This window comes from Streptomyces spinosus (assembly GCF_020400655.1).
Taxonomy (GTDB): Bacteria; Actinomycetota; Actinomycetes; order Streptomycetales; family Streptomycetaceae; genus Streptomyces; species Streptomyces argyrophylli.
The window spans coordinates 57,672-115,223 of record NZ_JAINRC010000025.1; the positions used below are offsets into that span (position 1 = coordinate 57,672).

49 protein-coding genes (2 of these 49 running past the window's edge) are annotated in these 57,552 nt (G+C 74.2%); 29 read left to right on the top strand and 20 right to left on the bottom strand.

Going from position 1 to position 57,552, the window contains the following annotated elements; translation table 11 throughout:
* The 4 genes from LG395_RS36045 to LG395_RS36060 form a co-directional block, all read right to left on the bottom strand.
* Positions 1-1,430, bottom strand: partial view of a TIGR03767 family metallophosphoesterase gene (locus LG395_RS36045; RefSeq protein WP_225813125.1) — the 5' portion only. The gene continues 322 nt to the left of window position 1, outside the view; the window shows 1,430 of its 1,752 coding nt (coding positions 1-1,430); its start codon is at positions 1,428-1,430; its stop codon lies beyond the left edge, outside the window.
* Between the two features lie 199 nt (positions 1,431-1,629).
* Positions 1,630-2,094 (bottom strand): NUDIX hydrolase, encoded by a 465-nt coding sequence (locus tag LG395_RS36050; protein WP_225813200.1) that lies wholly within the window; start codon positions 2,092-2,094, stop codon positions 1,630-1,632.
* A 27-nt stretch (positions 2,095-2,121) separates the two neighbouring features.
* Complete coding sequence (locus tag LG395_RS36055; protein ID WP_225813126.1) at positions 2,122-3,015, bottom strand: pyridoxamine 5'-phosphate oxidase family protein; 894 nt, start codon at positions 3,013-3,015, stop codon at positions 2,122-2,124.
* Between the two features lie 2 nt (positions 3,016-3,017).
* Positions 3,018-3,464, bottom strand: coding sequence for a VOC family protein (locus LG395_RS36060; protein ID WP_225813134.1), 447 nt, complete (start codon positions 3,462-3,464; stop codon positions 3,018-3,020).
* 123 nt (positions 3,465-3,587) lie between these two features.
* Here LG395_RS36060 and LG395_RS36065 point away from each other — a divergent pair, with 123 nt between their 5' ends.
* Together LG395_RS36065 and LG395_RS36070 are read left to right on the top strand one after the other, a co-directional pair.
* Positions 3,588-4,130, top strand: coding sequence for a CGNR zinc finger domain-containing protein (locus tag LG395_RS36065; protein ID WP_225813136.1), 543 nt, complete (start codon positions 3,588-3,590; stop codon positions 4,128-4,130).
* A 153-nt stretch (positions 4,131-4,283) separates the two neighbouring features.
* Complete coding sequence (locus tag LG395_RS36070) at positions 4,284-7,580, top strand: S8 family serine peptidase (protein WP_225813138.1); 3,297 nt, start codon at positions 4,284-4,286, stop codon at positions 7,578-7,580.
* A gap of 75 nt (positions 7,581-7,655) precedes the next feature.
* Here LG395_RS36070 and LG395_RS36075 read toward each other — a convergent pair whose 3' ends face one another.
* From LG395_RS36075 to LG395_RS36095, 5 genes are all read right to left on the bottom strand, one after another.
* Complete coding sequence (locus LG395_RS36075) at positions 7,656-8,348, bottom strand: hypothetical protein (protein ID WP_225813140.1); 693 nt, start codon at positions 8,346-8,348, stop codon at positions 7,656-7,658.
* Positions 8,349-8,353: 5 nt separating this feature from the next.
* Positions 8,354-8,842 (bottom strand): matrixin family metalloprotease, encoded by a 489-nt coding sequence (locus LG395_RS41550; RefSeq protein WP_171156297.1) that lies wholly within the window; start codon positions 8,840-8,842, stop codon positions 8,354-8,356.
* 169 nt (positions 8,843-9,011) lie between these two features.
* Positions 9,012-9,548 (bottom strand): hypothetical protein, encoded by a 537-nt coding sequence (locus tag LG395_RS36085; protein WP_171156295.1) that lies wholly within the window; start codon positions 9,546-9,548, stop codon positions 9,012-9,014.
* Positions 9,549-9,665: 117 nt separating this feature from the next.
* Positions 9,666-10,736 (bottom strand): hypothetical protein, encoded by a 1,071-nt coding sequence (locus LG395_RS36090; RefSeq protein WP_225813142.1) that lies wholly within the window; start codon positions 10,734-10,736, stop codon positions 9,666-9,668.
* A gap of 1 nt (position 10,737) precedes the next feature.
* A complete protein-coding gene (locus LG395_RS36095) occupies positions 10,738-11,289 on the bottom strand; it encodes an RNA polymerase sigma factor (RefSeq protein WP_171160015.1) in 552 nt (183 codons plus the stop codon).
* 328 nt (positions 11,290-11,617) lie between these two features.
* Here LG395_RS36095 and LG395_RS36100 point away from each other — a divergent pair, with 328 nt between their 5' ends.
* On the top strand, positions 11,618-12,637 hold the full coding sequence (locus LG395_RS36100) for an aspartate-semialdehyde dehydrogenase (protein ID WP_225813145.1): 1,020 nt from the start codon (positions 11,618-11,620) through the stop codon (positions 12,635-12,637).
* Positions 12,638-12,719: 82 nt separating this feature from the next.
* On the opposite strand, the gene LG395_RS36105 is transcribed toward LG395_RS36100, so the two are convergent.
* Positions 12,720-13,196 carry a DUF1203 domain-containing protein gene (locus LG395_RS36105; protein WP_225813147.1) on the bottom strand — a complete coding sequence of 159 codons (477 nt, stop codon included), beginning with the start codon at positions 13,194-13,196 and terminating at the stop codon, positions 12,720-12,722.
* A 112-nt stretch (positions 13,197-13,308) separates the two neighbouring features.
* Between LG395_RS36105 and pepN the strand changes: the two genes are divergently transcribed.
* Positions 13,309-15,885, top strand: coding sequence for an aminopeptidase N (pepN, locus tag LG395_RS36110; protein ID WP_171156281.1), 2,577 nt, complete (start codon positions 13,309-13,311; stop codon positions 15,883-15,885).
* A gap of 161 nt (positions 15,886-16,046) precedes the next feature.
* On the opposite strand, the gene LG395_RS36115 is transcribed toward pepN, so the two are convergent.
* Positions 16,047-16,364: a hypothetical protein gene (locus LG395_RS36115; RefSeq protein ID WP_225813151.1), complete on the bottom strand. Its 318-nt coding sequence runs from the start codon at positions 16,362-16,364 to the stop codon at positions 16,047-16,049.
* 193 nt (positions 16,365-16,557) lie between these two features.
* Positions 16,558-17,520 (bottom strand): EamA family transporter, encoded by a 963-nt coding sequence (locus tag LG395_RS36120; protein ID WP_225813153.1) that lies wholly within the window; start codon positions 17,518-17,520, stop codon positions 16,558-16,560.
* Positions 17,521-17,659: 139 nt separating this feature from the next.
* On the opposite strand from LG395_RS36120, the gene LG395_RS36125 reads away from it, so the two are divergent.
* Positions 17,660-18,160 (top strand): MarR family winged helix-turn-helix transcriptional regulator, encoded by a 501-nt coding sequence (locus LG395_RS36125; protein ID WP_225813155.1) that lies wholly within the window; start codon positions 17,660-17,662, stop codon positions 18,158-18,160.
* Between the two features lie 26 nt (positions 18,161-18,186).
* Here LG395_RS36125 and LG395_RS36130 read toward each other — a convergent pair whose 3' ends face one another.
* Positions 18,187-19,743 (bottom strand): FAD-dependent monooxygenase, encoded by a 1,557-nt coding sequence (locus LG395_RS36130; protein ID WP_225813157.1) that lies wholly within the window; start codon positions 19,741-19,743, stop codon positions 18,187-18,189.
* 130 nt (positions 19,744-19,873) lie between these two features.
* On the opposite strand from LG395_RS36130, the gene LG395_RS36135 reads away from it, so the two are divergent.
* The gene (locus tag LG395_RS36135) at positions 19,874-20,431 is read left to right on the top strand and encodes a TetR/AcrR family transcriptional regulator (RefSeq protein WP_225813158.1); all 558 of its coding nucleotides are present in this window, start codon (positions 19,874-19,876) and stop codon (positions 20,429-20,431) included.
* Positions 20,432-20,537: 106 nt separating this feature from the next.
* Here LG395_RS36135 and LG395_RS36140 read toward each other — a convergent pair whose 3' ends face one another.
* The 3 genes from LG395_RS36140 to LG395_RS36150 all read right to left on the bottom strand — a co-directional run bounded on the left by LG395_RS36140 (position 20,538) and on the right by LG395_RS36150 (position 23,215).
* Positions 20,538-20,819, bottom strand: coding sequence for a hypothetical protein (locus LG395_RS36140; RefSeq protein ID WP_171156272.1), 282 nt, complete (start codon positions 20,817-20,819; stop codon positions 20,538-20,540).
* A 77-nt stretch (positions 20,820-20,896) separates the two neighbouring features.
* Complete coding sequence (malQ, locus tag LG395_RS36145; protein WP_225813161.1) at positions 20,897-22,969, bottom strand: 4-alpha-glucanotransferase; 2,073 nt, start codon at positions 22,967-22,969, stop codon at positions 20,897-20,899.
* A complete protein-coding gene (locus LG395_RS36150; protein ID WP_225813164.1) occupies positions 22,970-23,215 on the bottom strand; it encodes a hypothetical protein in 246 nt (81 codons plus the stop codon).
* A gap of 156 nt (positions 23,216-23,371) precedes the next feature.
* On the opposite strand from LG395_RS36150, the gene LG395_RS36155 reads away from it, so the two are divergent.
* The 5 genes from LG395_RS36155 (at position 23,372) to LG395_RS36175 (ending at position 28,010) form a co-directional block, all read left to right on the top strand.
* Positions 23,372-23,980 (top strand): RNA polymerase sigma factor, encoded by a 609-nt coding sequence (locus tag LG395_RS36155; RefSeq protein ID WP_225813201.1) that lies wholly within the window; start codon positions 23,372-23,374, stop codon positions 23,978-23,980.
* A complete protein-coding gene (locus tag LG395_RS36160; protein ID WP_225813166.1) occupies positions 23,977-24,930 on the top strand; it encodes a zf-HC2 domain-containing protein in 954 nt (317 codons plus the stop codon). Before LG395_RS36155 ends, LG395_RS36160 begins: the two co-directional genes overlap by 4 nt.
* Positions 24,931-25,265: 335 nt before the next feature.
* Positions 25,266-26,036, top strand: coding sequence for an ABC transporter ATP-binding protein (locus tag LG395_RS36165; RefSeq protein WP_171156264.1), 771 nt, complete (start codon positions 25,266-25,268; stop codon positions 26,034-26,036).
* Positions 26,036-27,379, top strand: coding sequence for a hypothetical protein (locus tag LG395_RS36170; protein WP_225813168.1), 1,344 nt, complete (start codon positions 26,036-26,038; stop codon positions 27,377-27,379). The genes LG395_RS36165 and LG395_RS36170 overlap by 1 nt, the downstream gene beginning before the upstream one ends.
* Before the next feature lie 28 nt (positions 27,380-27,407).
* Positions 27,408-28,010: a hypothetical protein gene (locus LG395_RS36175; RefSeq protein ID WP_225813170.1), complete on the top strand. Its 603-nt coding sequence runs from the start codon at positions 27,408-27,410 to the stop codon at positions 28,008-28,010.
* 59 nt (positions 28,011-28,069) lie between these two features.
* Here the strand turns inward: LG395_RS36175 and LG395_RS36180 are convergent, their stop codons facing one another.
* Entirely contained in the window at positions 28,070-28,606 is a 537-nt protein-coding gene (locus LG395_RS36180; protein WP_171156258.1) for an HNH endonuclease, read from the bottom strand.
* 317 nt (positions 28,607-28,923) lie between these two features.
* Between LG395_RS36180 and LG395_RS36185 the strand changes: the two genes are divergently transcribed.
* Positions 28,924-30,036 (top strand): mechanosensitive ion channel family protein, encoded by a 1,113-nt coding sequence (locus LG395_RS36185; RefSeq protein WP_171156256.1) that lies wholly within the window; start codon positions 28,924-28,926, stop codon positions 30,034-30,036.
* Positions 30,037-30,342: 306 nt separating this feature from the next.
* Here the strand turns inward: LG395_RS36185 and LG395_RS36190 are convergent, their stop codons facing one another.
* Both LG395_RS36190 and LG395_RS36195 read right to left on the bottom strand, forming a co-directional pair.
* The gene (locus LG395_RS36190) at positions 30,343-30,537 is read right to left on the bottom strand and encodes a hypothetical protein (RefSeq protein ID WP_171156252.1); all 195 of its coding nucleotides are present in this window, start codon (positions 30,535-30,537) and stop codon (positions 30,343-30,345) included.
* Positions 30,534-31,070, bottom strand: coding sequence for a hypothetical protein (locus LG395_RS36195; RefSeq protein ID WP_225813202.1), 537 nt, complete (start codon positions 31,068-31,070; stop codon positions 30,534-30,536). Before LG395_RS36195 ends, LG395_RS36190 begins: the two co-directional genes overlap by 4 nt.
* 705 nt (positions 31,071-31,775) lie before the next feature.
* Here LG395_RS36195 and LG395_RS36200 point away from each other — a divergent pair.
* The 14 genes from LG395_RS36200 (at position 31,776) to LG395_RS36265 (ending at position 51,312) form a co-directional block, all read left to right on the top strand.
* Positions 31,776-32,987, top strand: a complete 1,212-nt coding sequence (locus tag LG395_RS36200; protein ID WP_171156249.1) for an ROK family transcriptional regulator — start codon at positions 31,776-31,778, stop codon at positions 32,985-32,987.
* 42 nt (positions 32,988-33,029) lie between these two features.
* The gene (locus LG395_RS36205; RefSeq protein WP_225813172.1) at positions 33,030-34,373 is read left to right on the top strand and encodes an ABC transporter substrate-binding protein; all 1,344 of its coding nucleotides are present in this window, start codon (positions 33,030-33,032) and stop codon (positions 34,371-34,373) included.
* Positions 34,373-35,314, top strand: a complete 942-nt coding sequence (locus LG395_RS36210; protein WP_171156245.1) for a carbohydrate ABC transporter permease — start codon at positions 34,373-34,375, stop codon at positions 35,312-35,314. Before LG395_RS36205 ends, LG395_RS36210 begins: the two co-directional genes overlap by 1 nt.
* Before the next feature lie 2 nt (positions 35,315-35,316).
* Positions 35,317-36,210, top strand: coding sequence for a carbohydrate ABC transporter permease (locus LG395_RS36215; RefSeq protein ID WP_225813174.1), 894 nt, complete (start codon positions 35,317-35,319; stop codon positions 36,208-36,210).
* Between the two features lie 7 nt (positions 36,211-36,217).
* Positions 36,218-37,483 carry a 6-phospho-beta-glucosidase gene (locus tag LG395_RS36220; protein WP_171156241.1) on the top strand — a complete coding sequence of 422 codons (1,266 nt, stop codon included), beginning with the start codon at positions 36,218-36,220 and terminating at the stop codon, positions 37,481-37,483.
* The gene (locus LG395_RS36225) at positions 37,474-38,460 is read left to right on the top strand and encodes an N-acetylglucosamine kinase (protein ID WP_225813177.1); all 987 of its coding nucleotides are present in this window, start codon (positions 37,474-37,476) and stop codon (positions 38,458-38,460) included. The genes LG395_RS36220 and LG395_RS36225 overlap by 10 nt, the downstream gene beginning before the upstream one ends.
* A gap of 72 nt (positions 38,461-38,532) precedes the next feature.
* The gene (locus tag LG395_RS36230) at positions 38,533-39,987 is read left to right on the top strand and encodes a purine-cytosine permease family protein (protein ID WP_225813188.1); all 1,455 of its coding nucleotides are present in this window, start codon (positions 38,533-38,535) and stop codon (positions 39,985-39,987) included.
* Positions 39,988-40,183: 196 nt separating this feature from the next.
* Complete coding sequence (locus LG395_RS36235) at positions 40,184-41,632, top strand: GlnX family signal transduction membrane protein (protein ID WP_372463512.1); 1,449 nt, start codon at positions 40,184-40,186, stop codon at positions 41,630-41,632.
* A gap of 14 nt (positions 41,633-41,646) precedes the next feature.
* Positions 41,647-42,678, top strand: a complete 1,032-nt coding sequence (locus LG395_RS36240) for a glutamate ABC transporter substrate-binding protein (RefSeq protein ID WP_225813190.1) — start codon at positions 41,647-41,649, stop codon at positions 42,676-42,678.
* A gap of 41 nt (positions 42,679-42,719) precedes the next feature.
* Positions 42,720-44,000 (top strand): coiled-coil domain-containing protein, encoded by a 1,281-nt coding sequence (locus tag LG395_RS36245; protein WP_225813192.1) that lies wholly within the window; start codon positions 42,720-42,722, stop codon positions 43,998-44,000.
* Complete coding sequence (locus LG395_RS36250) at positions 43,997-46,471, top strand: serine/threonine-protein kinase (protein ID WP_171156232.1); 2,475 nt, start codon at positions 43,997-43,999, stop codon at positions 46,469-46,471. Before LG395_RS36245 ends, LG395_RS36250 begins: the two co-directional genes overlap by 4 nt.
* A 3-nt stretch (positions 46,472-46,474) precedes the next feature.
* Positions 46,475-48,136, top strand: coding sequence for a PP2C family protein-serine/threonine phosphatase (locus LG395_RS36255; RefSeq protein WP_225813195.1), 1,662 nt, complete (start codon positions 46,475-46,477; stop codon positions 48,134-48,136).
* Between the two features lie 115 nt (positions 48,137-48,251).
* Complete coding sequence (locus LG395_RS36260) at positions 48,252-49,595, top strand: VWA domain-containing protein (protein ID WP_171156229.1); 1,344 nt, start codon at positions 48,252-48,254, stop codon at positions 49,593-49,595.
* A 34-nt stretch (positions 49,596-49,629) separates the two neighbouring features.
* On the top strand, positions 49,630-51,312 hold the full coding sequence (locus LG395_RS36265; RefSeq protein ID WP_225813196.1) for an FHA domain-containing protein: 1,683 nt from the start codon (positions 49,630-49,632) through the stop codon (positions 51,310-51,312).
* A 38-nt stretch (positions 51,313-51,350) separates the two neighbouring features.
* Here the strand turns inward: LG395_RS36265 and LG395_RS36270 are convergent, their stop codons facing one another.
* Positions 51,351-52,328, bottom strand: coding sequence for a methyltransferase domain-containing protein (locus LG395_RS36270; RefSeq protein WP_225813197.1), 978 nt, complete (start codon positions 52,326-52,328; stop codon positions 51,351-51,353).
* Between the two features lie 96 nt (positions 52,329-52,424).
* Here LG395_RS36270 and LG395_RS36275 point away from each other — a divergent pair, with 96 nt between their 5' ends.
* The 3 genes from LG395_RS36275 to LG395_RS36285 all read left to right on the top strand — a co-directional run.
* Positions 52,425-52,829, top strand: a complete 405-nt coding sequence (locus tag LG395_RS36275; RefSeq protein WP_171156225.1) for a globin — start codon at positions 52,425-52,427, stop codon at positions 52,827-52,829.
* 162 nt (positions 52,830-52,991) lie between these two features.
* A complete protein-coding gene (locus LG395_RS36280; RefSeq protein ID WP_225813198.1) occupies positions 52,992-56,303 on the top strand; it encodes an ABC transporter permease in 3,312 nt (1,103 codons plus the stop codon).
* A 188-nt stretch (positions 56,304-56,491) separates the two neighbouring features.
* The coding region annotated (locus LG395_RS36285; protein WP_372463513.1) for a thioesterase domain-containing protein crosses the window boundary (this coding region is incomplete at its 3' end): on the top strand, positions 56,492-57,552 show 1,061 of its 2,121 nt. The annotated region continues 1,060 nt past the right edge of the window.

Here is a 57,552-nt window from a genome sequence, read left to right on the forward strand (position 1 = left end):
TTCACCCAGGCGAGCACGTTGCGGTGCCGCGAGAGGAGGGCCACCAGTTCCTCGCCGGTGTGCCGGCGCTCGCCGGGGCGGGCCGGGTCGGGGCGGGTGTTGGTCATGGTCTTGCTGGTGTGGTGGCTGAAGACCACGGCGTAGGAGTCCTTGTTGTCCTTCAGGGTCCTGTCCAGCCAGTTGAGCTGGGCGGTGCCGAGGGAGCCCTCGAAGTGGCCGCCGGCGTCGTTGGTGTCGAGGCTGATCCCGATGACGTCGTCGGAGACGCGGAAGGAGTAGTACTGGGTCCCGGCGTCGAGGTTCGCGGAGGAGTAACCGTGCCCGACCGGGCCGACGCCCTGGTGGGCGGGGTCGAGGTGGGCCTTGAGGTAGTCGGCGGGTGTGTACGGCGCCCGCTTCTCGTCGGGGGTGACGGAGCGCATGGCGCGCGCGTGCGCCTTGAGGAAGTCCCGGTAGCCGGCGCCCCGCGGGTCCCGGGCGTTCTTGTTGGTGTCCCGGAACTTCCTCGCCTCGGCGGCGGTGACGGTCATCAGCTTCCTGCCGCCGATGGCGGCCTCGGCCAGGTAGGGGTCGCCGTGGGAGCCGTAGACACCGAGCTGGAGCATGTCGTGGTTGCCGACGGTGGAGTACCAGGGCAGCTTCAGGCCGGGGCTGCGCACCTCGCGGATCGCCGCGGCCAGGAACCCGTCCAGGTGCGGGAAGCCGAGCGCCTTGTCGTTGTCGCGGAGGGCGGAGCCGGGCTGCCAGTACAGCTTCAGGCCGCTGTTCTGCACGCCTTCGTAGTGCGCCGGGTCGCCGGAGTTCGGGGTGAAGCGGCCACCGCTCATCACCTTCATGTACCACTCGAGCTCGCACAGGGCGTTGTTGTCGGTGTTGTCGCCGGTGGTCATGACGAAGTGGAGCGGGGCGCCGGTGACGGGCCCGCCGCGCAGCGCGTTGACCCGTTCGACGAAGGCGATGGCACCCTGCACGGTCAGCGCCTCCTGCGGGCGCCAGGCGTGCGGGTCCGCGGCGCGCACGAACTCGGCGCGCAGGGGGTGCTGCACATCCGTCAGGTGCATGTCAGTAAACTGCACGAACGCGGCGAGGGTTTGGCGGCGGCCCGCGCGGCCGGCCTTGGGGGCGGCCAGTTCGTCGCGTACGACCCGCTTCCAGCCGGGGCCGTCGCCGAGCCGGCGGTAGCCGGAGCTGTTCCGGGGGGCGGCGACGGAGGCGAGTGTCGTGCCCTTGGTGTAGGGGGCGAGCGGGGCGGCGGCGGAGGCCCGTCCGCCGTGGGCGACGGGCTCCTCGGCGGCGGCGACGGCCTCGCCGCCGGCCGGGCGCAGGGCGTAGCCGACGCCCGCGGAGAGCGAGACCGCTCCTGCGGCGGCGAGGACGGTGCGGCGGTTGACCCCCGCGGCGGAGGTGGCGACAGAGCGTATGCGCGACATGCGCGGTCTCCCCGGGTGCGAACGCGTCGGCAGTGGTCGCGGGCCGTCACGGACGCGAACGCCCCGCTCACCGTGGATCGTTGGCACCGGGGATGACCTGCGCGTGAACGCGGCGGCAACGCGCGGCGCCAATCACCGTACGTGGATCACGGGTTACCGGGCGCGGTCACGGAGCGGATCGCCGGTGGACCGGGACCGGTCACTCCTCGTTCAACTGCCGGGGTAGGGCCACGTCCTCCAGGTGTCCGTGCGGCGGCTGCTCACGCCACAGCCGCAGCGCGGTGTCGACCAGCCGCACCCGGGTCAGCCCGGGTACGGCGTCGAGGTCCTGCCAGGCGGCGAAGTCGGTGGAACCGCCCACCTCGTGGCGGAGTTCACCGCCGACGACCTCACCCGTGTAGAGGATCCGCACCCCGTGGTGGTCGGTGCGGCGGCGCGGGAACCCGCCGGGGAGGACGCGGCGGGCGGAATCGACGCCGAGGAGACCGGTCACCTCGATGCGGTAGCCGGTCTCCTCGCCGACCTCGCGGCGGACGGTGTCGTAAGGGTCCTCGCCGTGCTCCATGCCGCCGCCGGGCAGTACCCACTCGGGCGTGCCGTCCGGCGCCGGCGAACGGGCGAGCAGGAGCTGTCCGTCGCGGACGCACACGGCGTAGGCCGCCACCCTCAGTTTCCGTCGCATGGACGGACGTTAGCGCGCGGTGTCCGGGTTGGCGGGCGAATACTCCGGCGCGGACCAGCGCAGGGGCAGGGCGGCCGGGGTGCACACGGCCTCGGTGAGCGTGAAGCGGACGGTACGGGCGCCGTCCGGGGCGAACTCGGTGCGGGCCTCGCCGGTGAGCTGGAGGGTGGTGCCCGTCTCCCAGTCCAGGAAGAGCAGACCGGCGCGGGGGTCGGTGCGCAGGTTGCCCAGGCTGAGGAACATGGCGTTGCCGGGGTAGTCGGGCCAGGTCAGCTCGCGCGGGGACGTGACCTCGACGAAGCCGGGGTTGCCGCCGCGGTGGCTGGCGTCGGCGCCGGCCCCGTGCACGGTGGCGAGGAAGAAGGTGTCGGCGGACCGGATGAAGCCGGCCTCCCCGTCGCCGAGTTCGGTCAGGTGGCGGGGGGTGCCGGGGGTGCGGTCGACCGTTTCGTACGACTCCCTTCGCTGGATGTGCCTGGGGCAGTTGGAGAAGACCTGGTCCGCCTCCACGGTGAATCCGGTCGCCGTGGAGTGAAGGCGGCCGTTCAGGCGCATCCGGCGGCGGGTTCTCGGGTCCAGGGCGATGGTGCCGACGCGCGGTGGGCCGTCGTCCGGCTGCGGGTCCGTCGTGGTGCTCCGCACCCACCCGGCGGTGTCCGCGTCGACGGCTATCCGCCTCGGGCCCGTCGCCCGTACGAAACCCGGCGCTCCCGTGAGTGCCGAGGCCCACACCCGTCCCGTCCCCGGGTCCGCCGCGCCCACGACCAGCAGGGGCTGCTGCTCCAGGAAGGCCGCCGCGACCGGCTTGATGTCCTGGCCGAGGGAGCGGCCGACGTGGTCGGCCCGGTCGCGGACGCCGGTCTGGTCCTGCAGGGCCCTGGAGCCCGCGTGAAACACGCCCATGTCTAGAAGAAACCGCAGGTCGAGGCGGAGGCGTGCGGGGCGGGGGCCTCTTCGGCGCCGTGCGGGACGGAGATCTCCAGGCGGGTGCCGTCCGGGTCGTGGAAGAAGATCCCGCCGGAGGACGCGCCTTCCCGGTGGGCGACCACGCCGTCGTGGGCGAACTCCACCCCGGCGGCCCTGAGCGCCGTCTCGTACTCCCGGACCCGGTCCATGGTCTCGGCGGTGAAGGCCAGGTGGTGCAGTCCGGCCCGGCCGCGGTCGTACGACCCCCGCGCCTGCTGCCAGAGGGTGAGGAGGAGCTGGTCGCCGCCGTCGCCGAGGAACGCGTAGCGCCGGTCGTCCTCCTTGCCCTCGGCCAGCACGGTGAGGCCGAGGACGTCCCGGTAGAAGGCGAGCGAGCGGTCGAGGTCGGTGACGTTCAGGCCGGTGTGGCCGGTGCTCAAGCTCATGACTCTTCCCTTCGGCGTGCCCTCACGGGCATCTCTAACCTTCGTTCATCACGTTAGGAGGTTAGACTCGGCCGAGTCAACCGCTCACGTACGCTTGACCGGTTAGCCGAGGAGGAGTGCCCGATGCCCAGCGCCCGCGACCCCCGCCCGCTCACCGGAGAGCCGCTCGCGCTCGACCTGCTCAACACCCGGTGGAACAGCGACGGCGTCATCCAGGACCTGCTCGCCGACACCGGGGGTCTCGCGGTCTGGCTCGCGGGCAACGGGCTGGCCGGAACCCACCCGGCCGACGCGGCCGTGCTGCGCCATCTGCGCACGGCACGCGAGGCGGTCAAGGCGGCCGTGGACGGGTCACCGCGGCGGGCGGCTCCGCTCGTGGACGCCGTACTGGAGCACGGCCGCATCCGGGCCCGGCTCACCGCCGCCGGTCCGGCCGAGGAGCCCGAGTTCGCGGACCCCGCCTGGGGCCCGGCCTGGCTGGCCGCCCGGAACTACCTGGACCTGCTCACCCGCGCCCCCGAGCGGATCCGCACCTGCGCCGGCGGCGGCTGCGTCCTGTACTTCTTCGACACGTCCCGCAACGGCACCCGCCGCTGGTGCTCGATGGCCGCGTGCGGAAACCGGGCCAAGGCCTCCCGGCATTACGCCCGTTCGAAGGAGGGTTGAGCGAAATCCGGACGATACCGGCCGACTTCGCTCATATCCCATCGCGGGTTTTCCCCATACCTTGATTTCGATTCGGTCAACGGACCCCAAAATCCGAAGCCTTCGGTCAGGCTGAGCGCTCCGTCCGCTCGTTCCTTGACCTGAGGGATGCCGATGACCCACACGCCCGAGCGTGATCCGATACCCGGTCCGAGACGCCTGGCCCGCATAGCCGTGGCCGTGGGCGTCGTGGCCGCCCTGTCCGCGGCGGGGCCCGTACCCCTGGCCCTCGCCGCGGACCCGGCCCCCGCCCCGGCCGCCGACCCCGCCGTGAAGGTGGCCCACGACAAGCTCGGCTCCGACGACGCCGCCCTGCTCGCCGAGGCCAAGGCCGACGGCGACAAGAACGTCACGATGATGATCGCGACCGCGCCCGGGAAGACGGAGCAGGTCGCCGGGCAGCTGGACGCGGTCGAGGGCGGCCTGGTGGGCCGTACCGACGACAAGCTCGGTTACGTCCGCGCCACCGTCCCGACGGGCCGGGCGGACTCGGCCATCGCCGCCGCCGCGAAGCTCTCCTCCGTCCAGGCGATCGACCTCAAGCAGGAGATCCCGCTGGACGACCCGGCGCCGGACGGCGCGAAGTCGCCGGCGGGCAAGGGCACGTACCCCGCGCCGGGGAAGAAGACCCCCGCCGCGAACCCGTACAACCCGTCCTTCGAGACCGGTGCCGTCGACTTCGTCGAGGACCACCCGAAGGCGGACGGCCGCGGCATCACCATCGGCATCCTGGACTCCGGCGTCGACCTCGGCCACCCGGCCCTGCAGAAGACCACCACCGGCGAGCGGAAGATCGTCGACTGGGTGACGGCGACCGACCCGGTCGTCGACGGCGACGGCACCTGGCGGCGGATGACCACCGGTGTCTCCGGCCCCTCCTTCTCCGTCAGCACCGCCTCGCAGGGCACCGAGACCTTCAAGGCGCCCGCGGGCTCGTACAAGTTCAACTACATGTACGAGTCCGCCACCGCGGGAGGCGACGAGAAGGGCGACCTCAACCGGGACGGTGACACCACCGACGCCTGGGGCGTGCTCTACGACCCGGCCACCGGCACGGTCCGCGTCGACACCGACGACAACCTGGACTTCACCGACGACGCGGTGATGAAGCCGTACAAGGACGGCTACCAGGTCGGGTACTTCGGCACCGACGACCCCGCGACGGACGTCGTGGAGCGCGTGCCCTTCGTGGTCGAGACCCGCAAGGACGTCGTCTACAACTCCTCCGGCGCCAAGGCCGACTACGTCAACATCGGCGTCATCGAGTCCGAGCACGGCACCCACGTCGCCGGCATCACCGCCGCCAACGGCCTGTTCGGCGGGAAGATGAACGGCGCGGCCCCCGGCGCCAGGCTGGTCTCCTCGCGGGCCTGCACCTGGACCGGCGGCTGCACCAACGTCGCCCTCACCGAGGGCATGATCGACCTCGTCACCAAGCGCGGGGTCGACATCGTCAACATGTCGATCGGCGGCCTGCCCGCGCTGAACGACGGCAACAACGCGCGCGCCGAGCTGTACACCCGGCTCATCGACACCTACGGCGTCCAGCTGGTGATCTCCGCCGGCAACTCCGGCCCCGGCGCGAACACCATCGGCGACCCGGGTCTCGCCGACAAGGTGATCTCCGTCGGCGCGACCATCTCCAAGGAGACCTGGGCCGCCAACTACGGCTCGGCGGTCGAGACGAAGTACGCGATGATGCCCTTCTCCTCGCGCGGCCCGCGTGAGGACGGCGGCTTCACACCGACCCTCAGCGCGCCCGGCGCCGCGATCAACACCACCCAGACCTGGCTGCCGGGCTCCCCGGTCGCCGAGGCGGGCTACGCGCTGCCGGCCGGCTACTCGATGCTCCAGGGCACCTCGATGGCCTCCCCGCAGGCCGCCGGCGCCTCCGCGCTGCTGCTGAGCGCCGCGAAGCAGAAGGGCATCGGCCTCACGCCCGCCGCGCTGCGCACGGCGCTGACCTCGACCGCCCACCACATCAAGGGCGTGCAGGCGTACGAGGAGGGCGCGGGCCTCATCGACGTCGTGGACGCGTGGGACGCCATCAGGCACGGCGCCACCGCCCACGAGTACACCGTCAAGGCCCCGGTCGACACCGCGATCGACTACGCCCTGAAGACCCCGGGCTTCGGCACCGGCCTGTACGACCGCGAGGGCGGTCTGAAGGCGGGCCAGAAGAAGACGTACGACGTGACGATCACCCGTACGTCCGGGCCGGACAAGGCGGTCCGGCACGAGCTGCGCCTCGTCAACAACGCCGGCGGCACCTTCCGGATCGTCGGCGACGACGACATCAGGCTGCCGCTGAATCAGCCGGTCACCGTCAAGGTCCAGGCGGCCCCGAAGTCCGAGGGCCTCAAGAGCGCGATCCTTCAGGTCGACGACCCGCGGACCGAGGGTGTCGACCGGCAGATCCTGTCCACCGTCGTGGTCGCGGCCCCGGTGAAGTACACCTACTCCGCGTCCGGTTCGGTGCAGCGCAACAGCACGCGCTCCTACTTCCTGAACGTGCCCGAGGGCGCCACCTCGCTGGAGGTCGCGATCGGCGGGCTGAAGGACAAGAGCCAGACCCGGTTCATCGCCATCCACCCCTACGGCGTCCCGTCCGACAACACCTCGACGCCGTACTGCTACAACAACTACCTGGACGGCAACGGCTGCAAGCCCGACGTGCGCTCCTACGCCGACCCGCAGCCCGGCGTCTGGGAGGTCGAGGTCGAGTCCCGGCGGACCTCCCCGCTGCTCGACAACCCCTACCGGCTGGACGTCGCCGTCCTCGGCGCCGCCTTCGACCCGGGGACCGTGACCGTTCCCGAGGCCAAGGTGGGCACCCCGGCCACCGCCTCCTGGAAGGTGACCAACGCGTACGCCGCGCTGGACGGCAGGCTGACCGGCGGCCCGCTCGGCTCGGCCAAGACCGCCCGCCCGGCCATCAAGGAGGGCGAGACCCAGACCACCACGGTGGAGGTCCCGGCCGGCGCCACCTCGCTCGACGTCGCCATCGGGGGCGTCTCGGACGCCGCGGCCGACCTGGACCTGATGGTGTACGACGCCTCCGGCAAGGAGGTCGGCAAGTCCGCCGACGGTGACTCGGAGGAGGCGGTGTCCGTGCCGTCCCCGGCCGCCGGCACCTACACCATCGAGGTCGTGGGCTACTCCGTCCCGTCCGGCTCGACCGACTACGACTACCGGGACGTGTTCTTCTCCACCGCGCTCGGCTCCGTCACGGTCGACGGCTCGGCCCCGGTCAAGCTCGGCACGGGCGACTCGGCCACGGTGACCGGCCAGGTCACGGCCGCCGCCGAGGCCCCGGCCGGCCGCGAGTTCTTCGGGCGGGTCCAGCTCGTGAACGCGCGCGGCACGGTCGCGGGCAGCGGCAGCGTGAAGATCGACAAGGTCACGCCGTAACGGCGTGACGCGCACGAGGAGGGGCGGGTGTCCTGACGGACCCCCGCCCCTTGCCGTGTCACTCCCCGCTTGCCGTCACTCGGCCGGGTCAGTGGGCTCCGGGGAGCCGGTCGGAACGTCCGACGGCTGCTCGGTGGGCTCGTCCGTCGGCTCCGGTCCCTCGCCGGCGCCGATGTCGGGCTGGACCTGGTCGCGCACCATCTGCTTCCAGTGGTCGGCGACCGTCGACTTTCCGTCGCCGTCCATGTCCTCCGCCGCCGGGAACGGCAGCGTGGTGCTGCCGACGGGCTGGGCACCGTAGACCGGCACCATGGTGAACCAGGACCGGTCGCTCATGCTGTGGGTGGAGAAGACGTAGTTCTCGCCGGGCTCCAGGGGCAGGTCGCCCTCCATCAGCATGAGGCTGTTGCTGTCCGCGTCGTAGCCGCCGGTCTGGTTCACGACCGTGGTGGAACCGGCCTGGAGGGTGCCCTCGTAGACCTCGTTCACCTTCACGGCCCACTGCGTTTCGGGGATTCCGTCGATTTCGGTGGTGCCCTTCCTGGACACCACCGTGCCGTGGAAGACGAAATCGGCGAAACCCACGAGCTTTTCGTCTTCGCTGAAATCACCGATGGTGCTGGCGTGCATGTACTGGACACTGAATTCGGGACGGTCGTCGGCGACCGCCTGGACACCGCCCCAGGCGGCCACGGCGGCCACCGCAAGGCCGGCGACGGTGAGGACGGCGCCCTTGCGCAACCGGGACGTGGAACCGATGGATACCATTCTGCTTACCCCCAGAGCGCGTGGTAGTCGGCCTTGTCGTGCGACTGCGGCGTGGTCAGCGAGCCCCGGTCGGGCGTGTTGTTGACCATGATCTGGCCGCGGTAGCTGTGGGCCAGGCCGAGGGCGTGGCCCAGCTCGTGGGTGGCGACGCCCCGCCGCTTCGTCTTGCCGTAGTTCTTGAGGTAGCGCGTGTTCAGGTAGATGGCGTCCGCTCCGGTGCGGGCCTTCCACAGCCCGTCCCAGGTGACGTCGGAGCGGTTGGAGTCGCGCCACTCCAGGTCGGCGATGGTGTTCCAGGCGTCCGGCGCGATGTTGATCCGGTTGAGCGTGCTGTTGTCCCAGGCGTTGATGGCGTGCTTGCGCGCGTCGTCGTACTGGGTCGAGTCCTCCCAGCGGATTTCCCGGTCGTCGACGGAGTCGTTTCCCAGGAAATGCGCGGAAGCGGGCGTGGCGGCCGTGAAAGAAAGCGACAGCGCCACGGCCGATACACACACGGCGGTGATTTTTCTTCGGACAGACTTCACCGTACCCCCGAGCTGGTTGAATTTTTACCGGCCCAGCGATCATGACCGAGGCGTATCCGGCCGCGACAGTAATAAACAAGTCAACGGCAAGTATGTATCCGGCCAAACGGAATAAGCTCGTCCGAATTAGTGGGAGGGCTCAGCCGACACCGTCGTTTTCAGCGCATTTCATCCGCCCCGATTCCGGAATCGCCTTTTCGACCCAGGCTCGCGCCCATTCCAGCGCGTCTCCCGTCCCCTCCGGCGGGGCGTCCCCGTCCCGGTAGGCCGACGGCGCCTCGCCCTCCCGGGCGGGCACGAGCACCAGCATCCGCGCGCCCACCCGGTAGTACCGCTCGGCGTCCGGCTCCGGCGTGAGGAACTCCAGCCGGCGCGTGTCCCCGCCGGCCGGCTTGTACGCGCGGTCCACGCGCAGGACGACCCGGAACCCGGAGTCCGCGCCGGCCGGCCCGGCCTCGGCCACCCGCCCCTCGGCGACGGCCGAGGCGCAGGCCACCAGCCCCTCGGCGCTCAGACTGGCCGTCCCGCCGCCGTCGGCGTCCGCGTGCCCCCGCTCGGACAGGGTGTACACCGTCCCCCCGGCCCCGCCCAGCACCAGCACCGCGCCCAGGGCGACGAGGAGCCGGCGCCTGGCGCCCTGCTCCGCGGGCCCGGTCTTCCGCCGTGGCGTCGTCATGGTGTCCCCTTCACACTCGGTCTTCGCGATCACTGCCCGGCGCCCCTGCGCGCCGGGCCGGTCCTCAGACGCGCCGGCGACGGGAAACGTTCGGTGCGGCCGGACCCTCCTGCCGGCTCAGGGGCCGTCGCCGGAGGGGCAGGCCAGGTCCCGGGACCCGGGCAGGGCGTCGGTGATCCAGCCGCGCGCGGCCGCCACCCGGCGCTCGCCCACGGCCCACAGGCCCGCGTACCGCTCGTCCTGGCCGACCCGCACCAGCACGTGCTGGCCCGCGCGGGGCGCCGGCCGGGCCCCGGCGCCGAGCAGGAAGCGGACCTCGGCGGGGCCGTGCGCGGGCCGGTAGGAGCGGATCACGGTGAGCGTGACCCGGCTGCCGGGCACGTCACCGGCCCGTTCCACCCGCGCCACGGTCCCCTCCACGACGAGCCGGGAACAGGCCAGCTCCCGCTCCGGGTACGCCGGCCGCCCACCGGCTCCGGCCTCCTGGCCCGTCGCGTCGGCATTCCCCTTGGCCGACGAGGCCCCGCTCTCGTCGTTCGCCCCGCCGGGGCCACCGCCCTGTGCCAGCAGCCAGCCGAAGCCCAGGACCAGGCAGAACGCCGCGGCACCGGCGAGCGAGCCGAGCGCGATCCGCAGGGCCCGGCGGGGTCCGTCCGGCCGCCCGGGGCGACCCGGCCGGGTGGGAGCGGAGGGGCGGGTACGGCCGCGGGTTCGCCGGGCGGAGGGCGGGGCGGGGACGGGGTCCCGGGGCGCCCCGGCCGCCTCACCGGTGCCCGCCTCCCCCGTCAGCGCCCCGGCCGCCTCACCGGTGCCCGCCTCCCCCGTCAGCGCCCCGGCCGCCTCACCGGTGCCCGCCTCCCCCGTCGGCGCCCCGGCCGCCTCACCGGTGCCCGCCTCCCCCGTCAGCGCCTCGGCCAGCCGCACCAGTTGGTCCCGCAGCACGGCCACGTCGGCCTCGGCCGCCCGGTGCGCGGCGAGGAAGGCGGGGTCCCGCCGGGCCTCCTCCGGCAGGGGGTCGCCGGTGACGGCGGCCATGAGGGCGTCCATGCCGTCGTACTCCCCGCTCTCGCGGGGCGCGCCGCTCCCCCGCCGCTCCCCCCGCTCCCCGTGCCGCTCCCCCCGCTGTCCGGCGCTCTCGGCGCGTCCGGCGCCGTCGGCGCCCCGCGCGTCCTCGTGTCCGGCGGTCATGTCACGCCACCTCGTCCTCGTGCAGCCGGTCGCGCAGTGCGCGGACCGCGGTGTGCAGCCTGCTCTTGACCGTGCCCTCCGGGATGCCCAGCTCCTCCGCGATGGCCCGCACCGGCAGGTCGGCGAAGAAGCGCAGCACCACCACCTGCCGCTGGGCGGCCGGCAGCTCGTCCAGGCCCCGGGCGACGGCGAGGGAGAGCAGGCTGGTCTCCTCCCCGGAGGCGTGCGCGGGCGCGCGCAGCGCGGCCAGCCGCTCCCCCAGCCGTTCCTGGCGCCGCTTGGCCCGGTGCCAGTCCATGGCCAGGTTGGAGGCGACCACCGCCGCCCACGCCGACACGTCCCGCGGCGCCTCGCGCCCGCTCGCGGCCCGCTCCAGCAGCCGCAGCCGGACCTGCTGCACCCCGTCCGGCAGGTCCGACTGCGGCACCCCGCCGAGCGCGAGCACCGCCCGCACCCGGCGTTCCTGGGCCGCGTCCAGCGGATCGCCGCCGGTACCGTCCGTACCGGCGGCGTACTCCGCCCCCCGGTCGCGGCGCGCCTTTCCGCGCAGCACAAGCCACCCCCTCACGCGTTTGCCCCTACGACGCGGCGGCGGGCCGAAACGTTCGGCCGGCGCCGGAAGTCCGCGGAGGCGTACGTCACACCCCCGTATGGCCCGGATCCGGACGGGCAGGGGCGGGACAGCACAGCTTCCGGCGCGGACCCCCGGCAGAGGGAATTCCTCCAGCTCGGCCGGGTGCCCGATGGAGGTCCGGAACCGTCCGCCGGCTGAGCGTGTCCCATTCCTCGGGCACGCGGGACAAAGAATTGGACAGGTGGACCGGGGTCGGCCGCATGATGGAAATGCCCCGGTCAGGCAAGAGAGACACAGAGGAGTCACCGTGAGGGTCGGAATCGTCGGAGCCACCGGTCAGGTGGGCACGGTCATGCGCAGGATCCTCGCGGAGCGGAACTTCCCGGTCACCACGCTGCGCCTGTTCGCCTCGGCCCGTTCCGCCGGGACCGTGCTGGACGGCGTGACGGTGGAGGACGCGTCGACCGCCGACTACACCGGCCTGGACATCGTCCTGTTCTCGGCGGGCGGCGCGACCTCCAAGGCGCTGGCCGAAAAGGTCGCCTCCCAGGGTGCCGTCGTGATCGACAACTCCTCCGCCTGGCGCAAGGACCCCGAGGTCCCGCTGGTGGTCTCCGAGGTGAACCCGCACGCCGTCGCCGACCGCCCCAAGGGCATCATCGCCAACCCGAACTGCACCACCATGGCCGCGATGCCGGTGCTCAAGCCGCTGCACGAGGAGGCCGGTCTGCAGGCGCTGGTCGTCGCCACCTACCAGGCCGTGTCCGGGTCGGGCCTCGCGGGCGTGGCCGAGCTGCACGGCCAGGTGCAGAAGGTGGCCGCCGAGGCGGACCGGCTCACCCACGACGGCGCGGCCGTCGACTTCCCCGAGCCGAACGTCTACAAGCGCCCCATCGCCTTCAACGTGCTGCCCTTCGCCGGCAACCTCGTCGACGACGGTCTCAACGAGACCGACGAGGAGCAGAAGCTGCGCAACGAGTCCCGCAAGATCCTGGAGATCCCCGGTCTGAAGGTCTCCGGCACCTGCGTGCGCGTGCCGGTCTTCTCCGGCCACTCCCTCCAGGTGAACGCCCGCTTCGCCCGCCCGCTTACCCCCGAGCGCGCGACCGAGCTGCTGGCGAAGGCGCCGGGCGTGGCCCTCTCCGACATCCCGACCCCGCTGCAGGCCGCCGGCCAGGACCCGTCGTACGTCGGCCGTATCCGCCGCGACGAGACGGTCGACAACGGCCTGGCCCTGTTCGTCTCCAACGACAACCTTCGCAAGGGCGCCGCGCTGAACGCGGTCCAGATCGCGGAACTGGTGGCGGCGGAACTCTCGGCGGAGTAACCCGGCCACCGGAAAGGGGCGGCCCCGGGGCCGCCCCTTTCCCATGCCCTCGTCCGCGGCTCGAACGCCGCGCCCGTGCGGCCTACCCCCGTCGCACCTCGTACAGGAAGCACCCGTACTCCACCGCCCGCACGTGCGCCAGCGCCACCTCCGGGTCGGCGAAGGCCTCCGTCAGGGCCGGGGCGAAGGCGTCCGGGTGCTCCACCAGGCGGCCGCCGAGGATGCGGCCGTCGGCCGAGTACCGGCGCAGGACGCGGTGGGAGCCGGTGAAGGGCAGGGCGTCGCCGGCCGGGCCGGGGCACTCACCGGCGTGGATGAAGACGGGGCCCTGCTCGTCGTAGGGACCCGGGTCGGCGCCGGTCCCGGCCGCCCAGCGGCGCAGCGGCGCGTACGAGACCAGGGCGATCCGCTCGCCGGGCACGCTGTGGCGCAGGCAGCAGCGCAGCGGGGCGCCGCCCTCCTCGTCCGTCACCGGGACCGGCCGGCGGCCGGCGTCGTCGGCGGTGCGCAGCTCCTGGAGGACCTCGGCCGGGACGGGCCGTGCGGTGTACGTCGTCATGAGCCCAGCCTCCCGCCGCGGCGCCGCGCCGACCGGCGGGATACGGACATCGCGTTCCCCCTCGATCACATGGAAGGATGACGCAACCGACACATAACGAGGAGATGACCGCGTGCCTGGCACAAACCTGACTCGCGAAGAGGCGCAGCAGCGGGCCGAGCTGCTCACCGTTGACTCGTACGAGATCGATCTCGACCTCTCCGGCGCGCAGGAGGGCGGCACCTACCGGTCCGTGACCACGGTGCGCTTCGACGTGGCCCGCGGCGGCGCCGAGTCCTTCATCGACCTGGTGGCCCCGGCCGTCCACGAGGTGGTCCTCAACGGTGACCACCTGGACGCCTCCGCGGTCTTCAAGGACTCGCGGATCGCGCTGCCCGGGCTGCTGGAGGGGCGCAACGTCCTGCGGGTCGTCGCGGACTGCGCCTACACCAACACCGGCGAGGGCCTGCACAGGTTCGTCGACCCGGTCGACGACCAGGCCTACCTGTACACCCAGTTCGAGGTCCCGGACGCCCGCCGCGTCTTCGCGTCCTTCGAGCAGCCGGACCTGAAGGCCACCTTCCAGTTCACCGTGAGGGCGCCCGAGGGCTGGACGGTCATTTCCAACTCGCCGACCCCGGAGCCGAAGGACAACGTCTGGGTCTTCGCGCCGACCCCGCGGATCTCGACGTACATCACCGCGCTGATCGCCGGCCCGTACACCTCCGTGCACAGCGTGTACGAGAAGGACGGGCAGAGCGTGCCGCTCGGCATCTACTGCCGGCCCTCGCTCGCCCAGTTCCTGGACTCCGACGCGATCTTCGAGGTCACGCGGCAGGGCTTCGACTGGTTCCAGGAGAAGTTCGACTACGCGTACCCGTTCGAGAAGTACGACCAGCTCTTCGTGCCCGAGTTCAACGCGGGCGCCATGGAGAACGCGGGCGCGGTCACCATCCGCGACCAGTACGTCTTCCGGTCCAAGGTGACCGACGCGGCGTACGAGGTCCGCGCGGAGACCATCCTGCACGAGCTGGCCCACATGTGGTTCGGCGACCTGGTCACCATGGAGTGGTGGAACGACCTGTGGCTGAACGAGTCGTTCGCCACCTACACCTCCATCGCCTGCCAGGCCGCGGCCCCCGGCTCGCGCTGGCCGCACTCGTGGACCACGTTCGCGAACTCGATGAAGACCTGGGCGTACCGGCAGGACCAGCTGCCGTCCACGCACCCGATCATGGCGGACATCCGCGACCTGGACGACGTCCTCGTCAACTTCGACGGCATCACGTACGCCAAGGGCGCCTCCGTGCTGAAGCAGCTCGTCGCCTACGTCGGCGAGGACGAGTTCTTCAAGGGCGTGCAGGCGTACTTCAAGGCGCACGCGTTCGGCAACACGCGCCTGTCCGACCTGCTCGGCGCCCTGGAGAAGACCTCCGGCCGCGATCTGAAGACCTGGTCGAAGAAGTGGCTGGAGACGGCCGGGATCAACATCCTGCGCCCGGAGGTGGAGACCGACGCCGAGGGCGTGATCACGTCGTTCGCCGTCCGCCAGGAGGCCCCGGCGCTGCCGGCCGGCGCCAAGGGCGAGCCGACGCTGCGCCCGCACCGCATCGCGATCGGCCTCTACGACCTGTCCGACGCCGGCAAGCTGGTGCGCACCGAGCGGATCGAGCTGGACGTGGACGGCGAGCTGACCGCCGTACCGCAGCTGACGGGCACGCGCCGCCCGACGGTGATCCTGCTCAACGACGACGACCTGTCGTACGCGAAGGTCCGCCTGGACGAGGAGTCCCTGAAGGCCGTCACCGAGCACCTCGGCGACTTCGAGGCGTCCCTGCCGCGCGCCCTGTGCTGGGCGTCGGCCTGGGACATGACGCGGGACGCCGAGCTGGCCACCCGCGACTACCTGTCCCTGGTGCTGTCGGGCATCGGCAAGGAGTCCGACATCGGCGTGGTGCAGTCCCTGCACCGCCAGGTCAAGCTGGCCATCGACCTGTACGCCGCCCCGGCCGCCCGCGAGGCCCTGCTGACCCGCTGGACCGACGCCACGCTGGCGCACCTGCGTGCTGCGGAGCCGGGCAGCGACCACCAGCTGGCGTGGGCGCGTGCCTTCGCGGCGACCGCGCGCACCCCGGAACAGCTCGACCTGCTGGAGGCCCTGCTCGACGGCACGCAGACGGTCGAGGGCCTGGCCGTGGACACCGAGCTGCGCTGGGCGTTCGTCCAGCGGCTCGCGGCGGTCGGCCGCTACGACGAGGCGGAGATCGCGGGCGAGTACGAGCGGGACAAGACGGCGGCCGGCGAGCGCCACGCGGCCACCGCCCGCGCGGCCCGGCCGACGCCGGAGGCGAAGGCGGAGGCCTGGTCCTCGGTCATCGACTCCGACAAGCTGCCGAACGCCGTGCAGGAGGCCGTGATCGGCGGCTTCGTGCAGACCGACCAGCGGGAGCTGCTCGCGCCGTACACGGACAAGTACTTCGAGGTCGTCAAGGGCGTGTGGGACTCCCGTTCGCACGAGATCGCCCAGCAGATCGCGGTCGGTCTGTACCCGTCGGTCCAGGTCTTCGAGGAGACCCTGGCCAAGACGGACGCCTGGCTGGCCTCGGCCGAGCCGACCGCGGCCCTGCGCCGCCTCGTCTCGGAGTCCCGCGCGGGCATCGAACGGGCCCTGAAGGCCCAGGCGGCGGACGCGGCGGGCTCCGCCGGGTAACGGCCGGCACGGCGCAGGGGCGCCCGGTGCGGCACCGGGCGCCCCTGCGCGTCGCTGGTCCCGCGCATGCCGATGCCGGGCGGGCTGGGCCCGTCCGGCATCGGGTGTTCGGCGGTTGCGGACCGTGACGCGGTGCGGCGGTCCGGGGCCGTGATCGGCTGTCAGTTGACGACGACCACCACGGTGCCGTTGCTGCCGTAGCCGTAGCCGGGGGCGAAGCCCGACCCGTAGAAGCCGGGTCCGTAGCCGTAGCCGTAGAAGCCGGTGCCATAGCCGTAGAAGCCGCTGCGGAAGCCGTTGCCGTAGCCGCCGTAGCAGTTGTTGAACCCGAAGCCGCGGTCGAAGCAGCCGCGGTTGGTCGTGACCTGGTGCGGGGTGGCCGCGGAAGCCGTACCCGCCGTACCGATCGCGGCACCACCCGCCAGCAGGACGCCGGCGGCGGACACCGCGAAGAGACGCCTCACGCTACGTGCTGTCATGGGCTACCTTCCTTCCACGCCCTCGCGGGGTTTCCGGTCCGGGGGCGATGGCCGCGGCCATTGCGAACGGGGCGCGGCGCGGCCGTAGGAGTTGCCGCGGGGACGAGCAGCGGACCTGGCCACGACGGCTGCCGGTCCCGGTCCTGCGGGGCCCCCGCCGCCTGCGGCGGGCACACCCCTGATCGCGGCCCTTTTACTTCACGCTAACCGCCCTCGGGTCAGTCAGCATCTCGGGCCGCGACGGACCGTGACCGCCCGGCCGGCGCTTCCGTCCGGTGAACGGTCCGAACGGCTCCCGTCCGCCTCCGGCCTGCCCCGCCACCGTCGCCCCGAACGCCAGCGCCATGCCCGTGAGCTGCACCGGGGTGAGCGTCTGGGCGAGGGCCGCCCAGCCGACGACCGCCGCGGTCAGCGGAGAGAGGGGGCCGAGGAAGGCGGCCTGGGTGGCGGAGAGCCGGCCGATGCCGCGGAACCAGAGCCAGTAGGCGACAGCCGTGTTGACCAGGGCGAGGTAGAGGTAGCCGCCGGCGGCACGGGCGTCCAGGGCGGGCGGGGCGCCCTCGGCCAGCAGGGCGACCGGGGCGATCAGCAGGCCGCCCGCGGTGAGCTGCCAGCCGGTGAGCGCGAGCGGACCGACCCCGTCCGGGCGGCCCCAGCGTTTGGCCAGCACCGTGCCGGCGGCCATGGCGGCCGTGGAGGCGAGGGCCGCGAGGACGCCGACGAGGTCGAGGGCGCCGGCCCCCTTCAACACCACGAGGCTGACGCCGGACGCGGCCATCAGCCCGGTGAGCAGCGTGCGCGGGGCCGGCCGCCGGCCGAGGAGCAGGGCCGAGAGCCCGACGACGAACAGCGGGCCGGTCGAGCCGACGACCGCGGCCATCCCACCGGGCAGCCGGTACGCCGCGACGAACAGCAGCGGAAAGAACGCGCCGATGTTCAGCGCCCCGAGCACGGTCGCCTTGGCCCACCAGGCACCGCGCGGCAGCACCCGGGTGAGCGCGAGCAGCAGCAGCCCGGCGGGCAGGGCGCGCGCCAGGGCCGTGAACAGGGGGCGGTCCGGCGGCAGGAACTCGCTGGTCACCGCGTAGGTGGTGCCCCAGGAGACCGGGGCGAGGGCGGTGACGGCGATGACTGCGGTGCGGGGACGGGTGCGCATGGGAGGGCCTCTTTCCGAGGGCGCGGGTGCCTGGTGGCTCGCTCCGCCAACCGGCTCACTCCTGATTAGCTTAGCTGTCAGCTACTTAGCGTCAAGTGGCTTTCTTGCGGGCGAGCGGAACGCGGTCGATACTCTGCGCATGCAGCCACAGCCCGCGGACACCGTCGACACGATCATCGAGCAGTGGGCGCGGGTGCGGCCCGACCTGGACACCCGGGCCATGGAGGTCTTCGGCCGGATCTTCCGGCTCTCGCGCGTGATGGGCGACCGGATGGAGAGGGCCTACAAGCCCTACGGCATCTCCCGCGGCGAGTTCGACGTCCTGGCCACCCTGCGACGGTCCGGCGAGCCGTACACCCTCTCCCCGAGCGAACTGTCGGCCACGCTCATGCTCACCACCGGCGGGATGACCGGCCGGCTCGACAAGCTGGAGCGCGCCGGACTGCTGCGCCGCTCACCCGACCCGCACGACCGGCGCGGCCTGAGGGTGAGCCTCACCGAGGAGGGGCTGCGGCTGATCGACGAGGCGGTGGGCGCCGGACTGGCACAGGAGAGCACCGCCCTGTCCGCCCTGGACGCAGCGGAGGCCGGCCAGTTGGCCGGCCTGCTGCGGAAGCTGCTGGACGCGACGGCCGAGTAGCCGCCGCGGCCGTCACCGCAGCCCGCTCACCGCAGGTCACCCGGCGCGCACCCGGCGGGAGCGGCGGGGCCGAGGTGGCGGGCCAGCGCCGCCTCGATGACTGCCGGGCCGGCCGAGTCGGCGGCCCAGGCCGCGTAGCCGTCGGGGCGCACCAGCACGGTGGTACGGCGGCCGCTCGCCCACCGGGCCACGGCCAGCCGGTCCCCGCGGCCGGCCCCCGCCTCGTGCGGCTCGGGGGTGATCAGCACGAACCGTCCGCCGCGCAGCGCCTCGTACAGCCGGCCGCCCCCGGCCAGGTCCACGTCGGGGACGCGGGCGCCGGTGAGCGGGTGGGCGCCGCGGGGCGCGGGGTAGCGGTGGCCGATGCCGGTGAGCCGGCCGGCGGCCTTGCGCCGGGCCGGGCCGACCGCGCCGAGGAACGCGGTGAGGGCTCCGCGCGCCGCCAGCGTCCAGGGGCGCTTGGCCATGGCGAGCCGGACGATCCCGCCGCTGCTGCGCAGCACCGCCCGGCCGACGGGGTGCCGCTCGGCCTGGTAGGTGTCGAGCAGCGCGGGGTCCGCGTGCCCGGTGGCCACCGCGGCGAGCTTCCAGCTCAGGTTCGCGGCGTCCTGAAGCCCGGTGTTCATGCCCTGGCCGCCCGCCGGGGTGTGCACGTGCGCGGCGTCCCCGGCCAGGAAGACCCGCCCGGCCCGGTAGGCCGGCGCCTGGCGCTCGTCGCTGTGGAAGCGGGACATCCAGCGGGCGTCGTGCATCCCGAAGTCCCGGCCGAGGGCGAGGCGGGTGATCTCCTTGATCTCGGCCAGGTCGAGCGGCTCGCCGTCCGGCACGTCGCGGCCCCGGTGCCAGCCGATCACCCGGTGGTAGCCGTCGCCGAAGGGGGCGAGGAAGGCGAACGCGTCGCCGGCCGCGTTGACCGTCAGCAGGCTCGGCGGCTGCTCGGCGAGCCGGACGTCGGCGAGCACGACGGACCGGATCACCGACCGCCCCGGGAACGGCAGTCCGACCGCCTGCCGCACGGCGCTGCGCATGCCGTCCGCGCCGACGACGTAGGCGGCCCGCAGCGTCTCGGCGCGGCCCCGGGGCCCGGCCGCCTCGACCGTCACCCCGTCCGCGTCCTGGGTGAGCCCGGTCAGCTCGGTCTCGTACCGGAACTCGGCCCCCGCCTCGACCGCCCGCCGCTCCAGTGCCTTCTCGACCTCGTACTGCGGCAGGACGAGGAGGTGGCGGTAGCGGGAGGGGAGCGTGGAGAGGTCGACGGTGAGCCGGCCGAAGAGGCGGAGCCGGTCCAGGGGCTGCCCCACGGACTCCAGGCCGTCGGCGAGGCCCCGGGCGTCGAGCTGTTCGAGGGTGCGGGCGTGCAGGACGAAGGCGCGGGAGAGGTTGCTGATCCCGTGCGGGCGCTTCTCGACGACGGTGACGGGGACGCCTGCGCCGGCGAGATCACCGGCGAGCAGGAGGCCGGTGGGGCCGGAGCCGACTACGAGGACGCGCGAGGCGGGAGTAGGGGTGCGTGTAATGCCGGTGGTGCCGGTGGTTCCGCAGGTGGTGCCGCTGTTGCCGGTGGGGCCCGTGGTGCCGGTCATGGTGGCCTCCTGGGATGCCTACACCTGTTGGCCAACGGGCGTTGGTCAACGCTTGTTGGCAACGGTAGGCCCGCCTCCCGAACAGAGTCAACACTTGTTGGCCAACACCGGTTGGCCTACGCTCGTTGGCATGACAGCACGCCGCTCCGACGCCACCCGCGCCGCCATCCTCGACGCCGCCCGCGACCGCTTCGCCGCCGACGGCTACGAGCGGGCCACCATCCGGGCCATCGCCCGGGACGCCCGGATCGACCCGTCCATGGTGATGCGGTACTTCGGCAGCAAGGAGGGCCTGTTCGCCGCGGCCGTGGCGCTCGATCTGCGGCTGCCCGACCTGGCGCCGGTGCCCCGCGAGGAGGTGGGCCGCACGCTGGTCGGCCACTTCGTCGACCTGTGGGAGGAGAACGACGAGCTGACGGCCGTCCTGCGGGTCGGGGCCACCAACGAGGCCGGGGCTAAGCGGATGCAGGGCATCTTCCGGGAGCAGCTGCTGCCGGTGGCCCGCCAGGTGTGCCCGGACCCCGAGCAGGTCCCCGCGCGGGCCGCGCTGTGCGCCGCCCAGCTCCTCGGGCTGGCCCTCACCCGCTATGTGCTGCGGCTGGCGCCGGCCCGCGCGCTGCACCGCGAGGAGCTGGTGGCGTGGCTGGGCCCGACGGTGCAGCGCTATCTGACCGCCCCGAGCCCCTGACCGGCCGGGCGGGGAGAAACGCCGGGGGCGCCGGTCCCACCCGGGTACGCGTTGCGCGCGTACCGACGGCAGGACCGGCGCCCCCGGCGAACGGACCGACGGTCGCTCAGGCCTTGGCCCGGGCGTCGGACTGGACGTTGATGTTGGACGAGGTGGTGTCCTTCTTGGCCCGGGACTTGTCGAGGGCCATCACCAGACCGGCGATGACCAGGAACAGCACCACCGGGGCGAACACGTAGAGGCCCAGCGTCTCGATGACGCTCAGGCCCTTGCCGGGGTCGTCACCGTCGTCGCGGGTCAGCGCGAGCGCGGGGGACGACATGAGCAGCATCATCAGCGTCGTACCGGCGGCCAGGGCGCCGGCGCGCAGGGCGTTCTTCTTGTCCACGGTAGTCACGTTAGCGAACCGCCGTCGGGGCCGCGCGGCCGGGGTGCCCGTACGGGGCGGGGGCGGTGCGGGGGCGGTCAGCGCAGCACCTCCAGCAGGGCCCTGAGCCGGGGCGAGGCCACCAGTTCCTCCAGCGGTACCGGGCGGCCTTCGGCGTCGGCGACCGGCAGCCGCCAGTTCGGGTACTGGTCCCAGGTGCCCGGCAGGTTCTGCGGGCGGCGGTCGCCGACGCCGTCCGGGAGCCAGACGCCGACCAGCCGGGCGGGGGTGCGCAGCAGGAAGCGGTGGACGGCGCGGATCTCCTCCTCCTCGTCGGAGCCGGGCGGTCCGGCCGCCGGGCTGTCCAGCAGACCGAGGCTGCCGAGCAGGGCGAGCCACTCCGCGGTGTCGGCGGCGGCCTCCGCGCGTTCCTCGGCGGCCGAGCGGGTCAGCAGGCCGAGGCGGTCGCGCAGTTCGACGTGGTCGCCGGTGAGCCGGGCGGCGGTGGGCGGCAGGTCGTGGGTGGTGGCGGTGGCCAGGCAGTCGGCGCGCCAGCGGTCGGGCGGCAGCGGGTGGCCGTCGCCCTCCCAGTCCCGTTCGAACCAGAGCACGGAGGTGCCGAGCACCCCGCGCCGCTGGAGCGTCTCGCGCACGCCGGGTTCGACGGTGCCGAGGTCCTCGCCGATGACGACGGCGCCCGCGCGGGCCGCCTCCAGGGCCAGGACTGCGAGCATGGCCTCGGCGTCGTAGCGGACGTAGGTGCCCTCGGTGGGCGGGCTGCCCTGGGGGACCCACCAGAGCCGGAACAGGCCCATGACGTGGTCGATGCGCAGCGCGCCGGCGTAGCGGAACAGGGCGCGCAGGAGGTCGCGGTAGGGGGCGTGGCCGGTCGCGGCGAGCCGGTCGGGGCGCCAGGGCGGCAGGCCCCAGTCCTGGCCGCGGGCGTTGAAGGCGTCGGGCGGGGCGCCGACGGACATCCCGGCGGCGAACACGTCCTGCTGGGCCCAGGCGTCGGCACCGGCCGGGTGCACGCCGACGGCGAGGTCGTGCACGATCCCGACCGGCATGCCGGCCTCGCGGGCGGCGCGCTGGGCGGCGCGCAGCTGGCCGTCGGTGAGCCAGGCGAGGCGGGTGTGGAACTCCACCCGGTCGGCGAGGTCGCGCCGGGCCCGGGCGGTCGCGTCCGAGCGGGGGTCGCGCAGCCCGTCCGGCCAGTGGTGCCAGTCGGAGCCGTGGACCTCGGCGAGGGCGCACCAGGTGGCGTGGTCGTCCAGGGCGCGGCCGTGGGTGGCGCGGAAGGCGTCGTAGGCGGCCTGGCGGCCGGGCGCGAGGGGGACCCGCGCGACCAGTTCCAGCGCCTGTCGCTTCAGCTCCCACACGGCGTCGCGGTCGATGAGGGCGCCCTTGTCCAGGACGTCGGCGCGCAGCCGCCCGGCCTGCTCCAGCAGCCCGGCGAGCCGCTCGCGGTCCTCGGCGTACGCGTATTCGGGGACGTCCTCGACCCGCAGGTGGACGGGGTCGGGGAAGCGGCGGGAGGAGGGGCGGTACGGGGAGGGGTCGGTGGGGGCGCCGGGTACGGCCGCGTGCAGCGGGTTGACCTGGACGAACCCGGCACCGGCGGTGCGTCCGGCCCAGCCGGCCAGCTCGGCGAGGTCGGCGAGGTCGCCCATGCCCCAGGAGCGGTGGGAGAGCAGGGAGTAGAGCTGGACGAGGAGGCCGTAGGAGCGGCCGGGCGGGGCGGGCAGCCGGTCCGGGGCGACGACGAGGCACGCCTCGCCGGTCCGCCCGTCGGGCGCGGTGGCGGTCAGCCGGTGGACACCCGGCGGGAGGTCGTCGGCGCCGTCCCGTTCCGCGCCGTCCTCGGTCTCGACGCGCAGCCGGGTGCCGGGGGGCAGTGCGGTGAGGGCGGCGGGCGGTTCCTCGCCGGCCCACCGGACCACCGTCGGCGGCAGCAGGCGCTCGCGCAGCTCGCGTTCCCGGGCGGCGAGGGCGGCGCGCACGGCGTCCGGGCCGGCCGCGTCGACGCCGAGGGCGGCGAGGGCGGCGGTCACGGCGGAGGCGGAGACCTGGACGGTACGGTCCGGGGCGGGGCGGTAGGAGGTGGCGACCCCGTGCAGCTCGGCGAGCCGGGCGAGGTCCTCGGTGGGGTGCTCGTCGGGCGCCGCGGCCATCTACAGCCCCGGCGCGAAGGAGTCCGGGACCGGGTCGGACTCGCTGGTCAGCGGGGCGGCCTCGGCGATCGGGGGCTCACTGGTCAGGGGCTCGGCGTCGGGCAGCGGCGGCTCGCTGGTCAGCGGTGCCTCTGCGCAGGCGCTCTCCGCGCTGAACACGCACAGCGCCGTCGTACCGGTCTCGGCGGACGGCTCCGCCACGGGTTTGAGCTGGGCCGGGATCGTGAGTCGGGCCGGTGCGGCCACGGGGGCCTCCTAGGGGAGTGCGCGGATGGTGCGGCTCGGACGGGTCACGGCAGGCCTACCCCGTGAGCCCGCGGCCACGCGCGGCAAAAGACGGCGCCGGGGTGATCCGGTTCCGGTCCGGTGACCGATAGAGGGGGTGTGAGACTGTTCCGCCCCATGGGGGGCCAGCGGGAGAAGGACGACGGGAGCGGCGGGGACGCGGCCCTGTTGCGGGCCGTCGCGCGGGGGGACGCCACGGCGATGGCCGCCCTGTACGACCGGCACGCCGGGTGGCTGCACGCGCGGCTGACCCGCCGGTGCGCCGACCCCGAGCTGGTGCGGGAGGTGCTCCAGGAGACGTTCGTCACGGTGTGGCGGTCGGCGGCCGGGCACCGCGGGCAGGAGGCGGGCGGCTGGCTGTGGACGATCGCCGCGCGCCGGCTGGTCGACGCGCGGCGGGCACAGGAGCGGGCCGGGCGGGTAGCGGGACCGCTGCCGGAGCTGGAGTCCTCCGGGCGGTACGGGTCCGCCGCCGCGCCGTCCGCCGAGGACCGGGTGCTGGCGGGTCTGGAGTACGGCGACGTGGGCACCGCGCTGGACCGGATCTCCCCCGAGCTGCGGGAGGTGCTGCGGGCCACGGTCGTCGACGGACTGAGCACCCGTGAGGCGGCCCGGCTCCTCGGCATCCCGGAGGGCACCGTCAAGTCCCGGGCCCGCCGTGCCCGCGTGGAACTGCGCGAAGCGCTGGCCCAGCTGAACCCGTCCCCGTTGGGAGGCACGGCATGACCCACCGCGACAGCCACCCGTGGCACGTCCCCGACGACCAGGTGACCCGCTACGCCGAGGGCACGCTGCCGGAGCCGGACGCCTGGTCCCTGGAGAAACACGTGGAGGGCTGCACGAGGTGCGCGTCCCGGGTGTCGGCCGCGGTCGGCGGCACGGCGGCGGGGGCGGTACTGGCGGCGGTACGGGCGGCGGTGCTGGAGCCGGCACCGGCGGCAGCCGTCGCGGCGAAGCCGGTGCCCGGCCCGGCGGTGCGGACGCCCGCGCCGGAGGCGGCCGTCGCGGCGCGGCCAGCGGCGGGCGCGGTCGGCAGGCGGCCCGTGGTGTCGCGGACGGCCCGGCTGCTGTGGGCCGCCGGGCCCGCCGTGCGCGGGGCCTGGCTGCCGGCCGTGCTGGGCGTGGCCGTGGCCGCGGCGGCCCTGTCGTACGGGGCCGGGTTCCCGGGGGCGCGCGCGCTGCTGCTGGCCATCGCTCCGGTGGTGCCCGTCGCCGGGGTCGCCCTGTCCTACGGCCCGCACGCGGACCCCCTGCACGAGGTCACCGCGGCCACACCGGGCGGCGGGCTGCGGCTCGCGCTCATCCGTACGGTCGCCGTGCTCGCGGTGAGCCTGCCGCTGCTGACCCTCACCGGGCTGCTCCTGCCCGCCTCCGGCGCCCCGGCCGCGGCGGCCTGGCTGCTGCCCGGGCTGGCGCTGGCGCTGGCCTCGCTGGCCCTGGCCTCCTTCGTCGGGTGCCGGGCGGCGGCCGGGGTGACGGGCGGCGGCTGGCTGTGCGCCGTCCTGACGCCGGTGGCCGTCGCGCCGGGCGATGCGGCGGCCCCGCGGCTGGCCGAACAGCTCTCCCGCTGCCTGGACGGCGTGGCCGCGCAGGGCGCGTGGGCGGCGGCGGCCGTCCTGAGCGCGACCCTGCTGGCGGCGCGGCGTCCGGCGTACGACCGCCCGCTGCGCCCGTGACGACACCCTCACCGCGGCCACGCCGACCGCGCTGACCGGGTCGGCAAGCGGCTGCCAGCCCGGTCACCCGCGACCCGTCCGGCCGCCACCGGTGGTCATGGCCCCGCGCGGGCGGCGGCCGGCTGTGCGCGTGCCGGCACGCCGGGCGGCGCGGCGGCCCCGGGCCGGGCCGAGCACCCACCCGCTGCCCGGCCCACCCCCTACGAACACCCACCCTGCCCCTGACCACGGTGACCCGCGTGGCCGCCCCTCGCCCTTCCGGTGCCGCGCCCACGCGCACCCCACCGAACCCCCGGACCCGCCGACGGGTCCCCGTGCCCTGCCTTGGAGAGACGATGAGTTCGATACGTGTGACCGGCCTGCGGGTCCGGCACCGCAAGACGCTCGCCCTCGATTCGCTCGACCTGGTGCTCGGCACCGGGGTGCACGGGCTGCTGGGGCCGAACGGGGCCGGGAAGACCTCGCTGATCCGGGTGCTCGCCACGGTGGCGCGGCCGGACGCCGGCCGGGTGGAGCTGCTCGGGCAGGACACCGCAGGTCACCGCGGGCTGGCGGGGGTGCGGCGCCGCCTGGGCTACCTGCCGCAGGAGTTCGGCTACTACCCGGGTTTCACCGTGCGGGAGTTCGTGGCGTACGTGGCCTGGCTGAAGGAGATGCCGGCGGCGGACGTGCCGGCGGCCGTGGAGCGGGCGGTGGCCCGGGTCGGCCTCGCGGACCGCATCGACGCCAAGGTCCGGACGCTGTCCGGCGGCATGGTCCGCCGGGTCGGCATCGCGCAGGCCGTCGTCAACGACCCCGCCGTGCTGCTGCTGGACGAGCCGACCGCCGGTCTGGACCCGGAGCAGCGGGTGGAGTTCCGCGAGCTGCTGCGCGCGCTGGGCGCCTCGGCGACGGTGGTGGTCTCCACCCACCTGGTGGAGGACGTGGCCGCCGCCTGCACCGAGGTCACCCTGCTGGACGCGGGCCGGATCGCGTACCGGGGCACGCCCGAGGCGCTGACCCGGCTCGGCGAGGTGTCGGAGGGGCCGGGCGACCATCCGATCGAGCGCGGGTACACGGCGGCGCTGCGGGCGCACCGCGCGCCGGGTGCGCGGGAGGCGGTGTGATGGCCCTCGCCACCGAGCACGTCACCGAGCCGGCTGCGGCCCAGCGTGCGCCGCACCCGCTGCGCGCCGAGTGGGTCCGGGGTTTCGCCCCGTGGGCCGGGGCCGCGGTGCTGCTCACGACCGGCGTGACGCTGTGGGCGAAGGCGGACCAGTGGCAGGGCGGGTGGTCGGAGACCGCCGGCCAGGCGCACTCGGTGATGCTGATCGCCCTTCCGCTGGCCGCGGCGGCGGGCTGCCGGCACGGCGGCCGGGAGCGCCGGCGCCGTACCGAGGAGCTGTGGGGGACGACCGTACGGCCGCCGCTGGCCCGGCTGCTGGCCGCGGCACTGCCCGTGGCGGTCTGGGTGGCCTTGGGCTACCTGCTGACCGCGGCCCTGGCCCAGCTCGCCACCTGGCCCTACGCGCAGGGTGATCATCCCCACCTGACGCTGCTGCCCGGGGACACGGCCGCCATGGCGGCGGGCGCGCTGACCGGACACGTGGTGGGCCGGGCGGTGCCGACGCGGCTCGCGGCGCCGCTGCTCGCGATGGCCGGCTACGTGGGCCTCGGGATGGTGACGGCCGACCGCTCCGCCCCCGGCCGGGTGCTGAGTCCCACCGTCGGCCCTCTGGGCGTCGGGCTGCCCGTGTGGTGGCAGCCGTGGGCCATGGCGGTGTGGACCGGCGGACTGGCGGTCACCGCGGTACTGGCGTACGCGGCCCGGCGCCGGGTGACCGCGCTGCTGCCGCTGGCCGCCGCGCTGGCCGCGGGCACGCTGCTCGTGCAGACCGGGAACGGCCTGTGGCACGCCGATCCGATCGCCCGCCGTCAGGTGTGCGACACCTCCCTCACCCCGGCGGTGTGCGTCAACGCCCGGTACGCCGGGATGCTCCCGCAGGTCAGGGACGCGCTGGCGGGGATCACGGGCAAGCTGCGCGGCGTGCGGAACCTGCCGGTGCGGTGGGCGGACCACGGCGGTGCCCCGCACGCCGGCGAGGCCCAGTTGCCGGGCATCACCCCGCTGGGCTGGTCGGCCGTACGGGGGCGGCTGACCGATCCGGAGCAGTTCGCCTGGGAGGCCGTCGCCGCGCTGGAGGGCTACGACTGTCCCGAGGGGCCTGCGACGGCCCCGGAGCTCAGGGCGGACGACGCGGTGGAGTACTACCTCGCCCCGACCTCGGCGCAGAAGGGGATCGACGAGGACGACGCCCGGGGTGACGCGGCCCGGCGCGCCGACCTGCGCGAGCGCCGCGCGGCCCGGGCGAGGCTGGCCGGCACGGACGAGCGGACGCGCCGTGAGTGGCTGTCGGCCTACTTCGCGGCCCGTGCCGACTGCGACGCCGAGGGGGTGCCGGCCCTGTGACCGGACGCGACACGAAGGAGGCGGCCCTGTGACCGGACCCCTGCTGTACGCCCGCTCCCGAGCGCTCCCCGCCACGCTGGCCGCGCTCGCCGGCACCGCCGCCTTCGCCCTCTGGGCGGCCGGCCGGCTGGACGCCTACCTCGATCCCGACCGCCGGGTGCCGATCGTCGCGCTGGCGCCGCTGCTGGCTTCGGCGGTGATCGGGGCGAGCCTGTACAGCGCCTCGGACGAGCTGGACCGCACGGCGGTGCACCGCTGGTGGCCGCGGCGGCTGGGCCAGCTGACGGCCCTGACCGCACTGGCGGCGCTGCTGGTCGTCCCGGCCGTGCTCGGCCACGCGGACACCTTCGGCCCGCCCGCCGTCATCCGCAACACCCTGGGCTGCACGGGCGTCACCGCGACGGCGGCCGTCCTGCTGGGCGCACGCCTGAGCTGGCTCCCGGCGTTCGCCTACGTGACGGCCGTGTACCTGGGCTCGTCCGCCGCCCGTGGCCGGGCGGCCACGGTGTGGGCGTGGCCGATGCAGCCGGGTGCCCAGCCGGGAGCGTGGGCGGCGGCCCTGGCCGCGTTCACGCTGGGCGCGGCCCTGTACGCGGCGCGCGGCGCCCGCCCGGAGGGGGTCGGCGGCTAGGAGCGGACCAGCCGACGCACCCCTCCTTCTCGCAGGCGTGCGAACAAAACAGCCCGGATCTAGGCGGAGATGCCGTCGATCCGGGCCAGGGCGTCGTCCGCGCCGTACGGCTGCAAGTACGGCAACCAGCGCGGGTCACGATGTCCCGTGCCGATGATCCGCCAGGCCAGCCCCGTCGGCGGAGCCGGTTTGTGGCGCAGCCGCCAGCCCAGTTCCACGAGGTGACGGTCGGCCTTGACGTGGTTGCAGCGGCGGCAGGACGCCACCACGTTGTCCCAGACGTGCTTGCCCCCGCGACTGCGCGGGATGACGTGGTCGACGCTGGTTGCGACGCCACCGCAGTACATGCACCGGCCCCCGTCGCGCGCGAACAGCGCACGGCGGGTCAGTGGAACAGGCCCCCGGTAGGGGACCCGGACGAATCGCTTGAGCCGGACCACGCTGGGTGCGGGGAGGGTGACGGTTGCGCTGTGCATATAGGCGCCGGATTCCTCCAGGGAGACTGCCTTGTTCTCCAGGACGAGGATGAGCGCGCGGCGGAGCGGTACGACGCCGAGCGGCTCGTACGACGCGTTGAGGACCAGGACATGCGGCACGGGTGCCTCCTTGGGCGTCGGCGGCGCGTGGCTCGCGCCGGGACGATCTGCAGCCAGTCTCTCCTCATGCCTGGTGGACGCGCCACCATGTCCCGGTAACGGGCTGGGAGTGTTTTCGACCACATCCTGATTCATCCCCCGGATCATGGCCTGTTCAAGCCCGCGTGAGTCGCGTCTCTCCCGCACGCCTCTCGTGCGGATCGGCACGGGGCATACACAATGCCCCGTTAGTGTGGTGGTCCTGTCCGTCCGGTGACCTTTTCGTGACCTTGACCGCCCGCCGGTACGGACCGCGCAGCACCTGGGAGGTACCTGCCGTGTCGTCCCTGCCCGCCGCCGTCCTGGCCGCCGGCGCATCGCCGTCTCCTTCGCCGTCGCCGTCGGGATCGACGGCCCCGGCCGTGCCGACGCTCCAGGACGCCCAGGAGAGCGCGACGAACGCGGCGAGCTGGGTCGAGCAGAACTGGTCGACATGGCTCGCGATGGGTCTGCAGATCCTGCTGATCGTGGTCATAGCGGTGGCGCTGCGGGCGGTGGTGCGGCGGGCGATCACCAAGCTGATCGAGCGGATGAACCGCACCGTGCAGGCCGCGGACGGCAGTGCGCTGAGCGGGCTGCTGGTGAACGCCGAGCGGCGGCGGCAGCGGGCGGCGGCGATCGGTTCGGTGCTGCGGTCGGTGGCGAGCTTCCTGATCCTCGGCACGGCCGCGCTGATGGTGCTGGGCACCTTCAAGATCAACCTGGCGCCGCTGCTGGCGTCGGCCGGTGTCGCGGGCGTGGCGATCGGTTTCGGCGCGCGGAACCTGGTCACGGACTTCCTGTCCGGCGTGTTCATGATCCTGGAGGACCAGTACGGCGTCGGGGACGTGATCGACGCGGGGGTGGCGACCGGCGAGGTGATCGAGGTCGGGCTGCGCGTGACCAAGCTGCGCGGCGACAACGGGGAGATCTGGTACGTCCGCAACGGCGAGGTCAAGCGGATCGGCAACCTGTCCCAGGGCTGGGCGACGGCCGGGGTCGACGTGACCGTGCGGGCCGGCGAGGACCTGGACCGGGTGAAGGCCACGCTGGACGAGGTCGCCGAGAAGATGGGCAAGGAAGAGCCCTGGAACGAGCTGCTGTGGAGCCCGATCGAGGTGCTCGGACTGGACTCGGTGCTGATCGACCACATGGTGGTCCGGGTCTCGGCCAGGACGATGCCGGGCAAGTCGGTCACGGTGGAGCGGGAGCTGCGCTGGCGGATCAAGCGGGCGTTCGACGCGGCGAGCATCCGCATCGTCGGCGGTGCGACGGCCGTCGAGGACCTGGAGGGCGCCCCCGACCCGACGGCCGCGGTCGCGGCCCCGGTGGTGTACTCCGACGCGGACTCCCCGCAGTCGGCGGCGGCCTCCCCGATAGTCCCGCAGCGGTCCGCGACCCCGGGGAAGTAGCGGAACGGTTCGGCACACACGTTCGAGTGAACGGACGGGGCATTCCGGCGCGGGCGGCGCGCGGGTGCCCCATCGTTCTGCCGGGGCGCCCGGCGTGGGCTTATCCCGGCATCAATGTGACGAGGAAGAAGCGATGAGCGCCGAACCGATCATGGAGCCGGTGATGACGCAGGTGGACCCCATCGACCTGTTGAGTGCGTTCAGGCCGGCGTCGTCGAGCTCCGCACCGTTCGTACGGTCCGACGCGACGACCGTGCGGACGGGAACGTTCCGGAACGTGGTTCCAGCCGTCGTCCTCGCCGAGCGTCACACCGGGGACACACCGGTGAGCCGCGTCTCCCGCCGTACCGCACCCCAGCGGACCGCGCCGGAGCCGCAGGACGCCGATGCGGAGCGTCCCGGCGGGGGCGCCACCCGGACGTGCCGCGGCCGCTGCGCCGTACACGCCACCGCTCCCAGCAGCAGCACCACGAGCCCCATCGCCGCTCGGCCGCTTCTCACTCGCTCTCCCCCGCTCTCGTCACCTGGCACAGCGCCACGAACGCGCTCGCCGTGCGCTGCCCCGGCATGCCCGTCAGTCCCTGGTCCGCGCGCAGCAGGAGCCGGGCCGCACCCGACGACCGGTCCACCGTCAGGGAACCGGTGACCGCGTGCCGGCCGCGGAACGGGCGCCACCGGAAGTCCCACGCCCCCGTTTCGCCCGTCACGTCGTACGCCCGCCCGGATGCGGCGATCGCCGCCCGCAGCCGCTCCGCCTCCCCCGCCGGGAACGCCCGCTCCTGCACGGGCCGCAGGGCGTCCACGGTGACCGGGATGCCGGTGCCGCGCGCCCGGCGGACCAGGGCGGCGTGCGCGTAGAGGGCGGAGAGCAGGCCGAGGGCGGCCCAGACGAGCGGAATGAGGACGAGGTCCTCGGCGAACGACCGGGACAGTCCCTCGCCCAGGAAGTCGCTCAGGCCCACCGTGATCAGCAGGGGCACGTAACCGGACATCGTGAGCAGCCACAGCCTCCCGAGCAGCCTCCGGTCGACCATCCCCACCGCGCCCCGTCCCCCGCGTCCGCCCGTGGCCCGACTCTGGGCCCGTGACCAGCGAAGACCACGTCCGTGTCGCACGCGTGACGCCGCCTTGGACCCCACCCGAACACAGTCCGTCTTCACAGGAACCCGCGTTCCCTCCGCATCCGGTGATCCTCTGCGGTCGCCTCCACGACGGGCCCTCGTTCCGGAGCGCGAAGCCGCCCGGGGGCCGGTCTCGCATGCGGGCGGTGAACGTGCCGGTGTCGTACGCCCTGACCCGGCCGGCGACCTCGCGTCGACGCAGGTCGAGCGTGCCGCCCGGCTGACCGTGGACGCCGCCCCGGAGCCCGTCGTCAAGGACCGGACGCCGACCTCCGGCACCGGCGGCGCCCTGTCCACCACGGTGAAGGCGGGCAGGGGCGGCACCTACCGCTTCGCCTTCGCCGGCACGTCCACCACGGGCGCGAAGACGTCCGCCGGGGGCCACGTGACCGTGAAGTGGCCCCGGGCACTGCCCGTACCGCGGCGTCCCCGAGGTAACGACTCTGTTGCCTCGGGGGCGTTGTCTATTGACGCCCCCTTCGTCCTCGGCTTACGTTCCTCCCACCCCAATAGGAAACTTTCCTAACAGTGATCTTCCTGGCGGCCGTCGATCAAGACTGGACGTCATGCCCAGGTCACTGAAAAGCTGAGTGGCTGGAAAGGCAGGTGTCGACCCCCATGGCAGGAACCGCCGGTACGCCGGGCACTCCGCGCGTCCTGCGCGCCATGAACGACCGCGCCGCCCTGGACCTGCTGCTGGAGCACGGGCCGCTGTCGCGCACCCGGATCGGCAAGCTCACCGGCCTGTCCAAGCCCACCGCCTCCCAGCTGCTGGCCCGCCTGGAAGCGGCCGGACTGGTGCGCGCCACCGGCACCAGCGAGGGCCGGCCGGGCCCCAACGCCCAGCTGTACGCGATCAACCCCACGGCCGCGTACGCCGCCGGGCTCGACGTCACCCCGCACCGCATCCGGGCCGCCGTCGCCGACATCACCGGCCGCACGGTCGGCGAGTACGAACTGCCCACCCCCGGCCGGCGCCCGGCGCACCCCGTCGTCCGGCAGGTCACCGACGCCCTCGACGGCGCCGTCAAGGCCGCCGGGCTCGCCCGGTCCGACGTGCACCGGCTGGTCATCGGCACGCCCGGCGCCTTCGACCCCAACACCGGGCGGCTGCGCTACGCCTCCCACCTGCCGGGCTGGCACTCCCCCGCGCTGCTCGAAGACCTCGCGGCGGCCCTGCCGATGCCGGTCGAGTACGAGAACGACGTCAACCTCGTCGCCATCGCCGAACAGCGGCTCGGCGCGGCCCGCGGCCACGCGGACTTCGTGCTGCTGTGGAACCAGGAGGGCCTCGGCGCCGCCCTGGTCCTCGGCGGCCGGCTGCACCGCGGCTGGACCGGCGGCGCCGGCGAGGTCGGCTTCCTGCCGGTGCCGGGCACCCCGCTGGTCCGGCAGGTCACCAAGGCCAACAGCGGCGGCTACCAGGAGCTGGCAGGCTCCCAGGCGCTGCCGAAGCTGGCCCGGGAACTCGGTGTCGAGGACGTGCCCCCGGGCCCGTACACCGAGGCCGCCACCACGCTCGTCGCCCGCGCCGCCGACCACGCGAGCGGCCCGCACCGGGAACTGCTCCAGACCTACGCCACCCGGCTGGCCACCGGTCTCGCCTCGCTCGTCTCCGTCCTCGATCCCGAACTCGTCGTCCTCAGCGGCTCCGCCCTGACGGCCGGCGGCGAGGTGCTGCGCGCCCTCGTCCAGGCCGAGCTGGAGGAGCTGGCCGCGGCCCGCCCCCGGCTGGTCGTCGGTGACGTCCACGAACATCCCGTGCTGCGCGGCGCGCTGGAGTCCGCGCTCGCCGCCACCCGCGACGAGGTCTTCGACACCTCGCGCTGAGCACCCCCTCTTTCCCGACCCGTCCCCCTGGGAGACCTCGCCATGCCCACAGCCATACCCAGAGTCGCCCGAAAAGCGGCCTTTGCCCTGACTGCCTCGGCCGTGCTCCTCACCGCCGCGTGTACCGGCCAGTCCGACTCCGGTGCCACCGACGACCCCTCGCAGGACACCACGATCAACTTCTGGCACGCCTGGAGCGCGCCGAACGAGGTGAAGGCCGTCAAGTCGCTGGTCGCCGGCTTCGAGCACGCGCACCCCAACATCCACGTGAACGTCGTCGGCAACATGACCGACGACAAGATCAACCAGGCGCTGCGGGCCGGCGGCGAGAAGGCCCCGGACGTGATCTCGTCGTTCACCACCAACAACGTGGGCAAGTTCTGCTCCTCGGGTGCGCTGGTGGACCTCAACCCGTTCTTCGAGAAGTCCGGGATCGACCCGGAGAAGACGTTCCCGAAGCCGATGAACGAGTACACCCAGTTCGACGGCGACCGCTGCACGGTGCCGCTGCTCGGTGACGCGTACGGGCTCTACTACAACAAGACGGCGTTCGAGAAGGCCGGCATCGCGCGTCCGCCGAAGACCTGGTCCGAATTCGAGGCGGACGCCAGGAAACTGACGATCCGCCAGGGCAATGGGTACAAGCAGCTCGGATTCATGCCGGACTACCACGGCTGGGAGTCCACCACCGAGCACTACCTCGGCCAGTTCTCGCCGACGTACTTCGACAAGAACGGCAAGTCGAACCTCGCCAAGGACCCCGCGTTCGAGAAGGGCTTCACGCTCCAGAAGAAGCTCGTGGACGAACTCGGCGGCTTCGAGAGGCTGGAGAGGTTCCGCGCCACGCTGGGCGACGAGTGGGGCCCCAAGCACCCCTTCCACACCGGCCAGGTCGCGATGCAGCTCGACGGCGAGTGGCGGCTCGGGATGGCCGAGGAGGCGAAGCCCGGCTTCGAGATCGGGGTCGCCCCGCTGCCCGTCCCGGACGACCAGGCCGGCCAGTACGGCAAGGGCTACATCACCGGCACCATCGCGGGCATCGCCGCCACCAGCCACAAGCAGAACGCGGCCTGGGAACTGGTGAAGTACATGACCACGGACACGGACGCGGTGGTCGGCTTCGCCAACGACATCCACAACGTGCCCTCCACGCTGGCCGCGCTGAAGTCGCCGAAGCTGAAGTACGACCCGCGGTTCAAGACCTTCCTGGACATCGCCGCCAACCCGCACTCCACCACGTCCCCCGCCTCGGTCAACGGCGGTGTCTACCTGGTGACGATCCAGCAGTTCGGCTACGACTACGAGAGCGGCAAGGCCACCGATCTCAAGGCCGGGCTGAAGAAGACGGCCGCGCAGATCGACACGGACATCGCGCAGGCCCAGTGATGAGCGCCGTGACCCTCGCGTCGAAACGCCGGCGCTCGGCCCTGCGCACGCTCGCCTTCATGTCGCCGTGGCTGATCGGCTTCGCGGTCTTCTTCGCCTACCCGCTGATCTCCACGGTCTACTTCTCCTTCATGCACTACGACGGCTTCCGGCCGCCGACGTGGAGCGGCGGGAAGAACTGGACGTACGTCTTCGAGCACTACCCGCTGTTCTGGCCCGCGCTGCGCAACACGCTCTGGCTGGTCGTGGTCATGGTGAGCCTGCGGGTGCTGTTCGGGCTGGGCGTCGGACTGCTCATCACCAGGATCAAGACCGCCACGGGCGTCTTCCGCACCCTGTTCTACCTGCCGTACCTCGCCCCGCCGGTCGCGTCCACCATGGCCTTCGCGTTCCTGCTCAACCCCGGTACCGGCCCGGTGAACTCGCTTCTGGAGAAGGCCGGGCTGCCGGCGCCGGGCTGGTTCAACGACCCCACGTGGTCCAAGCCGGCGCTGACCCTGCTGGCCCTGTGGGGCGTGGGCGACCTGATGGTCATCTTCATGGCCGCGCTGCTCGACGTACCGACGGAGCAGTACGAGGCGGCGGAGCTGGACGGGGCCTCGGCCTGGCAGCGCTTCCGCTACGTGACCCTGCCGAACATCTCCCCGATCGTGATGTTCGCCGTCGTCACCGGCGTGATCCAGACCATGCAGTACTACACGCAGCCGCTGGTCGCCGGGAAGGTCGCCTCCGGGGTGATCCAGGGCGCCGGCACCCAGTTCGAGCCCGGCTACCCCGACAAGTCCACGCTCACCCTCCCCCAGCTCGTCTACAACCTCGGCTTCCAGCGCTTCGACTACGGCTCGGCGTGCGTGGTGGCGCTGGTGCTGTTCGCCCTGTCGATGGCGTTCACGGCACTGCTGATGCGGCGCCGGGGCGGCCTGATCCAGGCAGGTGACTGACCATGACCCAGGTACTGGACCATCCGGTGAAGCCGGCTCCCCTCGCCACCGGGGCCGAGCGCACCGCCCGGCGCCGGGCGGTGCTGGAGTGGATCGCCGTCCACTCGCTCGGCGTCGCCGCCGCGCTGTTCTTCACGCTGCCGTTCGTGTTCGTGTTCCTGACCTCGCTGATGAGCGACAGCCAGGCCCTCAGCCGGGACCTGATCCCGCACACCTGGGAGTGGGACAACTACCGCAAGGTCTTCGACACGCCGGGCTTCCTCACCTGGTGGAAGAACACGCTGCTCTACGCCGGCCTCGGCACCGTGCTCACCGTGGTGTCCTCGATCCCGGTGGCGTACGCGCTCGCCAAGTTCCGCTTCCGGGGCCGCAACCTGTCGCTCATGCTGGTGATCTCGATGATGATGCTGCCCCCGCAGGTGGTCGTCATCCCGATGTACCTCTTCTGGGCGAAACAGCTGGACCTGTCGGGCACGCTGTGGCCGCTGATCGTCCCGATGGCGTTCGGGGACGCGTTCTCCGTCTTCCTGCTGCGCCAGTTCCTCATGACGATCCCGAACGAGTACCTGGACGCGGCGAAGGTGGACGGCTGCGGCGACCTGCGCACCCTGCTGCGGGTCGTGCTGCCCATGGCGAGGCCGGGCATCGCCGCCGTCGCGCTCTTCCAGTTCTTCTACGCCTGGAACGACTACTTCGGCCCGCAGATCTACGCGTCCGAGAACCCCGGCGCCTGGACGCTGTCCTACGGCCTGGAGTCCTTCAAGGGCGCCCACCACACCGACTGGAACCTCACCATGGCCGCCACCGTGCTGGTCATGGCCCCCGTGATCCTCGTGTTCTTCTTCGCCCAGAAGGCGTTCGTCGAGGGTGTCACCCTCACCGGAGTAAAGGGTTGAACTGGCTATGAAACTCACCGTGGTCGGCGGCGGCTCGACCTACACACCGGAACTCGTCGACGGCTTCGCGCGCCTCAGGGACACCCTGCCCATCGAGGAACTGGTCCTCGTCGACCCCGCCGAGGACCGCCTGGAACTGGTCGGCGGCCTGGCCCGGCGGATCTTCGCCAAGCAGGGCCACGGCGGCCGGATCGTGACGACGTCCGACCTGGACGCGGGCGTCGACGGCGCCGACGCCGTCCTGCTCCAGCTGCGCGTCGGGGGCCAGGCGGCCCGGCAGCAGGACGAGACCTGGCCGCTGGAGTGCGGCTGCGTCGGCCAGGAGACCACCGGCGCGGGCGGCCTGGCGAAGGCCCTGCGCACGGTCCCGGTGGTCCTGGACATCGCCGAACGGGTCCGCCGCGGCAACCCGCGCGCGTGGATCATCGACTTCACCAACCCGGTCGGCATCGTCACCCGCGCCCTGCTCCAGGCCGGGCACCGGGCGGTCGGCCTGTGCAACGTGGCGATCGGCTTCCAGCGGAAGTTCGCGGCGCTGCTGGGCACCGCCCCGGCGGATGTGCACCTGGCCCATGTGGGCCTCAACCACCTCACCTGGGAAACCGGTGTGCGTCTGGGCGGGCCCGAGGGCGAGAACGTCCTGCCGAAGCTGCTGGCCGAGCACGGCGAGGCCATCGCCGACGACGTCCGTCTGCCGCGCCCGCTGCTGGACCGCCTGGGCGTCGTCCCCTCCTACTACCTGCGCTACTACTACGCGCACGACGAGGTCGTCCGGGAGCTGCGGACGAAGCCCTCGCGGGCGGCCGAGGTGGCGGCGATGGAACGCGAGCTGCTGGCGATGTACGGCGACCCGGCCCTGGACGAGAAGCCGGCCCTGCTGGCCAAGCGCGGCGGCGCCTTCTACTCGGAGGCGGCCGTGGACCTGGCGGCGGCCCTGCTGGGCGGCGGGGGCAGCCCCTACCAGGTGGTGAACGCCCTCAACAGGGGAACGCTGCCCTTCCTCCCGGACGACGCGGTGATCGAGGTGCAGGCGGCGGTCGGCCCGGCCGGGCCGGTCCCGCTTCCGGTCCCCGACCTGGACCCGCTCTTCACGGGGCTGATCGCGAACGTGACCGCCTACGAGGACCTGGCCCTGGAGGCCGCCCTGCGCGGCGGCCGGGACCGCGTCTTCCGCGCGCTGCTCGCCCACCCCCTGATCGGCCAGTACGCGTACGCCGACGCCCTCACCGACCAGCTGATCGCACACAACCGGGAGCACCTCGCGTGGGCCTGACCGCACCTGACCCGCTGACGGTCCTCGCCATCGACGCGGGCAACAGCAAGACCGACGTGGCCGTGGTCACCGCCGCCGGCGAGGTGCTGGCCACGGCGCGCGGCGGTGGTTTCCGGCCGCCGGCCGTGGGCGTGGCCGCCGCGCTGGACGCGCTGGCGGAACCGGTGGCCCGGGCGTTCGCGGACGCCGGGGTCACCTCCGTCGGCCACGTCTCGGCCTGCCTCGCCAACGCCGATCTGCCGGTGGAGGAGGAGCGGTTGGCGGCCGCGCTGCACGCGCGCGGGTGGGGCGCTTCGGTGGAGGTCCGCAACGACACCTTCGCGATCCTGCGCGCGGGCGTCGCCGAGCCGCGCGGGGTGGCGGTGGTGTGCGGCGCGGGCATCAACTGCGTGGGCATGCGGCCCGACGGCCGTACCGCCCGCTTCCCGGCCATCGGCCGCATCTCCGGCGACTGGGGCGGCGGCTGGGGCCTGGCGGAGGAGGCCCTGTGGCACGCGGCCCGCGCGGAGGACGGGCGCGGCGGACCGACCTCGCTGGCCCGCACCCTGCCCGCGCACTTCGGCCTGCCGACCATGTACGCCCTCATCGAGGCGCTGCACCTGGAGCACCTGGACCAGGACCGCCGGCACGAGCTGACCCCGGTGCTGTTCGCCACGGCGGCGGACGGCGACCCGGTGGCCCGGGCGATCGTCACCCGGCTCGCGGAGGAGGTCACGGTGATGGCCACGGTCGCCCTGACCCGGCTGGACCTGCTGGAGGAGGAGACCCCGGTGCTGCTCGGCGGCAGCGTCCTCACCGCCGGCCACCCGCAGCTGAACGACACCGTCCGCACCCTGCTCGCGGCCCGCGCCCCCAAGGCCGACGTCCGCGTGGTGACCGCCAGCCCGGTCCTGGGGGCGGTCCTGCTGGGCCTGGACCGGGTGGGGGCGGACGCGGGGGCCCGGGAGCGGGCGCGGGGGCACTGGGAGGCGGGCTGATCCCGGGTCGTCCCCGGCGCGGAGCGGGGCAACAATGTGACCAGAGGGGCGGAGCCGACTTCGGGAGGCGTCATGAGCACATCAGCCGAGCCGAGAGTGTCCGGTCTCGAGGTCCGGTCCATCGACTACGTCCCGCTGGACGAGCGGCACGGCAAGCTCTGGCACCTGGGCCCGCTGTGGTTCATGTCCAACGCGCAGATCGCCACCCTGGCGGTCGGGCTGGTCAGCATCACCGGGGGCGGCAACCTCCTCTGGTCACTGCTGGCCATCGTCTCGGGCACCGTGATCGGCACCTTCTTCATGGCCTTCCACTCCGCCCAGGGCCCCCAGCTCGGGCTGCCGCAGATGATCCAGTCCCGGCCCCAGTTCGGCTACGTCGGCGCGCTGCTGGTGTGGCTGTTCGCCTACGTGCAGTACGCCGGGTTCAACGTCTTCAACAGCATCCTCGCCGCCGACTCCCTGCACGCAACGCTGCACGGCGGCGTGAAGCTGTGGGTCGTCGTGGTGACCGTGGCCGCGCTCGTCATCGCGCTGGTGGGCTACGACGTCATCCACAAGGCCGAGCGGATCCTGACGTACACCTTCCTGGTCGTCTTCGGGGTCTTCACCGTGGGCGTCCTGGTCACCCTGCACTACCCGGCGGGCTCCTTCGACCTCGGCGGCTTCCGGTGGACGCCGTTCCTCGCGCAGTTCGGCGTGGTCGCGGGCTACCAGATCAGCTGGGCCATCTACGTCTCCGACTACTCCCGCTACCTCCCCCCGGACGTGACCGTCCGCAAGACCTTCTACTGGACCTACTTCGGCTCCGCGCTGGGCGGCGTCTGGCTGATGGTGCTCGGGGCGCTGCTGGCGGCCTGGGCGGGCCCGGGGACCTTCCAGACGATCCCGGCGATCGATGCCGCGGGCGACAAGGTGTTCACCGGGTTCGGCGCCGTCGTGCTGCTGTTCTCGGCCCTCGGCCTGGTCTCGGTGACCGCGCTGAACATGTACGGCGGGTCCCTCACCCTCATCAGCGCCATCGACTCGTTCCAGCGGGTCCGGCCGACGCTCGCCGTACGGCTGGTCACCCTGGGCCTCACCGCGGCGCTCTCCCTGGTCGGCGCGCTGGCCGCGACGTCGAACTTCCTGGCGAACTTCGAGAACTTCCTGCTCCTGGTGCTCTACCTGTTCATCCCGTGGACCGCGGTGAACCTCATGGACTACTACGTGGTGCGCCGCGGGCACTACGCCATCGCCGAGATCTTCAACCCGCACGGGATCTACGGCCGCTGGGGCCTGCACGGCATCACCGCCTACCTCGTCGGCTTCGCCGCGATGGTCCCGTTCTTCTCCGTCGGCACCCTGTTCACCGGTCCCGCCGCGAGGGCGCTGGGCGGCGCCGACATCTCCCTCTTCGTCGGCCTCCCCGTCAGCGCCCTGCTGTACTGGTGGCTGACCCGCTCGATCGACGTGGCGGCGGAGACCCGGCTGGCGGTGGCGGAGGCGGCGGCCCTGGAACAGGCCGCACACGAGCACCGCGAGCCGTGAGGCCGTCCCCCGCCGGCCCGCCTCACGGGGAACCGATCCCCCGTCACCCGCGTGTTCCAGCACGGGGGGTGGTGCGTCCGCCGGTACGCGCCCCCGGGCGCGCTGCGATCGGATCAAGATCCAGTGAAGGCCGGTGCGCGATGCCGGTGCGGGCGGTGATACTGGGCGGCGTACGGATGACCATGGGGGAGGTCGAGTGACACACCCGCCGAAGAGCAGCGCCGCGCCACCGCGCGCCGGGTCCGCCGGCGCGGCCGGTGTCCCCGCCGTCCCCGCCCAGCCCGGGCCGCCCGGGCTCCCCGCGGCCGCCGGCCCGGGGGTGCCGCCCGCGCGCCGGACCGCCTTCGCCGAGGGCGCCGAGCGGCTGCGGGCCGCCGCGACGACCGAGCCGGGGCGGTTGCGGATCATCGGTGCGGTCCTGGCGCTGCTGGTCGTCGCGTTCGGGGCGGCCACCGCCTGGCAGACCAGTACCCGCTCGGCCGCCGCCGACGACGTGCTGCACCGCAGCCAGCCGCTCAGTTACGGCGCGGCCGGCATCTACCGGTCGCTGGCCGACGCCAACACCGCGGCCTCCAGCGGGTTCCTGGCGGGCGGTCAGGAGAACGCGCGGTCCAGGGACCTGTACGAGAAGGACATCCGCAGCGCCGCCGCCGGGCTCGTCACCGCCGCCGCCAACGCCGAGCCGGGCTCCGCGTCCGAGGAGACCATCGCCGGGCTGAACCGGCTGCTGCCCGAGTACAAGGGCCTCATCGAGCGGGCCCGGACGTACAACCGGCAGGGCTATCCGGTCGGCGGCGCCTATCTGCGCTACGCCAACGAGAAGATGCAGAAGGAGATGCTCCCGGCGGCGGAGGACCTCTACACCACGGAGAACCGGCGGCTCGACGCGGACTACGCGGACGCCACGCCGTACCCGTGGGTCGCCATCGGGCTCGGGCTGCTCGCGCTGGCCGCGCTCGGCTGGGCCCAGCACCGCACGTACCGGCGCACCCACCGCGTCCTCAACCACGGCCTGGTCGCCGCCAGCGCCGCGACGGCCGTCGCCCTGCTGTGGCTGGTCGTGGGCCACATGGTCGCCCGGTCGGGGCTCGACGGCTCCTACGAGCACGGCATCCGCTCGCTCAACGTGCTCCACGACGCCCGGATCGCCTCCCTGAAGGCCCGCGGCAACGAGAACCTCAGCCTGGTGGCGCGCGGCGCCGAGACGGTCACGGTCGACGGCACGACATACGACGCCTACTACCGCGCCTTCGACAAGGACATCGCCGTGCTCGGCAAGGGGCTGACCGAGGCCGCGCGGCTCGCCGACGACCAGGGGGGCACCGCCCCGGTCGAGGCGGCCGAGGCCGACATGGCGGTGTGGAAGCAGCGCCACGCCACGGCCCGCGCCGAGGACGAGAACGGCAACTACCAGCAGGCGCTGGACAAGGTGATCGGCGCGAAGGGCGCGACCGCCGAGTGCTTCGACGGCGTCGACCGCAGTCTGGCCCGGGCCATCGCCCACGAGCGGGCCGAGTTCCAGCGGGCGGCCGGGGACGGGCGCGACGCCATGACCGGGCTGCCGGAGGGCGCCGCCGTGCTCGCCGTGCTGGGCGCGGCGGGCGCCGTCGCCGGCATCGGCCGCAGACTTTCGGAGTACCGGTGACAGGGGGCAAGGCGATGGACGTGAGCCGTGCGCGGTCCGCCCTGCGGGGCTGGGGCGGGGTCGCGGCGATGGCGGTGCTGTGCGCGCTGGCGCTGGCGTTCGTCCTGCTGCTGCCGTGCACCCAGCGGACCCCCGACGGCCCGCGGCACACCGCGCAGAAGACCGCCACCGGCGTCCAGGCCCGCGCCGACGACTGCGTGGACGCCGAGGCGCACGAGCGGACGCCGGCGCCGTCCGGCGCGGACGGCCCGACGATCGACGCGATCAAGGCACGCACGGGAGCCAAGCGGAAGCTGATCGTCGGCGTCGACCAGAACAGCTACCGCTGGGGCTACCGCAACCCCAACACCGAGGGCGCCCGGCTGGAGGGCTTCGACATCGACCTCGTCCACCGGATCGCCGAGGACATCCTCGGTGACCCGGACGCGGTGCAGTTCAAGGCCATACCGACCAACCAGCGCATCCCGGCGATCGAGGACGGACGCGTGGACATGGTCGTCCGCACCATGACGATCACCTGTGACCGGCTGAAGCAGGTCGCCTTCTCCGCGCCCTACTTCAAGACCGGCCAGCAGGTCCTCGCCCCCAAGTCCTCCCCGATCACGGGCTACGACGACTCGCTGGCACACAAGAAGGTGTGCACGGCGGCCGGTTCGACCGCCCTCGCCAAGCTGGAGGCCGACAGGAAGGACGGCCGGCTGCCCGCCACCACCGACCTGTCCACCACCGTGCCGAACCAGCTGGACTGCCTGGTCCGGCTGCAACTCGGTGAGGTCGACGCGGTGGTGACCGACGGCGCGCTCGCCGCCAGCCAGGCCGCGCAGGACCCGACCGTCGCACTGAAGGGCGAGCCGTTCACGACCGAGTACTACGGCGTGGCGATGAAGAAGGACGCCGGCGATCTGGTACGCCGGGTCAACCGTGTTCTGGTGGACTACCGCGCGCACGGCTGGCAGACGTCGTACGACGACTGGCTGTCGGCGACACTGGGCAAGGATTCGGCCGCGTCGAAGCCGCCCGCGCCGCGGTACCGGCAGGGCAGTTGAGCCGGACCCGACCCGAACAGACAGCAAGCGAGAGGTGATCGATGGGCGTCACGGACCCCGCCGGGCCGGTGATGGACCGGGACGAGGTGGACCGTGCGCTGGCGCGGCTCGGCCAGGAGCACGAGGCGATCGAGACCTCGCTGCTGGCCCTCCAGGACCACGCGGGCCGCAGACTCCTCGAAGGCGCGCGCCTGACGGGTGTCACCCAGGAACGCTGGCAGGCCACGGAGACGCGGATCACCCGGCTGTGGGCGTACTTCGACGCCTACACGGCCGCGCTGCGCGGCGCCCGCGAGATCCGCGCCCGGCGCCGCTGGTCCAGCCGGGAGGACCTCGCGGAGCTGACCGGGCTGCTGCGCGGGGAGTCCGTGACCGTCCCCGGCGGCGAGAACGGCAGACTGAGCGAGACGTTCTCGCTGTCCGCGCTGGTGGACCGGATGAACGAGCTGTACGCGACGAGCCTGGACATGATCGTCGCCGCCGACGCGGTCTGGTCGGCGCTGCCCGCGCGGATCGATTTACTCGCCGCGGAACTCCAGCGCACCCGGCAGCTCGCCCACTCGGTCGGGGTGCGCCCCGGCGAGCACCCGGCCGGTGACGACCTGGAGCGGATCACCCGCACGCTGACCCTGCTGCGTGAGGACGTCGTCTCGGACCCGCTCGCCTTCTGGGTGCCGGCCGAGGGCAGCTCGGCGCCCGGCGGCGGACGCCCGGACACGACGGTGTACGACCGTGAGGCGCGTGCCCTGGACGACGTGCGCCGGGAGATCGACGCGGTGCTCACGGTCCGGCAGGACGCGGAGGCGCGGCTGATCCGGCTGCGGGACGTGCTCTCGCGCGCGGACCGCACCCTGGCCGAGGCGCGGACCGCGCGCGGCGAGGTGCTGGCGAAGATCGCCGCGACCGAGGTGCCGGTGGTGAGCGGACCGCCGACCGCGCTCCAGGAGCAGCTGGCCACCGCGGCCGAGTACCGCAGGCAGGCCCAGTGGCACCGGCTCTCCCCGCTGCTGGAGTCGCTGGAGGAGAAGGCGGAGGACGAACTGCTGCGCGCCCGCGAGTCGTTGACCGCGGTCACCGCGCCGCTCGCGGTCCGCGCCGAGCTGCGCGGCCGGCTCGACGCGTACAAGGCGAAGGTCGCCCGGCACGGTCTCGCGGAGGACCCGCTGCTGGTCGAGCGGTACGACGCGGCCCGCCGCATGCTGTGGAGCGCGCCCTGCGACCTGCGCGTGGCGGAGCAGGCCGTGCTGCGCTACCAGCAGGCGGTGGCGGAACTGCTCGGCGGCGCGAGCGCACCGCAGGACCGTAAGGGGGACGAGTCATGAGTCAGCCGGGGCAGAGCTGCCAGCGGCCGGGCTGCGAGGGGACGTACGAGGACGTCGGTGGCGGCGAGCTGTACTGCGACACGTGCGGTCTGGCGCCCGTCGTCTCGGCCGGGGGTGCCTCCTTCGGGGGAGGCATGGTGGGCTCGCCGCCCACCGGGGTTGCCCGGGGGGCGTCCGACAGCGGCAGTTCCCGCAGTTCGCGCACGACCTCGCAGTCGTCGAGGTCACGCCGGTCGGTGTCCGGGCGGCTGTCCCGGTCGCTGCCGGGGACGTCCACGGGCCGCTCGGTGTCGGTGCGCAGCTCGGGATCGTCCTCCGGGGCCTCCTCGCGGGGGCGGCTGGGCGCGGGGCTGGTGTCGGTGCCGCAGGTGCCGCGGCCCGACCCGCGGGCGATGGTGCTGGAGAACCCGGAGGTGCCGGAGCGCAAGCGGTTCTGCTCGCGGTCGGACTGCGGGGCGCCGGTCGGCCGGGCCCGGGGTGACCGGCCGGGCCGCACGGAAGGTTTCTGCACCAAGTGCGGGCACCCGTACTCCTTCGTGCCCAAGCTGCGGGCCGGGGACATCGTGCACGGCCAGTACGAGGTCGCGGGCTGTCTGGCGCACGGCGGGCTGGGCTGGATCTACCTGGCCGTGGACCGCGCCGTCGCCGACCGCTGGGTGGTGCTCAAGGGCCTGCTCGACACCGGCGACCAGGACGCGATGGCCGCGGCGATCTCCGAACGGCGGTTCCTCGCGGAGATCGAGCACGCCAACATCGTGCGCATCTACAACTTCGTGGAGCACCTTGACCAGCGCACCGGCTCCCTCGACGGCTACATCGTCATGGAGTACGTCGGCGGCAAGTCCCTGAAGGAGATCGCCAACGCCCGCCGGGCGCCCGACGGCCGCCGCGACCCGCTGCCGGTGGAGCAGGCGTGCGCGTACGGCATCGAGGCGCTGGAGGCGCTCGGTCACCTGCACAGCCGGAACCTGCTGTACTGCGACTTCAAGGTCGACAACGCCATCCAGACCGAGGACCAGCTCAAGCTGATCGACATGGGCGCGGTCCGCCGGATGGACGACGAGGAGTCGGCGATCTACGGCACGGTGGGCTACCAGGCCCCGGAGGTCGCCGAGACCGGCCCGTCCGTGGCCAGCGACCTCTACACGGTGGCCCGCACGCTCGCCGTGCTGGCCTTCGACTTCCAGGGCTACACCAACGTCTACGCGGACTCCCTGCCCGACCCCGACACCATCGACGTCTTCCGCCGCTACGAGTCCTTCTACCGGCTCCTGGTGCGCGCCACCGACCCCGACCCGGGCCGCCGGTTCGCCTCCGCGCAGGAGATGGCCGAGCAGCTGACGGGGGTCCTGCGCGAGGTGGTCTCGCTCCAGACCGGCCGGGCGCGGCCCGCGCTGTCGACGCTGTTCGGGCCCGAGACCAAGGTCACGGACACGGAGCTGTTCCCCCCGCTGCACGGGGACGTGTCCCGGCTCGGCGCCCGGCCGGTGCGGAAGGCTCCCGCCGCCCCCGCCCCGCCCCCGCCGGCGCTGGTCCGGCCCGTCGACACGCCGGCCGCCGCGCTCGCCCTGCCGGTCCCGCTGGTCGACCCGAACGACCCCAACGCCGGTTTCCTCGCGGGTCTGATGGCCTCGGCGCCGGCCGAACTGATGAGCGCGCTCGCAGCGGCACCCGCCCGGACCGTGGAGACCCGGCTGCGGCAGATCCGCGCCCGGCTGGAGAGCGGCGACCACCAGGGCGCGCTGATGAGCCTGGCCGAGCTGGACGAGGAGCAGCGCGACGACTGGCGGGTGGTGTGGTACCGGGGCGTGGCCGCGCTGGTCACCGGCGACTTCGAGCAGGCCGCGCTCGCCTTCGACGCGATCTACGACGCCTTTCCCGGCGAGGCCGCGCCCAAGCTGGCGCTCGGCCTGTGCGCCGAGGTGCTGGGCCAGCTGGACAACGCGGCCGAGTACTACCGCCTGGTGTGGACGACCGACCCGAGCTTCGTGAGCGCCGCGTTCGGGCTCGCGCGGGTGCAGCTCGCGGCCGGGGACCGGCAGGGCGCCGTGACGACGCTGGAGTCGGTGCCGGAGTCCTCCATCCACTACACGGCCGCCCGGGTCGCCGCCGTCCGGGCCCGGCTCAGACAGCGGACCGCGAGCGCGGGTGACGTACCGTTCCTGGACGACCTGACGGCCGCCGCCGGTCAGGTCGAGGCACTCCAGGCGTACGGCCTGGACCCGGCGCGGCGCGAGCTGCTGTCGGCGGAGGTGCTCGGCTGTGCGCTGGACTGGATACTCTCCGGGAACCAGGGCACCGGGCCCGCCGCCGGAGGCCGGGTGCTGCTGGGCAGCGGTCTGGACGAGCGGGGCCTCCGCTTCGGCCTGGAGCGCGCCTACCGCACGCTGGCCCGGCTGGCGCCCGGCGGCGATGAGAGGATCGAGCTGGTGGAACGGGCCAACCGTTACCGCCCCCGGACGTGGGTGTAGTCGATGTCGCAGATGCCCCAGCAGGCCGCACTGGCGAAGTGCCCGAGCTGCGCGGAGCCCGTGGAGTCGGGTGACCTGTTCTGTGGAGCGTGCGGGTACGACCTTTCGGTGGTGCCCGCACCGCCGCAGGACCATCCGACGCTCACCATGACGGGCCCCGCCGGTCCCGGGGACGGCCCGGCGTGGCCCGCCCCGGGACCGCCCACGGCCTCTCCCGCCCCCCACCTCCCGACGGACCTGCCGGGCACCGACTCGGGCGGCACACCACTGTCCGGGCAGGAACCCGGCGCCCTGCCCCCGGCGGCACAGGAGTTGGGGCCCGCCCCGGGCGGCGGGCCGCTGTCCGGCCAGGAGTTCCACGGCACCTCGGCAGCCGCGCGGGAAGGCGGCGCCGTACCGCCGGCCGGACACGGGTCCGGGCCGGTCCCGGGCGACGCGTCACCGTACGGCCAGGGGCTGCACGGCACCCCGGGCGGCACGCCGCTGCCCGGGCAGGAACCCGGCGCCCTGCCCCCGGCGGCACAGGAGTCCGGGCCCGTCCCGGGCGGCGGGCCGTCGGCGGGGCGCGAGGCCGGCTCCCATCCGGGCGGCGCGCCGCTGCCCCCGGGTGAGGGCGGTCCCGTCCCGGGTGACGCGGAGCCGGGCGGGCATCCCTCCGGTTCCGGGGTGCGGTTCGACCGGTCGCACGAGCCCGATGAGTACCCCCTGCAGGCACCGGACCCCCGGCCGGCCTCCGCACCGGCCGACCCGGAGCAGCTCTGCGTGGCCTGCCGGGCTGGCCGGGTGGACAGCGACGGCTACTGCGAGAACTGCGGGCACGCCCAGCCGCGGGAACGCGACCACGTGGAGCGGGAGTCGGGCCCGGTGGCCGCCGTCAGCGACCGCGGTCTGCGCCACCACCGCAACGAGGACGCCTTCGCCGTCGGCCACACCACGCTGCCCGACGGCACCCCGGCCTCGCTGGCGATCGTCTGCGACGGCGTGTCGTCCGCGACCCGCCCCGACGACGCCTCCCTGGCCGCCTCCCGGGCGGCCGGCGACACACTGCTGGCCGCGCTGCCGCGCGGCACCCACCCGCAGGCGGCGATGCACGAGGCGATCGTCGCCGCCGCGCAGGCCGTCAACGCCCTCGCCGAGGAGCCCGCCACGGCCCGCGAGCACGCCCCGCACCAGAACGCGCCGGCCTGCACGATCGTCGGCGCGGTGGTCACCCCGGGGCTGCTGGTCGTCGGCTGGGTCGGCGACAGCCGCGTCTACTGGGTGCCCACCGACCGCACCGCACCGCCCGCCCGGCTGACCGAGGACGACTCCTGGGCCGCGCAGATGGTCGCCGCCGGCCTGATGAGCGAGGCCGAGGCGTACGCCGACGCGCGCGCCCACGCGATCACCGGCTGGCTCGGCGCGGACGCCTACGAACTGGAGCCGCACACCGCGTCGTTCGAGCCGGACCGGCCCGGCGCCGTGGTGGTGTGCACGGACGGACTGTGGAACTACGCCGAGACGGCGGAGGAGATGTCCGAGGTCCTCCCGCCCGACGCGGCGGCCCGTCCGCTGCACGGCGCGCGGGTGCTGGTCGGCCACGCACTGGACGGCGGGGGCCACGACAACGTAACAGTGGCGGTCCTGCCGTTCCCGGTGCCGCCGCAGGGGGCAGGATCGGCCTGAGGGCCGTATCCGACGGGGGAACGGCACGGGGAAGCCGCGGCGGACCGGAGGGGACCGGTCCGCCCACAGTCGTCGCCTCGCGTCGGCGGGGCGTCCGAGGGGGATGCGAGCAAGCATGGCCAATTTCGCGAAGTCGAACGTGCCGCGGTTCTCGGTGGACGTCTACCAGAACGAGTACCTGCCCGAGGGCGGCAGCGAGGTCAACGCCATCGTCACGGTGACCGCGACCGGCGGCGGCACCCTCGGCGGCGCGGTCTCCGCGCCGGTGTACCCGCCGGGCGGGGGGCCGTCCGCCGCCGTGGCGATCATGGTGGACTGCTCGGGTTCCATGGACTACCCGCCGGCCAAGATGCTGGGCGCCCGCAACGCCACGGCCGCCGCGATCGACACCCTGCGCGACGGCACCCGTTTCGCGGTGATCGGCGGCACGCACGTGGCCAAGGAGGTCTATCCGGGCGGCGGGCGGCTCGCGGTCGCCGACGCCACCACCCGCGAGCAGGCCAAGCAGGCGCTGCGCCGGCTCAGCGCGGGCGGCGGTACGGCCATCGGCACCTGGCTGCGCCTCGCCGACCGGCTGCTGTCCGCGGCGGACGTCACCATCCGGCACGGCATCCTGCTCACCGACGGCCGCAACGAGCACGAGTCGGCGGAGGACCTGCGGGCCACGCTCGACGCCTGCGCCGGCCGGTTCACCTGTGACGCCCGGGGCGTGGGCACCGACTGGGAAGTGAAAGAAGTCACAGGGATCGCCTCGGCGCTGCTCGGCACCGCCGACATCGTCGCCGACCCCGGCGGTCTCGCGGCCGACTTCACGCGGATGATGGAGACGGCGATGGGCAAGGAGGTCGCCGACGTCTCCCTGCGGGTGTGGACGCCGGTCGGCACGACCATCCGGTTCGTCAAGCAAGTCGCCCCCGCCGTCGAGGACTTGACCGGCCGACGTACGGAGGCGGGGCCGCGCGCCGGGGACTACCCGACCGGCTCCTGGGGCGACGAGTCCCGCGACTACCACCTGTGCGTGACGGTCCCGCCGGCCGGAATCGGCCGGGAGATGCTCGCCGCACGGGTCTCCCTGGTCGTTCCGGAACCGGGAGGAACCGCACAGATCGTGGGCGCACAGGGGCTGGTGCGGGCCGTGTGGACCGACGACATGACCGCCTCCACCGCGATCAGCCCCCAAGTCGCCCACTACACCGGGCAGGCCGAACTGGCACAGGCCATCCAGAAGGGCCTGGACCTTCGCAAAGCGGGCGATTTCGATGGAGCAACCGCCAAACTGGGGCGGGCCGTTCAGCTCGCGAACGCCTCGGGGAACGCGGATACTGCGAAACTGCTTGCGAAGGTGGTGGACGTGGTCGACGCCGTGACAGGTACTGTGCGGTTGAAGACGAGGGTCGCGGAGGCGGACGAGATGACTCTGGAGACCCGGTCCACCAAGACCGTCCGTGTGAAGAAGTGACCCTCCACAGCGCAGGAGAAGGGGAAGCACCGACATGCCGACCTGCCCGAACGGACACCAGTCGGGTTCCGACGACTGGTGCGAGGTCTGCGGTCACCGCATGGCCGGTGCCGTACCTCCGCCCCCTCCGCCGCCCCCGGGCGGTTACGGTTTCCCGCCCCCGCAGGGCGGCCCGGCCGGCGCCCGGCCGGGCCCGGCCGGCGGGTCCGCCCCGGAGCCGGAACTGTGCCCGCAGTGCCGTACGCCCCGCGAGGGCGGCGCGCCGTTCTGCGAGGAGTGCCGGTGGAACTTCCTGACCAACACGGCGACCTCCTACACCCCGGCCGCCCCGCGCCCGCCGCAGCCGCGGTTCCAGCCGCCGAGCTCGACGTACGGCGGGGGTGACGGGTACGAGTACCAGGGTTCGCGGCCCTCGCAGGTGAACCGGCCCGCCGAGCCGCTCCCGTCCTTCCACAGCGAGCCGTCGGGCCCGACGCCGTTCGGCGGCGACCGGGCCCCGTCCGGCCCGCCGACCTCCCCCGGCCCCTCGGGCGCAGCCCCGTTCGGCGCCGGTGACCGGCGCCCGCCCGGGGCTCCGCAGGGCTTCGGCCAGGGTCCGGGCCAGGGCCCGGGTGCCGGCAACCCGTCCGGTCCCGGCGGCCCCGGAGGTTTCGGCGGCCGGGGCACGGTCCCGGGCCAGGGCCCCGGCGGCCCGGGTTCCGGTGGCCCGTCCGGCTTCGGCGGCGGTCCCGGACAGGGACCGGGTGCCGGTGGCCCGGGCGGTCCGTCCGGCTTCGGCGGCGGTCCGGGGCAGGGACCCGGCGGTCCGGGTGGCCCGTCCGGCTTCGGCGGTGGCCAGGGACAGCGCCCAGGTCCGGGTGACGCGTCCGGCTTCGGCGGCCAGGGCCCGGGACCCGGCGGCTCCTCGCCCTTCGGCGGCGGCAACCCGGGTCAGGGCCAGGGCCAGGGGCCGGGGTCCCAGGGCTCCTCCCCCTTCGGGCGTGAGCCCTCCCGTCCCGGTGGCCCCACGCCGTCCGGCCCCTCCGGCTTCGGCGGTGACCCCTCGGGTCAGGTGCCGCCGCCCGGCGGTCCCGGTGGTGCCCCGCAGGCGTTCCAGCCGTCCGGCGCGTCGGCCCCGCCCGCGTTCCCGGGCGAGACCCGCCGGCCCCCGGCCGCCGACGACGACTGGGTGATCTCCCCGCCGTCGTCCACCGGCCCCGGTCAGGGCGGCGGCTACGGCTACCCGCAGTCCGGCGGCACCCAGACCCCGCCGGGACCGGGCGGACCGGGCGGTTTCCCGCAGGCGACGCAGGCACCGCAGGGTCCCCGGTCGGCCACCTGGACCGCGACCATCGGCCCGGACCGCGAGTACTTCATGGCGATGATGCAGCGCTCCGGCCCCGAGGCCGCAGGGCTGAACCTGCCCGCGTACTCGCCCGAGCAGCAGCGCACGCTGACCGGCAACCAGGTCACCATCGGCCGCCGCCGGCACTCCACCGGCGACACCCCCGACATCGACCTGTCGGTGCCGCCGGAGGACCCGGGCGTCTCGCACCAGCACGCGGTGCTGGTGCAGCAGCAGGACGGAAGCTGGGCGGTCGTCGACCAGAACTCGACGAACGGCACCACGGTCAACATGTCGGAGGAGCCCATCCAGCCGTTCGTGCCGGTCCCGCTCCAGGACGGCGACCGGGTGCACGTGGGCGCCTGGACGACGATCACCGTCCGCCGGGGCTGAGCCGTCCGCCGGGGCTGACCGCGCCGGCCCTGTCGGAGCTAGGGCAGGGGCCAGGCGTACGGCCCCTGCGGGTCGTCCAGCCACGCCCAGGCGTGCTCGCCGGCGACCGTGACGCCGTACCGTCCGCGCCCCGGCTCGCCCTCGCGGTCCCACAGGGCGTAGGCCTCCCGCGGGTCGAGGGCGCCGCCGGTCAGCGTGAGCAGGAAGCGGAACGACTCCTGCTCACGGGCCCGGCCGGGCAGACCGGCCAGTGAGACGCCCTCGGGCCGCGCCCGGCGCCCGCCGCGCAGCGGCACGAAATAGGCGGCCCCGGGCAGGAACGGGCCCTCGGCGTGCTCCGCGTCCCGCACGGTCAGCGTGAGCAGTCCGGTGGCGAGCGGGGTGAGGACGCGCGCGCCGGGGCGGCTCTGGGCGAGCCAGGCGCGCGGCACCGTGGGCAGCTCGCAGGTGGCGATGATCCGGTCGAAGGGGGCGCGTTCGGGCACCCCGCGCGCTCCGTCGCCGGTGACGACGAGGGGGTGGTGGCCGGCCGCCGCGAGGTGCTGCCGGGCCGACTCGGTGATCTCCGGTTCCAGGTCGATGGTGGTGACGAGGTCGTCGGCGCCGAGCCGGTGGGCGAGCAGGGCCGCGTTGTAGCCGGTGCCGGCGCCCACCTCCAGGACCCGGTCGCCGTCCTCGACGCGCAGGGCGGCCAGCATCCGGGCCATCAGGGAGGGCTGGCTGCTGGAGGAGAGCAGTTCGCCGTCGCGCAGCCGGGTGGCCAGCGGCACGTCCGCGTAGGCGCCGCGCACCCAGCGCTCGCGGTCCCGGCGGTCGGGGCTCTGGCCCCAGCGGCGCTCGTAGCCGCGCGCCCCGGTGACGTAGTAGTACGGCACGAACAGGTGCCGGGGCACCGTCGCGAACGCCTCCCGCCACACCGGGTCGTCCGCCCAGGCCCCGTCCGCGTCGATCTCCCGCACCAGCTCGGCCCGGGCCGCGTCGGCGAGGGCCTCGGTCTCGGTGTCGTAGCCGCCCATGGGTCCACAGTAGGGACGGTCGCTCCGCGGGCGGGGCAGACCCGGGCTGGTCCTACGCCTCGAGTCCTCGGTCACCCGGTCTGAGACGATGGACGGGTGAATGAGATTCGGCGCGGCACGCTTCAGGAGCAGACCTTCTACGAGCAGGTCGGCGGGGAGGAGACCTTCCGCCGGCTCGTCCACCGTTTCTACGAGGGGGTCGCGGAGGACCCGCTCCTGCGCCCGATGTACCCGGAGGAGGACCTGGGCCCGGCCGAGGAGCGGCTGGTCCTGTTCCTGATGCAGTACTGGGGCGGTCCGACGACGTACAGCCAGAACCGCGGCCACCCCCGGCTGCGCATGCGGCACGCCCCGTTCACCGTGGACCGGGCGGCGCACGACGCGTGGCTGCGGCACATGCGGGTGGCCGTGGACGAGCTGGGGCTGTCGGAGGAGCACGAGCGGACGCTGTGGAACTACCTGACGTACGCCGCCGCGTCGATGGTGAACACACCCGACTGATCACCCGGGCTGACGGGCCGTCACTGAAGGTCGGATTCCGGTCACTCGTCGCCGCATGCCGATCACAATCCGGTATAGACCGGCTGACAACCGCTTACCCGCCGCCCGGCGCTCTGCCAGCATCGCCCGAAGGTCTTCAAGCGCCGGACACACGGGGGCCGGGTGACGGGGTTCGTCTTCTCACGCGCGCGTGCACACCGCCTGCTGCTCGGCGCCGCGCTGCTGACGGTGGTGCTGACCACCACCGTGCTGGCGACGCTCACGGCGTACTCGGGGGCGATCGGTGACGCGGCGCTGCGCCATGTGCTCGCCGACCCGCGCAACGCCGCCGACACCGCGCTGATCGTCAAGGCGGACGTGCCCCCGGCCGAGCGGACCGCCGCCGACACCGCCGTACGCCGGGGCGCGCGCCGTACCTTCGCCGGTGCACCGGTGACCGTGCGGACCCTGCGCCGCTCGGGGCCGTACGCCCTGCCCCGCTCCCTCCAGCCGCCCGCCGGCAGGTCGGGCGACCCGGACCTCACCTACTTCGCGGCACTGGACCGCACGCAGGTCCGGGTGACCGCCGGGCGCCTCCCCCGCCGTACCGGCGGCGAGCCGGAGGTGGCGCTCCCGGAGCCCGCGGCCCGCGCGCTGCGGCTCGAGCCCGGCGCCCGGCTCACCCTGGCGGACCGGCTCCAGGGCCCCGCGGTCCGGATCCGGGTCGTCGGCGTGTACCGCCCCGTCTCGGTGACGGCGCCGTACTGGCGCCTGGACGACCTGCTGGGGCGCGGCGTGAAGGAGTCCGGCTTCACGACGTACGGCCCGCTGCTCGCCGACCCCGCCGTCCTCACCGGCGGCCGGGTCAGCGCCGGGGCGACGGGCTGGCTGGCGTCGGCGGACTTCGCCTCGGCGACGACCGGACGGATCGGGGAGCTGCGCGCGGCGGCCCGGGCCGGCAGCGCGGCCCTGCGCCGGCCGGCCGCGCTGAGCGGTACGACGGTGTCGCAGACCGCGCTGCCGGACGTGCTGGACCGGGTGGACCGTGCGCTGCTGGTCTCCCGCTCCACCTTGCTGATCGTCGCGCTGCAACTGGTGCTGCTCGCCGGCTACGCGCTGCTGCTCGTCGCCCGGCTGCTCAGCACCGAACGCGCCGACGAGACCCGGCTGCTGCGGGCCCGGGGCGCCTCCCGCACCCGGGTCGCCGCGCTCGCCGGGGCCGAGGCGCTGCTCCTCGCGCTGCCCGCGGCCGTGTGCGCGCCGCTGCTCGCCGGCCCGCTCACCGCCCTGCTGGCCGGGCACGGCCCGCTGGCCCGGCTCGGCCTGCGCCTGGACCTGCCGGCCGCCGGCCGGCCCGCCGTCTGGCTGGTCGCGGCCTGCGTCGCCGTCGGCTGTGCGCTGGCGGTGACCGTACCGGCGGTGACGGGCACGGGGCCCGAGGCCCGCCCGTCCGCTCCCCGGCGCCCCTGGGCCCTGCGGCTGCGCCGGAAGGCGGCCCGGCCGGGCGGCGCGCGGGCCGTGCCGGCCCCGCTGCGGGCCGGCGCCGACCTCGGACTGCTCGCGATCGCCGGGGTGGCGTACTGGCAGCTGGACCGGCAGGACTCCGGGGCCGTGGCCGCCGACCGGTCCGGCGCGCTCGGCGTCGACCCGCTGCTGGTGGCCGCGCCCGCGCTGGCCCTGCTCGCCGGGACCGTGCTCACGCTGCGGCTGCTGCCGCCCGTGGCGCGGTTCGCCGAACGCTGGGCGGCCGGCGGGCGGGGGCTGCCGGCGGCACTGGCCGGCTGGCAGTTCAGCCGGCGCACCGCGCGCGGCGCGGGCCCGGTCCTGCTGCTCGTCCTCGCCGTCGCCCTCGGCGTGCTCGCGATCGGGCAGGCCGCCTCCTGGGACCGCTCGCAGGACGACCAGGCCGACTTCCGGGCCGGGGTGCCGGTGCGGGTCCTGGCCACCGGCGAGGACGAGTTGGGCCGCACCGACCTGTACGCGCGCCTGCCCCGGGTGCGCGAGGCCGCCCCGGCCGTGCGCGCCGCCCAGCCGCTGTCCGGCGACCGCACGGCGACCGTCCTGGCCCTGGACACCGCGCACGCGGCGGACGCGGTCCTCATGCGGCCTGACCTGGCGGACGAACCGGTACGGCCGCTGCTGGGCCGGCTCACCCCCCGGGGCACCCCGGCCGGGGCGAAGGTCCCGGCGGGCACCGCCCGGCTGAGACTGACGGCCCGTCTGCACAGCTCGACCGGACCGGGCACCACGACCGCGCTGACGGTGACCCTGACCGACCGGTACGGGGTGCCGTACCAGCTGCCGGCCGGGCAGCTCCCCGCCGACGGGCGCCCGCACACCCTGACCCTCGCCCTCGGCACCGCCACCGGACCGGCGACCCTCACCGGTCTCCGCCTCGACCTGACCCAGCCCGCCGAGCGCGCCGAGCACCACCGGCTCGCCATCGACGGGCTCACCGCGACGGGCACCGACGGCACGGACCAGCGGCTCACGCTGCCCGCCCGGTGGACCACCACGGCGGAGGCCGGTGGCGCCGCCGTACCGAGCGCGGCCACCAGCCCCACCCGCCCCGAAGTCGCCGGCACCCACCCGCTGACCTTCACCTACGGCACCGGCTACCTCCCGGACGCCGGCATCTGGACCGTCGCCTCCGTCACCCTGCGGTTCCAGGCCGCCCAGGCCGCGCCCGCCGAGGTCCCGGCCATCGCGACCGACCGCTACCTGGACGCGGCGGGCGCCCGCACCGGACAGCGCGTCGACCTCACCATGGACGGCCGGCGGGTGCCGGTGCGGATCGTGCGGGCGGTCCGGGCGCTGCCGGCCACCGCCGACCCCGGCGCCACCGGCGCGCACGACGGCGGTGCCGTCCTGCTCGACCTGCGCGCCCTGAACCAGCTGCTCCAGGCCCGGTACGGCGAGAACGCCACCCCCACCGAGTGGTGGCTCGCCACGGCGCCCGGTGCCTCCGCGCGCGTGGCCGCCGCCGTCCGGGCCATGCCGGACGTCGGTCTCGGTCAGGTCGTGGTCCGTGACGAGATCGCCGCCGACCTGCGGGACGACCCGTTCGGCGCCGGACCCGAGGCCGCGTTCACGGCGGCGGCCGTGGTCGCGGCGGCGCTCGCCGCGGTCGGTTTCGCCGTCGGCGCCGCCGGGGCGCAGCGGGCGCGCGGCGCCGAGTTCGCCGTCCTGCGCGCCCTCGGCGTACCGCGCCGCCAGCTGGCCCGGACGGTCGCCGCCGAGCAGGCCGTCCTGGTGGGTCTGGCGCTCGCGGTGGGCCTGGGCCTGGGCACCGTACTGGCGCGCACCGTCCTGCCCCTGATCGTGCTGACCGGCGAGGCGACCCGCCCGGTACCGGACCTGCTGGTCCGGCTCCCGTCCGGACCGGTGGCGCTGCTGCTCACCGCCGTCGCCGTGGCCCCCCTGACGATCGCGGCGGCAGCCGCCGCACGCCGGACGGACCCGGCAGGGGCGCTGCGCGCGCAGGGGGGTGACTGACGTGGGAACCGCTCCTGGTCCCGGCGCCGCGGAGGCGGCCACTGGGCGGACGGCAACCCCATGCCGCCGGCCCCGGCCCCGGTACGCGGCCGACCCGACGGCCACCTCGCGCCGGACCGGCACCGGCCGACCGGTGCCCCTCGCGAACCCGGCCGCCGCGCGCCGGAGGAGCCCCGGACAGGTGCCGCGTGTCCAAGGAGGTGAGTGACATGGGCCGGCCGTCGCCCCGCGTGGTCGCTCCGTGGGTGCGCACCCGGCTGCGGGCCGCGCCCGGTGCCGCCGTCGCCCTCGCGGTGCTGGTCGCACTGGCCGCCTGCCTGGCGGGCGCCTTTCCCCGCGCGGTGGACCGGTACGAGGACGCGGGACTGCGGCGAGCGCTCCGCCAGGCGGGCCCGGAGCACACCACCGTACGCGTGACGGCACCCCAGCCCGACCTCGGCCTGCCACCGGAGCGACGCGCCGCGGCACTGCGCCCCGGCGCGCTGAAGCGGCAGTACGAGAAGGTGCTCGGCACGACCGGCGGCCCGCTGAGCGTGCGGCGCGCCGAGTCCGCGTACGGCGTCGCCGGCACCGTCAGCCCGGCGGTGCCCGACCCGTGGCTGCCCCGGCCGACCGGACTGCCCGCCCACATCTCGCTGGCCGCGCAGAACGACCTCGCCGACCACGCGCGCGTGCGCACCGGCCGGTTCCCCCGCGCCCCGCACCCGGTCGACGCCTCGACCCCCGAGGTGGAGGCCGCCGTCACCGCCGCCACCGCCAAGGCCCTGCGCATCGAGGTGGGCTCGGTCGTCCACATGCCGGCGCCCGGCCGTGTCCCGCTCGCCGTCCGGGTCACCGGCGTCCTCGTCCCGCGCGAGCCCGGCAGCGCCTACTGGTCCACCGTCCCGCTGCTGCGCACCCCCACCCTGGTGACGCTGCCCACCCCCGGCCCGGACCCGGACAAGTACTGGCTCGGTGCGCTGCTGCTCGCCCCCGAGGCGGCTCCCGCCCTGCTGGGCACCAGCACCGACCCGGCCCGCTACTGGCACCTCGCCCCCGATCTGCGCGGCCTGCGCGCCCACGACCTGGACCGGCTGCGGCCGGCCGTCGCCGCCCTGGAGTCCGGTCCCGGCCTGCAACGCGCCCGCGCTGTCACCGATGACGGCACCGACGTCAGCACCGACCTGGACGACGCCCTCGCCTCCTTCTCCCGGCTGCGCTCCGGCATCGCCCCGCTGGTCTCCGTGGCCGCCGCGGGCGCCGCGACGGT

Excerpts from the sequence above, each read along its gene's own strand:
- LG395_RS36055 (WP_225813126.1), bottom strand. The coding sequence starts at position 3,015 with ATGGGCGTGTTTCACGCGGGCTCCAGGGCCCTGCAGGACCAGACCGGC.
- LG395_RS36060 (WP_225813134.1), bottom strand. The coding sequence starts at position 3,464 with ATGAGCTTGAGCACCGGCCACACCGGCCTGAACGTCACCGACCTCGAC.
- LG395_RS36065 (WP_225813136.1), top strand. The coding sequence starts at position 3,588 with ATGCCCAGCGCCCGCGACCCCCGCCCGCTCACCGGAGAGCCGCTCGCG.
- LG395_RS36070 (WP_225813138.1), top strand. The coding sequence starts at position 4,284 with ATGACCCACACGCCCGAGCGTGATCCGATACCCGGTCCGAGACGCCTG.
- LG395_RS36075 (WP_225813140.1), bottom strand. The coding sequence starts at position 8,348 with ATGGTATCCATCGGTTCCACGTCCCGGTTGCGCAAGGGCGCCGTCCTC.
- LG395_RS36085 (WP_171156295.1), bottom strand. The coding sequence starts at position 9,548 with ATGACGACGCCACGGCGGAAGACCGGGCCCGCGGAGCAGGGCGCCAGG.
- LG395_RS36090 (WP_225813142.1), bottom strand. The coding sequence starts at position 10,736 with ATGACCGCCGGACACGAGGACGCGCGGGGCGCCGACGGCGCCGGACGC.
- LG395_RS36105 (WP_225813147.1), bottom strand. The coding sequence starts at position 13,196 with ATGACGACGTACACCGCACGGCCCGTCCCGGCCGAGGTCCTCCAGGAG.
- LG395_RS36115 (WP_225813151.1), bottom strand. The coding sequence starts at position 16,364 with ATGACAGCACGTAGCGTGAGGCGTCTCTTCGCGGTGTCCGCCGCCGGC.
- LG395_RS36120 (WP_225813153.1), bottom strand. The coding sequence starts at position 17,520 with ATGCGCACCCGTCCCCGCACCGCAGTCATCGCCGTCACCGCCCTCGCC.
- LG395_RS36125 (WP_225813155.1), top strand. The coding sequence starts at position 17,660 with ATGCAGCCACAGCCCGCGGACACCGTCGACACGATCATCGAGCAGTGG.
- LG395_RS36130 (WP_225813157.1), bottom strand. The coding sequence starts at position 19,743 with ATGACCGGCACCACGGGCCCCACCGGCAACAGCGGCACCACCTGCGGA.
- LG395_RS36135 (WP_225813158.1), top strand. The coding sequence starts at position 19,874 with ATGACAGCACGCCGCTCCGACGCCACCCGCGCCGCCATCCTCGACGCC.
- malQ (WP_225813161.1), bottom strand. The coding sequence starts at position 22,969 with ATGGCCGCGGCGCCCGACGAGCACCCCACCGAGGACCTCGCCCGGCTC.
- LG395_RS36155 (WP_225813201.1), top strand. The coding sequence starts at position 23,372 with ATGGGGGGCCAGCGGGAGAAGGACGACGGGAGCGGCGGGGACGCGGCC.
- LG395_RS36160 (WP_225813166.1), top strand. The coding sequence starts at position 23,977 with ATGACCCACCGCGACAGCCACCCGTGGCACGTCCCCGACGACCAGGTG.
- LG395_RS36165 (WP_171156264.1), top strand. The coding sequence starts at position 25,266 with ATGAGTTCGATACGTGTGACCGGCCTGCGGGTCCGGCACCGCAAGACG.
- LG395_RS36170 (WP_225813168.1), top strand. The coding sequence starts at position 26,036 with ATGGCCCTCGCCACCGAGCACGTCACCGAGCCGGCTGCGGCCCAGCGT.
- LG395_RS36195 (WP_225813202.1), bottom strand. The coding sequence starts at position 31,070 with ATGGTCGACCGGAGGCTGCTCGGGAGGCTGTGGCTGCTCACGATGTCC.
- LG395_RS36200 (WP_171156249.1), top strand. The coding sequence starts at position 31,776 with ATGGCAGGAACCGCCGGTACGCCGGGCACTCCGCGCGTCCTGCGCGCC.
- LG395_RS36205 (WP_225813172.1), top strand. The coding sequence starts at position 33,030 with ATGCCCACAGCCATACCCAGAGTCGCCCGAAAAGCGGCCTTTGCCCTG.
- LG395_RS36210 (WP_171156245.1), top strand. The coding sequence starts at position 34,373 with ATGAGCGCCGTGACCCTCGCGTCGAAACGCCGGCGCTCGGCCCTGCGC.
- LG395_RS36215 (WP_225813174.1), top strand. The coding sequence starts at position 35,317 with ATGACCCAGGTACTGGACCATCCGGTGAAGCCGGCTCCCCTCGCCACC.
- LG395_RS36220 (WP_171156241.1), top strand. The coding sequence starts at position 36,218 with ATGAAACTCACCGTGGTCGGCGGCGGCTCGACCTACACACCGGAACTC.
- LG395_RS36230 (WP_225813188.1), top strand. The coding sequence starts at position 38,533 with ATGAGCACATCAGCCGAGCCGAGAGTGTCCGGTCTCGAGGTCCGGTCC.
- LG395_RS36240 (WP_225813190.1), top strand. The coding sequence starts at position 41,647 with ATGGACGTGAGCCGTGCGCGGTCCGCCCTGCGGGGCTGGGGCGGGGTC.
- LG395_RS36245 (WP_225813192.1), top strand. The coding sequence starts at position 42,720 with ATGGGCGTCACGGACCCCGCCGGGCCGGTGATGGACCGGGACGAGGTG.
- LG395_RS36250 (WP_171156232.1), top strand. The coding sequence starts at position 43,997 with ATGAGTCAGCCGGGGCAGAGCTGCCAGCGGCCGGGCTGCGAGGGGACG.
- LG395_RS36255 (WP_225813195.1), top strand. The coding sequence starts at position 46,475 with ATGTCGCAGATGCCCCAGCAGGCCGCACTGGCGAAGTGCCCGAGCTGC.
- LG395_RS36260 (WP_171156229.1), top strand. The coding sequence starts at position 48,252 with ATGGCCAATTTCGCGAAGTCGAACGTGCCGCGGTTCTCGGTGGACGTC.
- LG395_RS36265 (WP_225813196.1), top strand. The coding sequence starts at position 49,630 with ATGCCGACCTGCCCGAACGGACACCAGTCGGGTTCCGACGACTGGTGC.
- LG395_RS36270 (WP_225813197.1), bottom strand. The coding sequence starts at position 52,328 with ATGGGCGGCTACGACACCGAGACCGAGGCCCTCGCCGACGCGGCCCGG.